Source organism: Bacillus sp. EKM420B, assembly GCF_011065565.1.
GTDB classification, from domain to species: domain Bacteria; phylum Bacillota; class Bacilli; order Bacillales; family Bacillaceae; genus Bacillus; species Bacillus velezensis.
This window is the reverse complement of record NZ_JAAMNX010000001.1, coordinates 1-56,779: the sequence shown is the minus strand read 5'-3', so window position 1 is coordinate 56,779 and position 56,779 is coordinate 1. Positions and strand designations below refer to the sequence as shown.

Genomic DNA, 56,779 nt, shown 5'->3' with positions numbered 1-56,779 from the left:
GACGTGCGGGCCGTTTTCGTACACGATGGCGCGTTCCTTACCGACTTCAGCCACCATTTTGACTTCAAATTGCTTCAGATAACGCAAACCGCCGTGGACAAGCTTTGTGGATCGGCTTGATGTGCCGGCCGCGAAATCCTGCATTTCGCTCAAAGCGACTTTCATTCCCCTTGAAGCAGCGTCAAGCGCCGTACCGGCACCCGTAATACCTCCGCCTATAATAAACAGATCGTATGTTTTTTTAGTCATGTCTTCCAGCATATGATCCCGTTCCAAACTTGAAAATTGGTGATTCATCATTACGCTTCCTCCTTGTTGTCACGGTATAGAAAAAGAGACCACAACAGCCAAAGCGCATGTCATCACTTTGGTGCTGTGGTCTCTCCTCATCTCAGGACCGTTCCTATTAACTTGTTTTCAGTATACCATAATTTTATCTTATTTAAAAGCCATAGCTGCATTTACTGCTTTTTTCCATCCGCCGTACAATTCATCGCGTTTTTCATCTTCCATTTCCGGTTTGAATTGCTTATCAAGGTTCCACTGATCGGCGATTTCAGTGCTGTCCTTCCAGTAGCCGACAGCGATTCCGGCCAAATATGCGGCACCGAGCGCCGTCGTTTCATTAATTTCCGGACGTTCGACCGGCACATCAAGCAAGTCGCTCTGGAACTGCATGAGGAAGTTATTTTTTACCGCTCCGCCGTCTACACGCAATGTTTTTAAAGAGATGCCTGAATCAGCCTCCATGGCATCAAGCACATCTTTCGCCTGATATGCGAGAGATTCAAGCGTGGCACGGATAAAATGCTCCTTCGTCGTTCCGCGTGTCAGGCCGAAAACTGAGCCGCGCACGTCACTGTCCCAGTACGGCGTGCCCAATCCGACGAAAGCGGGCACGACATAAACACCGTCAGCGGAATCCACACGCTCTGCGTATGTCTCGCTTTCTTTCGAATCCTGGAACATCCGCATGCCGTCTCTCAGCCATTGGATGGCAGAACCTGCGACAAAGATGCTTCCTTCCAATGCATACTCGACTTTTCCGTCTAATCCCCAGGCGATTGTCGTCAGAAGGCCGTGATCAGAAGTGATGGCTTTTTCTCCGGTATTCATCAGCATAAAGCAGCCTGTGCCGTATGTGTTTTTCCCCATGCCTTCTTCAAAGCACGCCTGACCGAACAGCGCAGACTGCTGGTCTCCGGCCGCTCCCGCAATCGGAATGTTCTTACCGAAGAAATGATAATCAACCGTTTTCGCGTACACATGAGAAGACGGTTTCACTTCCGGCAGCATTGATTTCGGCACGCCTAAAATATCAAGCAGCTCGTCATCCCATTTTAATTCATGGATATTAAACATCAGCGTTCTTGAAGCGTTGGAATAATCCGTTACGTGCGCCGCGCCTCCGGACATTTTCCAGATGAGCCATGAATCAATCGTTCCGAACAGAAGATTTCCGTTTTCCGCTTTTTCCCGCGCGCCTTCTACATTGTCAAGAATCCATTTGACTTTCGTTCCTGAGAAATAAGGGTCGATCAAAAGTCCCGTTTTTTCTCTGAATGTATCATTATATCCTTTTTCACGAAGCTCTTCGCAAATGCCGGATGTTTGTCTCGATTGCCACACAATCGCATTGTATACCGGCTTTCCGGTATCTTTATCCCATACGACCGTCGTTTCCCTTTGGTTCGTGATGCCGATGCCGGCAATTTGATCAGCGCTGATTCCGGACTCGGAGATCACAGTCGCGATAACGGCGAGCACCGATCCCCAGATTTCGTTCGCATTGTGCTCCACCCAGCCCGGCTGAGGGAAATGCTGTGTGAATTCCTTTTGAGCGGAATGCACGATTTTTCCTTCTTTATTAAAAAGAATCGCTCTTGAACTTGTTGTGCCTTGGTCAATTGATAAAATATAGGTCTCCATGATGCCGCTCTCCTTTTTAAATATATTCAGAATTTGATAATGTTTTCTGTGATTGAGATTTCTTGGTATAAATATAGAGTATGAAAAGCACTACAACCATTATAACGCTTACAAACCAAAAGCTAGGTGTCACATTTCCTTTAAACGCGGCATTGTAAAATACGCCGCCGAACGCACCGCCCATGATCGGACCGATTACGGGAATCCAGGCATATTTCCAATTTGACGGCCCTTTTTTCGGGATCGGCAGAAAGGCGTGAGCGATTCTCGGCCCCAGATCCCGCGCAGGGTTGATCGCATATCCGGTCGTTCCTCCAAGAGAAATCCCGATGGCAACGATGAGGAATCCGACAATCAGCGGGTTCAGCCCTTTTGTAAATTCATTCGCTCCGATTGCCAAAATGCCGAGCACAAGCACAAACGTACCAATGACTTCACTTATCATATTCCCAAATGTATGAGGAATACTCGGGCCGGTCGAGAAAACGCCCAGTTTAGCGGCCGGATCATCCGTCGCCTTCCAATGCGGCAGATAATGAAGGTACACAACAACCGCACCGATCATTGCTCCGATCATCTGTCCCGTAATATAAACAGGGACGTCTTTCCAAGGAAAGCTGCCTTCAAGCGCAAGGCCTATCGTTAAAGCCGGATTCAAGTGGGCGCCGCTGATGCTGCCGACGGCATATGCAGCCATGGCTACTCCCAATCCCCAGCCGAATACAATAACAATCCATCCGGATTGGTATGAAAGCGATTTCTTTAAATTGACTCCCGCACAAACGCCGCCGCCGAAAATAACAAGCAGCATTGTACCGATTACTTCTCCCCAAAATGCTGTCATCATCATTCCTCCTAAATGACAAAATAGCAGGTTTGACAGAGTTATAGAGAATAAAAAACCCACAACAAACCGCTTTACGCTTTATTGCTTCCGTAAAGAGCTGTTGTGGGTCTCCGGATCTCCATCACATAGTATTAACCTAGGTCTATTGTAACAATGGGTGTAAGCGGTGTCAATCTTTTTTTGTCATAGAATGTTCATATTTAGCCCATAGTTCGGTGTCTGAAGTCGTCACGGCCGTGGCTCCTGCCTGCAAGGCGTTTTCAACGTCCTGCTCCGTGCGGATAAAGCCGCCGGCAAAAATTGGAATCCCCGTCATTTCTTTAATTTCTCTGATTAAAGTCGGAACGATGCCCGGGAGAACCTCGATAAAGTCAGGCTTATGCTTTCCGACGAATTCCATGCTTTTCTCCATGGCGCTCGTATCCAAGAGAAACAGACGCTGGATCGCGTATATTTTCTTTTGTTTCGCTTTGACGATGACTGATGATCTCGTCGAAATGATGCCCGCGGGCCGGATATCCTGACAAATAAACTCCGCACCGTATTCGTCATGCTTAATGCCGTGAATTAAATCGACGTGAACCATCAGAAGTTTTCCGTGTTTTTTCGCTTCATTCACAACACCTTTTAATTGACCGAGGTGGATATCTAAAATGACGCCGTATAAGAACGGACTCTCTAAAAATGCATCGAATTGCTTCATGTTCCGGATAGCCGGTAGAATCTTCTGGTTGTGAAAACTCATGTTTTACTCCTTTACATTAAAAATCAATGCTCAGCACGCTTTCCTTGACGGTCGAAATGATGAAAGAGAGCTCCTCGTCGGACAGGCAAAAAGGCGGAGACAGCTGAATGACATTATTATATCCCGCTACAGTATCACCATTTTTCCCGACAAGTAGGCCTTTTTCTCTGCACGCGGTGATGACGTGCTGCACAAGAGCGGCATCAGCGGGTTCCTTCGTGATTTTGTCCTTGACGAGCTCAATGCCGGCAAGAAGGCCTTTGCCCCGTACATCGCCGACCGCCGGATGTTCTTTGAGCGGCTCAAGCTCACGGAGCAGCCGTTCTCCAAGCTCCCGGGAGCGGGCGATCAGATTTTCATCCTCCATCAATTGCAGGTTTTTCAAAGCAAGGGCGCAGGCTGCCGGATTGCCTCCGAATGTATTCACGTGCCGGAAGCGGCCGTACGGCTCACCGCCCGAATACGCCTCAAAAATCTCCCGTTTTACTGCCGTTGCCGACAGCGGCAGATAAGCGCTCGTAATGCCTTTTGCCATTGTGACGATGTCCGGTGAAACGCCGTAATGCTGAAATCCGAACGGCTCTCCCGTGCGGCCGAAACCGCAAATGACTTCATCACTGATCAGAAGCGCGCCGTGGCGGCGGCAAATGTCCTCTACCTTTGCCATATACCCGTCCGGGGGCATCAGTATCCCTCCGCCTGTAATAATCGGTTCCATAATAACGCCGGCAATCGTTTCGCTTAACTCCCACGTCATGATCCGGTCGATTTCATGCGCGCTTTCCAATGTGACGGCATCGCCGGGATTCCGATAAAGATCAGGCGGCGCCGCGTGCAAAAAACCTTGTGAGAGCGGCTCATATTTATATTTTCTCTGCGCCTGGCCGGTAGCGGCGAGCGCCCCCATCGTATTGCCGTGATAGCCTCTGTACCGGGAGATGAATTTGAAGCGGCTGTGATCGCCGTTTTCAATGTGGTATTGGCGGGCAATTTTGAACGCGGTTTCATTTGCTTCCGATCCGCTGTTGGAAAAGAAGATTACATAATCGCCGCCGAGCCATTCATTCAGTTTTTCCGCAAGCTCAATCGCGGGTTGATGGCTTTGGGTCAGCGGATAATAAGGAAGCTCCTTCAATTGGCTGTAAGCCGCATCGGCAAGCTCCTTTCTCCCGTATCCGATATTGACGCACCACAGTCCTGACATGCCGTCCAAATACCGCCTGCCGTCAATATCCGTAACCCAGGCGCCTTCCCCTTTTTGGACGATTATGCTGTCATCCGGCTCCGCCCCTTTCATCGCGTGCCAAATCAGCTCTTTATCCTTTTGTTTGAGTGACTGATTTTTTTGTCCATGTTCCACACCGCTCATCTCCCTTTCAATATCATTGCACTGTATCGAAAGCTGCCCGGCTTCTGACGCCGATTCTCTTGGTGAAGTTTTCCTCTTAATAAGAATATAAAGGCGCGGCATGGGCGAGTCAATAAAGCGGCGGCAATTAAAAAAACGCTTTCTCCCAGAAAGCGAAAGGGCTACAAGAGCATATCCCGAAACCGGGGCCGGCGCAAGTGTTTTTATAAAAAAACCCGCCCCTTAAGCGGAGCGGGCGTTTTTTTATTTCAGATGCGTAATCCGGTAAATGTCTTTGCGCCGGTCTTTCAGCTGGCGCACGGTTCCGTTTTCACGCTGCCTTCTTAAGATTTCAAGGTCCACATCCCCGATCACGACCATTTCGATATTCGGATTCGTTTCACCGACGATTCCGTCTCTGGCGAATTCAAAATCAGACGGAGCAAAAATGGCTGACTGCGCGTATTGAATATCCATATTTTCTGTTTGCGGCAGGTTTCCGACCGTACCTGAGATGACGGTGTAAATTTGGTTTTCAACCGCTCTCGCCTGAGAGCAGTACCTTACGCGCAAATAGCCTTGGCGGTCTTCAGTGCAGAACGGCGTAAAGATAATTTTCGCCCCTTGATCCGCGGCAATTCTCGCAAGCTCCGGAAATTCGATATCGTAACAGATCTGAATGGCGATCTTTCCGCAGTCCGTATCAAATACGCGCACCCTGTCTCCGGCGCTGATGCCCCACCATTTCCGCTCATTCGGCGTAATGTGAAGCTTATATTGTTTTTCGATCGTGCCGTCACGTCTGAATAAGTAGGCGATGTTATAAATTTTCCCCTCTTCTTCAACGAAGTGGGAGCCGCCGATAATGTTCACATTATATTTCACCGCGAGATCTGTAAAGAGGCTGATATAGTCCTCGGTATATTCGGTAATCCTCTGAATGGCCAGACTCGGAGAACGCTCCTCGAGAAATGACATGAGCTGCGTCGTGAAAATCTCCGGGAATACCGCGAAATCAGATCTCGCATCGGAAGCCACATCGACATAATATTCAACCTGATTGGCAAATTCCTCGAAAGAGTAAATCTTTTTCATTTCATATTGAATGACGCAGATGCGCACCGGAAATGCCGATTTGTAATAGCGCTTTGACTGCGGCAGATAATCGACATTGTTCCATTCCATTAATGTCGCATATTTAATGGACGCGGTGTCATCCGGGAGATAATTCGGATTGATCCGCATGAGCGTAAATCCGTTCATCAGCTGGAAAGAAAGCACCGGATCATAAATCTGATGGCGCGTCACCTGTTCGACATAGGCTCTCGCCGTCATTTCTTCCGCATACTTATGATAATTCGGAATCCGCCCGCCGATAATGATGCTTTTCAGATTCAATCGTCTCGCCAAGTCTTTTCTCGCCTCATACAGCCGGTGTCCGATTTTCATCCGCCTGTATTCCGGGTGAACCATTACCTCAATCCCGTACAGATTCAATCCGTCCGGGTTGTGGTTCGTGATATAACCGTCGTCTGTAATGTCCTGCCACGTGTGGCGGTCATCATATTCATCGAAATTGATGATCAGGCTTGAGCATGAACCGATAATTTCCCCTTCATACTCGGCGCAAAACTGACCTTCCGGAAAGTGCGCGAGATGGCTGATTAAATGCTCAGGCTCCCACGGCTCCATCCCCGGAAAACAATCCTTTTGCAGCTCAATAATTTTGTTGATATCTTTCTCTTCCATATTCCGTATGACCATTTTCTTTTCAAAACGGGTCAGATCAAGTTTCTCAGACAATGCCGCTTCCCCCTGCCGGTTCGTTTTGATCGTTCAATCGCTGTAAGAGTAATTCAAGTTCCATTTCCGCCATCGATTCCAGTCTGTGATCGTATTCTTCAAATAACAGGGCGCTCGTTACCTTATTCGGCACGATGACACATTTCATGCCGGCGCGTTTGGCTGCGATTGAGCCGTTGACCGAATCCTCAAAGGCAAGACATTCAGAAGGTTCAACGCCTAAATGTTCCGCAGCTTTCAGATAGAGCTCCGGATTGGGCTTCACTTCTTCTACGTCGTCTGCCGTCTGAATCACTTCAAATTCATCAAACAGGCCTAATTCCTTGAGATGGCCCGACACCCATTTAAAATCTGAGCTGGAAGCGAGCCCCACCTTCAATCCTAATTCTTTTGCCGCGGCTAAATAAGCCTCCACTCCGGGACGCGCCGTTTCCGTCTTCATCCGCTGTTCGAAGCGCCCGCGCCTGATCGCCGTCAGTTCATCATGATCGAGCTTTCTTCCCAGCTGCTCCTCTAAATATGCGAACGGCTTAAACCCCGCCGCCGTTCCGATCACCTTTCCCCAGACGGATAAAGGCAATGTTGAACCGTGTTCCTCAAACATTTCCTGCAGCACTTCATATTCATGGGTTTCTGTATCTAAAATTAACCCGTCAAAATCAAAGATTAATGCTTTTATCAATGGTTACAGCTCCTTTAGCTAAACGTACTGACCTATGTATACACTATACCGTGAATTTCTTTTGCATTCAAAATGTAACATTCTCACGGAAAGAAGAGCCTGCATGAGTGCAAGCTCTCTTCATCCGTTACTGTGTGTTTTGACTGGAAATATTGGAAAGAGCCGCTCCCGCAGACTCATTTGAACGCTGATCGACCGCTAAGTCTCCAAGCGCAACGATCCCGACCAGATGATTTTGATCGACAATGGGAAGGCGGCGGATTTGGTGTTGGGCCATCAGATGTGACGCCTCTTCAAGACTCATTTCCGGGTTTCCGGATACAACTTGAGAAGACATCACGTGTGAAACAGGTGTTTGGCCGTCGCGGCCTTGAGCCGTTGTTCTCAATGCGATATCACGGTCTGTCAGCATTCCTTTTAATTCCCCTCCGTCAACGACGGGAATTGCTCCGACATTATGCTGGTGCATCAGCGCAGCCGCTTCCTGGATCGTTTGGTTGGGAGAAACGGTAGCCACGTGGGTAGTCATTGATTGTTTGATTGAACTCATTGTAAAGCACCCCTTTCGCATTTTATTATGCTCGGGGATTTGACTCATTATAAAGGGAGTTAGAGGAAAGAAATTGTGGTATCATGTCAAGGAAGCAAAAAAGAGCCTGTCAAAAGGCTCTTTATACCCGTCAGATCAGCCTTCTGTGACCGCAGGCTTCTGATCCGGCCCCTGTCTCGAAATCATCATAGGTAAAGGGAAAATTCATTCCGCATTCATTCAGCAAAGCGCAATTTTTATCAAACAGCGCCCGCTCTTTGACGTCATATACGGGGTGCGGCTTTGACAGCATGATATGTACCGTTTGCAGACAAGCCATAATTTGAAACGCTTCTTTTAAAGTTCCTTGGTAACGTTGGTTTTGTAAAGACAATACGCCCCTTTTTTTAAAGCGCTGAATTTCCAGTTCGGAGAAATAAAGAGGAAAGACATTTTGAAACAATTCAGAGGAAAGCTCTTGTATCGCGCTTTCTTGTCCGTCAGTCGCTGCGTTCACAATTCTCACATCAATCACCTTTCTTGCCATGTGAATATCCTTAATCTTTATCAAGAATAGCATAGAAAAAAACGCGAAAGCTAAGGTAAGTGTTTCCTATTGAAACAGCCGCTTTCCGCTTGAAAAGGAGCTTTATGATATGAAACAAAATGACCGCGGTCTGGAACTCCTGATTACGGAAAAACACGCCGGACAATGGCTGTTTTCAGTCCTGAAATCTGAATTCCAGGCGTCAAAACCCGTGATAACGGAATGGATGAACCAAAAAAGCATTCAGGTGAATCGGACATCCCCGAAAAACAACATCATACTGAAAACCGGAGACCGCTTATTCATTGATCTTCAGGAAAAAACGGGTTCTTCGGTGATTCCTGAATACGGAGAGCCGGACATTTTATTTGAGGACAGTCATATGCTGATTGCAAATAAGCCGGCGGGAATGCCGACTCATCCAAATGAAGAGGGTCAGACCGGAACCCTCAGCAACCTGATCGCTTACCATTTTCAAATCAACGGCGAACAGGCGAAAGTGCGCCACGTTCACCGTCTTGATCGTGACACGTCAGGCGCGGTCGTTTTTGCGAAACACCGCCTGGCCCATGCAATCCTTGACCGTCAGCTCGAAACCAAAACATTAAAACGCACCTATATCGCCGCGGCGGAAGGAAAAGTCACGCCGAAAAAAGGCACGGTTGACTCGCCGATCGGCCGCGACAGGTCACATTCCGTCAGACGGCGCGTCTCACCCGGCGGACAAGCCGCCGTCACCCATTACAAAGTGAAAGGCTATCATCCCGGTGCGCAGCTTACATTGGCAGAGCTTGAACTGGAAACCGGGAGAACACATCAAATCAGGGTGCATATGGCAAGCATCGGCCATCCGTTGGCGGGCGATGACCTGTACGGCGGAAGCAGGGCGCTGTTTCACAGGCAGGCGCTTCACGCCAGAAAAGTCAGTGTCGTCCATCCGATCTCAGGAGAAGAAATCGTTGCCGAGGCGCCGATGCCGGCTGATCTGGCTCATTTTACCGAAACGTATTTTTCTTAAACCGGGTCGGCATATATAATATATCGTTTCGGCGCATTTCCAATGTAAGAAAACGGATAGCAAGTGGTCAGGATCAGTTCCTCCCGCTCGTGTTGAAGGGTGATGACAGACGTATCATCCCGGCTGACGATTTTTGTACGGCTGATTTTATAAGAAAACGTGCCGTAAGACAAAATCACGTTCAGTCTGTCTCCTTTTTTCAGTTCGCCGGTCCGGCGGAACACCGTGTCCCTGTGGCCGGATAACACAATTTGGCCGTGATCGCCAGGATAATAGCTGTCCTTATAATGTCCGACGCCTTTTGCTAAATCATCTGCGTCAGTCCCTTCGACGATCGGGAGCTCAGCGTCGATTTCAGGGATTTCTAAAATGCCGCTTGCCTCACCCGTTTCGGGATGAAATTCTTTTTTGCGCTGTGCCTGCACAGCGCTTTTTGTTTCGTTCTTTTCCAAGACAGGTTCTGTTGCTTTTTTTGCTTCTTCAAGCGATTGGTTCGTTTTCATATGTGAATCAATGATCTTCCAGCTACCGTAACATGTGATGATAACACCTGCGATGATGACGAGAAGCGGAATATGTTTCAGTTTGTTCATCGTGTGCGGGTTCCCCTTTTCTTTCTGAAAAGCCAATATACGCCGGCACCCGTGATCACCAGGCCGGCCAATGCCGTCTGATGGCTGCCCGCTGAAGTATCAGGCAATGGGCGGCCTTTTTGTGTGCCGCTTTCAGTCTGTTCTGTGCTTTGTTCCGAATCTGCGGCAGACGCCGGACGGGATTCGGGAATTGACTGCACTGTATCAGATGCTGTTTCTTCTGCGACAGGACGTTTAGGTTTTTTGGTTTGATCAGGCTGTTCTGCTGCATCCGGTTTTTTAGCGGGTTTTTCCGTTTGAGGTTTTTCTCCTTTATCAGGCCCGGTGCTGCCCGGTGTTTCCCCGCTTCCCGGCTGATTGCCGGTGTCATCAGGTGTTTCGGCGGCTGATGCCGTGCGGATGCGGCCGTCGGTTTGATAAGAAATCGGTGCGGAAAAGCTTTTGACATAGTCTACTGTCGCTTCCAAATCCTCAGGCCCCGTCACCGGATTCTTGCCGAGTTTCCCGATCGGACCGTATTTTGCCCCCGATGCCGTCGCCATAAATTGATTGACTGTTACTGTATATCCTTTTTCGGGCTGTATGTCTGTACCGTCCGCCATCTTCATATCCACCGCTTGTCCGGTTTCCGGGTTCCATGTATAGGAAAATCCGCTGATGCTGTAATCCGGTCCGTACACCGGAGATATTTGCGCGTTGATGATCTCCCGCAAATCTTTTCCTTTGATTTCAAGCTTCGTCAGCACATTGCCGAACGGCTGTACATTATATAGGTCTCCCCATGTGATCGTCCCTTTTTTTATGCCGTCCCGGATGCCTCCCCCATTCATAAGCGCAAAATCGGATTTCATCTTCGCTTTCATACCGTCGGCAATCAGATTTCCGAGCGCCGTGTCGCCGTCATTTGAATATCCGCCCGTTATATCACGGGCCGCTTCCCCGACCGTTTCGCTGATAATCGGTTTCACTTTCTCTTCATATTTGCTTAATATGCCTGCCGCATCCGGATCAGGCTTGATTTTACTTTGATCGATATATTGGATTTCCGCTGATTTTTTCACGATATCCTTCGATTCTTTATCTAGTTCGAGATCGGCGATTCCGATTGCTTTTCCGTATTCAAATGCCTGCACGATCAGCTTGCCGTTGATTTCTCCGTTTACGACTTTATGATTGTGCGCGGCGAAAATCACGTCAATCTCTGAGTCTGTTCCGCTTGCAAGCTTTGCGGATTCTCCCGTGATGGCTGAGCCATTTTGTTCAGCAGACATATGGGCGAGCACGGCGATTGCTTTAATTCCTTTTTTCTTCAGGTCAGCGGCGGCGTCATTGACGGCCTTTACCTCATCCGTAAACGTAATATTTTTAATTCCGTCCGGGATGACCATGCCTGCCGCCGATCTGGTTACAACCCCGATAAATGCGACCGGAATTCCGGAAACGTATTTGATTTCATACGGCGGCAGAAAGGACTCCCCTGACTTCAATTTACAGTTGGCGCAGACGAGCGGGAAATCTTGGCCGTCATAACCGCTTGTCCCCTTACCGTCCGGATGATCTCCTCCATTGATGATCCGTTTAAGCTCATTCGTTCCTTCATCGAATTCGTGATTGCCGACAGTTCCGACATCAAAACCGATGTCTTCCATCAGTTCTACTGTCGGTTCATCCTGAAAAAGGGCTGACACGGGAGAGCTGCCCCCGATCATATCGCCCGCATGCACGACAAAGGCGTGTTCTTTCTCGGCTTTCGCCTTTTTAATGTACGCGGCGGCGTAGTCCATCCGCCCGAAAGTGCCATCCGGTTTACCGTCTCCGTTAAGGTCAAGCTCATATTGCTGATCAATTTTTCCGTGCAGATCATTCATGCTGATGATTCTGAGCGGGACACGGCCGGAGTCTTCAGTCTGCCGTTCTTTATACGCTTTATCCGTTCCAGCTCCATTCAGTGATCCGGCTTGTCCGATTGCTTCCGCATCTTTCACGCTGAACATCATAAAACAAACCGTCAGCAAACAGCACGAAAGACGCAAACCCCTTTTTTTCTTCATTCATTTCCCCCCTGTCTTCTAAGAAATACGTTAGCTTATTTTCTTAAAAATCACATCACTTTTTTGTAAAGATTGTCTTCGCTGGCGCAAAATAGTAAATAATCCCCACGTAACGAAATAAGTCTTGATGTATAACGGATCGGCTTTTTTCACATCTTAAATGTGATTTGACATGAAGGAGGAAAACAACCAGTGGAACAGCAGCAGAATCAGCAGCAGCCGCCAGTAAATCAGGGGATTCCGGGTTCACCGCAAGTGAATCACGGAGGACATGAGCTTTTCGATATGCATGAAGTGCTGGCCGGAACAGTCGGCGTTTTGGATCAATTTATGATGCTCAGACAGTTTATACAGGATCAGCAGCTGGCCGACATTCTTGACCGCCAGTATCAATTCATTCTCGGACTCTATATTCTGACGGCAGAATGCTTTAAGACCGGCCAAAAGCCTTCTCAGGAAACGTCGACATATATGATGGAGGAACAGAACCAGGCCGTCTACGGTATAAAACCGACTCAGCCGAAAAAACCGAATCAATCATTAAATGATGTCAAAGATCTCGGAATAAGCGGCCATATGCTCGGCCTGATTAAAGCTCAAGCTTCTCTCTTGACGATGAGTTCGCTTGAAATGACCAATCCCGTCACAAGAAGAGTGCTCTCCGCCCAAATTCAGCAATATGTCGAAATGGCGTATGAAATCTTCTTATACCAAAACAAACACGGTTATTATCAGGTTCCTCAGCTCAATGCACAAGATATGCAGACCATGCTGAATTCATTTGCACCGGCGCAGGGACAGCCGCAAATGCCTCCGATTAAAGGACAAATGGGACAGCAGCAGCAAAACCTCCATTAATGAAAAAAACGGCGTTGGAATCCTGACTCTCCAATGCCGTTTTCTTTTTTTCATATGCTTTTGTGAAATCATGTTCAAATCGTTTCAGGCTTTCTTTCGTAGCCGCTTCAAAGCCTTTTTCAAAATCCTGTGTTTCGGCGGTTTTATTGATAATGGTTAAGATAATGCCTTCTCCGAATGTTTCGGTTAAATCCTTTATCATATAGAAGCTCTGCAAATAGACATCCGTTTCATATTCCATACGCGATTTCTGCCATTTTCGGTCGGTCGTTAATTGATCAAACGGCACGACGGAAAATGCAATCGGATCAATGACCACATCATAATGCGCAACCCACTCGCTCAGCCCCTCATGAAACCAAAGCGGAAATACAGACGTATCCGTCCCCAATTGCCGTGTTTTTTGATGAAACGCGTAGTGTGTATATTCATGTATAATCAATTGCTTATACATGAAAACGGCCAGCTCATCTTTTTTCAAAAGCTGTTTTTTCTCTTCTGGCAAAAGCCCCATCATCTGCTCCTGCTCTGAATAAAAACCGACTACATTTTTCAATCCTGAGTATTGCTCCATTTCAGCTTCATCTGAAAAGAAAATGAGTTCAAGAGGCGCCGCTCCTTTATAGCCGACAATGATTTGGTTGATACGCTTTGCGTGGTCCAGCGTAAGCTTGGTCAGATCCAAGAGCGGCTTTTCATCCGCCGTATAGTAAATCGCTGTATGTTTGTAAATTTCTTTATTCATGTGTTCAGTCACTTGTTCCTTCGTCGGAACAGAGCGGCTGTTTTGGCCTGACAGGACGTACATCATACTTACTGAAACGGCTGAACTGACAGCCAATATGACAAGGACTCCGCACAGGATCAGAGTGAATGCCGCCCGTTTCCCCATGCCGTCACGCAAACAAGCTCCCCTCCCCGATCCTTTAATTTTCATCTCATTCTTTACTTTATGCTCAGGAGCGCTGGGTCGTGACGGCAGATAAAATAAAAAAGCCGCAGCAAATGCGGCTTTTCCATTCATTTATTTATTGGGGTTTGGGAATACACGCTGCACCATTTGGCCGAATTCATCAAACAGTCCGGATACCGGGTGGCCGTTTTGGATTCGTTTTCCGTAGCCTTGCATACGTTCAACGAAGTCCGGGTTCGCTGATACATATACAGTCCGGACATGTTTATCGGCTGATTTCACCTTATCGGTAATCTTATTTTTCAAATGGTTGGCGATAGCGCCTTTTTGTCCGTTTGTCAGAACAACGGCTACATAAGCGCTGTTTCCGGCAACGATCACAGTCGCATTTTTAACTTCTTTTAAATCAGTCACCTTGTCGGCGGCTTTATCAGCCACTCTCAGGTTACGGTTGTCATTGTGATCGGTGTTTTGGTTATGACGGTTCACTGTATTCATATTTGTCGCACCGTCGTTAGGCGTGTTGCGGTAATTTACATTCTGGGTGCGGTTGTCATTTCGTTTTCCTTCTCCCTGGTTCCCCATGCTGCACCCTGCGGTAATCAGCATCGGCAGAAGAAGGGCAGAAATAACTGCTTGTTTTTTTATCATGTGAATTCCTCCTTTCTCACTTTACATATAGGTTTTTCTATTCGGCGGGATTTATGCACGCCGTTTGCATTCTGAGCGGTTTGGATAAATATCAGAAGGATAGGGAAAGGTAAGCGTAATCAATTGAATGAGGAGGGATTTAACTTGTTCAGACAAAAAAGCGGCATCAGCCCGACAGCGCTGCTGATCGGATCATCGATTCTGATTGCAGCTTTATCACCCGAAATCCGCCGGAAAATCTCCGGAATGGTTTCAGGCCGAATGCAGCATAAAGATGGTACACACTCCATGCAGCCTGCTGAGCTGATCAAACAGGCTTTCGGCGGGGAATCCGGCGGACAGCAGCACACGGACAAACCACGGCATTCACAAACAGGCTCCATGCAGCCTGCTGAGCTGATCAAACAGGCTTTCGGCGGGGAATCCGGCGGACAGCAGCACACGGACAAACCACGGCATTCACAAACAGGCTCCGTGCAGCCTGCCGAGCTGATCAAACAGGCTTTCGGCGGGGAATCCGGCGGACAGCAGCATGAGCAGACTTCCCGCAATCACTCCGGCTCATCCCATACGGACGGACAGGCAGACCGCAGTAAAGAAACTTCGCCGAAGCCTCACTATACCGAGCCGATTCACTTCGAAGAAAGCGCGGTAAATGTTTTAAATGACAGCACCGTGATGAATATGCTGGAAGAAATTGAACCCGGAAATCATTAGAAACAAAAAAATCCTTCATTCGTTCAACGATGAAGGATTTTTTCGTTTTAGCGCTACTTAAGCTTCTTCAGCTTCAATGACGATTGAGGAATCATTGTACACCGCGGTATCGGTTTCCTTCGTCATTTTACTTGTTAACAGCCCTGCGGTCATACTGCCGCTCACATTTAAGGCGGTACGCCCCATGTCAATTAACGGCTCAATTGAAATGAGCAGCCCGGCAAGCGCGACAGGCATGTTCAAAGCGGATAGGACGAGCAGAGCCGCAAATGTCGCGCCGCCTCCCACGCCTGCTACACCGAATGAACTGATTGCCACGATGGCGATGACGGAGATGATGAATCCCGGTTCAAACGGGTTTTGCCCTACTGTCGGCGCAATCATCATCGCGAGCATCGCCGGGTAAATGCCGGCACAGCCGTTTTGACCGATCGATAAACCGAATGAACCGGCGAAGTTCGCAATTCCTTCAGGGACCCCCATGCTTTTTTGCGTTTTAATATTAAGCGGCAAAGCCCCTGCGCTTGAACGGGACGTAAACGCAAACACCATGACAGGAAATGCTTTTTTCACGTATGTGATCGGATTTAAACCGCTGAACGTAATCAGCAGCAAGTGAATGATAAACATGACGATAAGCGCGGCGTATGAAGCGATCACAAACATCCCCAGTTTCGCAATGCTGTCGATGTCGCTTGTCGCGATCGTCTTTGTCATAATCGCCAATACCCCGTAAGGCGTCAGTCTTAAAATTAATGTCACGACGCGCATAATAATCGCGTATACCGCATCGACAATTCCGCTGAACGTCGCGGCATGCTCCGGCTGCTTCCGTTTCACGCCCAGAAAAGCGATGCCGAGGAAAGCGGCAAAAATAACGACTCCGATGGTGGAAGTCGGTCTGGCTCCCGTGAAATCAAGAAACGGATTTCCCGGCAGAAGCTCAACGATTTGCTGAGGCAGCGTTTTGGCCGTCATATCCTCAGATTTTTGCTGCAGCTCCTGGCCTCTTGATAACTCGGTGCTTCCCTGGTCGATATGAACGGCTTTCAAATCAAAGGAAAGCGCCGAAACAATTCCGACTGCCGCGGCAATTGCTGTCGTGGCGATCAAAATTCCGATGATCAGTCCGCTGATTTTCCCGATGTTATGGGTCAGTTTCAGCTTCGTAAATGCGCCGAGAATAGAAATAAAGACTAGCGGCATGACGATCATCTGAAGCAATTTGACATAACCGCCGCCGGCGATATTAAACCAATCAGCCGTTTGTGTCACGATATGTGAAGCCGGCCCGTAAATCAATTGCAGTGCAAAACCGAATACAATGCCTAGTCCGAGCGCGGTAAAGACACGTTTAGAAAAGGAAACGTGTTTTTTTTGCATGACAAACAGACCTGCTATAAGCAAAAGCATAATCAAAACATGTAAGACTACAAATAAATTCTCCAAAACAGGTAAACACTCCCTTGCTCATTATCCTTTAACACTATATTATATCAATTCCGATCGGTCAAGTAAGGATTGACAATATATGTATTTTTATTGATTTTTCTCTTTTCTTTCCACCCTTTCTCTAGTAACTTATATAAGGGTGATTGTTATGCTGAAGGAACTGTTTCTTAATTTAACGATTTTAATCACATTTAATTATCTGTTCACCCTTCTTTTTAAAGAGTCGCTTTCGTATAAAGAAGACCGTCCGATGTTTCAATTACTGAAGGGAACGGTCTGCGGACTTTTAGGGGTTTTTCTGATTGTTTTCGGCTTTTCTTACTCCGATTCCATCATTGATCTCAGAAATATCCCCATTATCATCGCCGCTCTTTACGGAGGCTGGGTGTCTACGGCAGCCGCCTTTGCGATTATCGTCGCAGGCCGTATCCTGATCAATTTCAATGCCAGCGCCATTTTTTCCATCGCCGCAGTCGGGGTTATTGCGATACTTTCGGCAGCCGTCCTCAGAGGAAAAAAGCCGGATCATAAAAAGGCGTTCGTTATGCTGCTTTTTTCAAATGTTATTTTCACCCTGACGCTGCTGTTTCTTATGCCTGAGCAGCCTGCCGGGGCCCTCGTTTATTATTGGCTCATTTCCGTCTTGGGCGGAATGCTGTCACTGTATATCATTAAACACGAAGCCGATGCCCGCGTTTTGTTCAAGCAATACAAGTTTCAAGCGAATTATGATTTTCTGACGGGGATTTTTAATAAGAGAAAATTCGAGGACGTCTCGCGCGTTCTGTACGATCGGGCGTCTCAATCCCCCTCGTCTCAGCTCGCGCTTATTTATTTGGATATTGATCACTTTAAGCAGATCAATGATCAATACGGGCATTATGAAGGGGACCAAGTGCTGAAGGAACTGGGGGCACGCCTGAGGTTCTTACTCAGCAGTTCTCATACGTCAGCCCGCATCGGCGGGGAAGAATTTGCCGTGCTTATGCCCAATTGCACGTATACAAAAGGGCTTCACCTCGCAGAGGAAATCAGGCACACGATTGACGCGGACCCGATTCTGCTGACGAGCGGAGATACAATTCCCGTGACCGTTTCCCTCGGCATCGCGCATTATCCGACAAATACACCGGACCCTCAGACATTGCCCCTGATCGCGAACCGGATGCTGTACAAAGCGAAAACATCAGGACGCAATCAAGTGTGCAGCACTGAAAAAAAAGAATGATCGCCCGAAGAGGAAATCATTCTTTCTTTTCAGTGAGAAAGCCGCCCCTCAGGAAAACGGGAATCAGGCTGCCCTCATATTCTTTTTCAATCAACGCCGCGGTATCATCTGATTGATACAAAGACAGGAGTTTTTGCATCCGTTCATCATCTTTATCCTCAGCTCTGACGGCGATCAGATGAATATACGCTTCCTTCATTTGCGCCATCGGATCAGCGCGTCCTTCTCCGCATGAAATCCTGCTTTTTTCGCCTCGCTTTGACTGAGAACTGCTGCGTCAGCATGTTCCGCCGCCTGATAGGCGTTCTTTTTTGTTTCCGTTTTTAAGGTCAGATGCTTCGGGTTGTCCTTGATCATATCAGTTGAACCCGTACCGGTGAATCCCTTTTTCAATGTAATCAGTCCGGCCTCCTGCATGAGAAAAAGCGCCCTGCCGAAGGCCGCCGCTTCATCAGGCACGGCAATGACCGCTCCGTCCGGTATATCCTTCAGCCGTTTATGTTGCTTGGAATACACCCCCAGCGATGCCGCATATGTCGTTCCTAAAGGAGCCAGCTTCTTTTTCACATGAGGCTGCAAAGATTTAAAATTAGTAACGGATTGAAACGCATTGGCGTCGAGATCCCCGCCGGCAAGTGCCAAATCGGCCTCGGCATAATCCGAAAACGTTACCAAAGAAAGCTGCAATCCTTCCTCACCGGCTTTTTTCGCGACAAACTCCCAGATCGATTGATCAGATTCATTGATTCCGATAGTAACGGTCCGGTTCCCATCAGGATAATGGCATGAAGTAAGTGACATGATCAAAATGAAAAGAAACAGACTGTTTATAAGCCGCAGATTCAAGTTGACCTACTCCCTATCTATTTTTATGTACAGAGGCTGCACCATGGTATTCGAGCTCATGATTACATACAATACCGATTAAAAAAAGGGTTGTCAATTGCTTCCTTAAGAGGCTGCAAAGCGGTTTTTATCAGCTGAAAATGGGCTGTTCTGGTCTCAAATCAGATTTCGTATCAGAGCGTTTTCCTCTTAAAACATGTTATTTCGAAAAAAGTTACATTTAGCAGTTGTTTTTTCTTCGGATTGCTGGTAGAGTAAAGGTAATTATTTTTGTTCGAACTATCTTTAAGAAGAAAGTTTTGTAAGAGTTTTCGTCTTGGAAGTTTGTTTTAGAGCAAGAATAGTGAATTTAAGCGTTATGTCGCTTTAGGAGGAAATTTCATGTTAGAAGGTAAAGTAAAATGGTTCAACTCTGAAAAAGGATTCGGATTCATCGAAGTAGAAGGTCAAGACGATGTATTCGTTCACTTCTCTGCTATTCAAGGCGAAGGCTTCAAAACTTTAGAAGAAGGCCAATCTGTTTCTTTCGAAATCGTTGAAGGAAACCGCGGACCACAAGCTGCTAACGTAACAAAAGCATAAATTGTTTAAAAAACCTGCCGGTGTACGCCGGCAGGTTTTTTCATCTAAAACGAAAAGCTGTTTTGCAAAGGCAAAACAGCTTTTTTATATCAGGTGGCAATATCCCGTTTTAAGAAGACGCCGAATGCGAGCGCCAGAAAAATAACGAAGTAAATCACAAGCATCACAACAGAAAATGTCATCGTCATCCCCTCTACTAAAGGAGTCCCGTTCATATATTGCGACAAATCCGTGTTCGCAAATAAAATATATTTGGTCCATTCAAATTTCGCAGCAAGAAATACCGTCGCCGTGTTCCCCATAACCAATAGAAAAATAGAAAATCCGACCGCTAATGAGCTGTTCCGGAATACCGCAGACAGCATAAACGCCATCGTCGCAAGCATAAAAGCGGAGACAGATTCATAGACATATGTTTTAGCGAGGAAAGCGATGATATTTTGCTCAAAAACATGGCCGTCTTTGTATACGAGATGAACATCAGCCGCAGTATCTCCGCCTGTACCGAAAAAGACCAATCCCAACAGAGCGGAGCCGGCAAATAAAATCACAAGCATCAGCAGTCCGAACAGCAGCACCGTCATATATTTAGATAGCAAAATCTGAAAACGGCTGAGCGGACGGATGGCCAGCAGCTTGATCGTCCCCCAGTTGAACTCATTCGCCACGATGCCTGCGGCAATGATAATCGTAAACAGCCCGGTCAAAACAGTCATCATCGAAGAATCAGCTACGTATGACCACACTGTGTACCCTGTATCCTCGGGGATGTTATGATCCATACGGTATTGATTTATCGCGACATTCTGTTTCAGGTTATCAATGAGCGTCTGATTTCCGGTTTCCTTCATCTGCTGTTTCATTTCTTTGTTTTCGGCCTGGAGCTCCTGTTTCCAATTCGGATTGGCTTCACTCGAGGTGAAATGGTTTGACAAAAGCGCAAAACCGATCATCGAAACGCCTAAAATCACAATCATAGCCCACGTCCCGACGCGGCTGAAAATTTTTATCCATTCATTATAGATCAGCTTAAACATATTGAACCTCCTCTTTCGTCCCGCCGGTAATCTCCAAGAAACGGTCTTCCAAAGATTTTGTCATGATTTTCACTTCATATAAGCGGATGTTTTCACGGACGAGCAGTGATATCACATCAGGCACTTCCTGTTTGGACAGCTGGATCTCAATGCCGTTTGTCTTCTTCACACAGTCAAACTGACTCAAAACGGCAAGAGCCTCTTCTCTTTGTTCAATATGGAAGTAGTATGTATCTTTATCCTCTTTTCCTTCATCCCTTACTTTTTGAATATCGACAAGCTCTCCTTTTTGCAGAATGCCGATTCGATCGCACATTAGCTCCATTTCTGACAGAAGATGGCTTGAGACGATGACAGCCATTCCTTTTTCACGTGTCAGCTTTTTCAGATGGTCCCTGATTTCTCTGATGCCGGCAGGATCGAGGCCGTTTGTCGGCTCATCCAGAATCAGCACCTTAGGATTATGCAGCAAGCTTTGGGCGAGGCCGAGACGCTGTCTCATCCCGAGAGAGTAGGTTTTTACTTTGTCATGTATTCTGTCCTGCAACCCGACGAGCTCGATGACCTCATCTATTTTTTCTTTCGTAACGCCTTTTACCATCCTTGCGTACTGCTGTAAATTTTTATAGCCGCTCAAGAATTTGTACAGCTCCGGGTTTTCCACGATGGCTCCGACGTGCCTGACCGCTTTTGAATAGTTTTTCGTAATGGATTCCCCGCAGATTACGATGTCTCCCTGAGACAGTTTCATTAATCCGACCATCATTCTGATCGTAGTGGTTTTCCCCGCTCCGTTCGGCCCTAAAAATCCAAACACTTCGCCTGCCCGGACGGAGAAGCTCAGATCATGAATAATCGTTCGTCCTTTTATCGTTTTCTTTACCTGTTGCAGTTCTAATACCGTTTCCAATTAGAATCCCCCTTCTATTTCGTGCGCCTGCATGACGCTTCTATACCATTGCAGCACGGACATTCCTTCCTGTTCCCGAATTTCTTCGACCTCGCGCCGTTCAGCGATTTTCCCTTTTATGAAAACCATCACTTCGTCTAACAGTGTCTCAATCTCGCCGATCTCATGCGTGGCGATGACGACGATCTGGCTGTCAAAATCAATATAAGATACGAGACTGTTGACAATCGACTCCCTGACCGCCGGATCAAGACCTGAAAACGGCTCATCCAGCAGAATGACCGATGCTTTTCTCGACAGGGCCAAAACGATTTTCAGTCTGCCCCGGCTGCCTTTGGACAGCTCTTTTACCTTCTGCTCCGCTGAAAGATTCATTTCCGCTAATAGGTTATGTGCTTTTTCCAGCTGAAAATCCGGGAATTGCGAATGATAAAATGTGAGCATATCACCGACAGTCGTCCGGGCGGAAAACATATCATGTTCGGTTAAATAAGCCGTACGAAACAGCATGTTCCTGCTTACTGCGCAGTCTCCCATCCGGACGGCACCCGATGTCGGGAACGCAAGCCCGGCAAGCATTTTAAGCGTTGTTGATTTACCGCTTCCGTTCGGCCCTAAAATTCCGTAGATTTTACCCGGAGACAATGAAAATGATACATCGCTGACCGCGATCCTGCGGCCGTATTTTTTTGTTACGCGTTCAAAATCAAGATTCATCGTTTGCTTCCTCCGCATATTGTTTGATCCCGTCGAGCATTTCCTCAGGAGATAACCCCAGCTCCGCCATTTCCTGAATAAAGCGTTTGAAAACGTCTTTTGTCAGCCTGTCTTTCAGCTCTGCTTTCAGATCGGATCTTTCCGCTATAAAGGTTCCCTGTCCTCTTCTCGTCTCCACGATCCCCAGCCTTTCCATTTCACTGTACGTTCTTTGTATCGTGTTCGGATTCACTTTCATCTGTACGGCCATCTCCCTTACGGACGGCAGTTTGTCCCCCGGTGAAAGCTCACTTCTGATCAGCCGGTAATATATACGATCGGCAATCTGCAGATAAATCGGCTTGGATGACTGAAATTCATTCTCCATCATTACACCTCAACCTTTCGATTCAGCAGCATAGAGGCCAGCGCGAGACAGAGCGCTGCAAGCACGATCACTGCCAGGAAGCTGAAAAGCGAAATGTGGACGGCTTTCAGCTCCATCGTCCATCCGGTCAATTTTGTATAATGAAAATGAAAATTCGCATACACTTTTACCGGCCATAAATCATGTTGAGATGAAGTGAAAGGCGTAATGATTTTATCGTCAATATAGGTCCAGACAAACGCAAGCACGATGCAGATCACCCAACGGAGGACGGGAAAATGTTTTAATGAGTGAAAAACAGTCCAAAATACGGCCACGATCACAGATAAGTACGCTGAACTGATCAGCAGGTAAGCATTCAGCCCGGTTAATGTGCCGGCCAGGGGAATGGTGTGTTCCAGCACTCCTTTTGCAGAAAGCATCCGGTACATCCAAATGCCGTAACCGGTCAGCGCCAGCTGCCCGATCAACTGATACAGCAGTGAGGCCGTCAGTTTGGAAGCCAGCAGATAAAATCCCCCATTCGGATTGTAAAGCCACAGCTGATTTTTTCCTTCTTTATGAAGGTGATAGTACATAAAAAGCGGCGCTACAAGAAATTGAAAAAACCCCATTGCCGTAAAAAAGCCGAAAATGACGAGCGGTTCTTTCTGACGGGCAGCGATGATGTGAGCTGCAAACGCCCAGCAAATCATGCCGCAAAGCCACACCGCGAGCCAAATCCATGAAACTTTCGCATCTTTTTTCAGCAAACCTAAAAACGATGTCATTCTTTCTCTCTCCATTCGGATCAAGTGTATGAGTAACATAGTACACTAGATCATCATGTATTACAATATCTTCAATAAAAAAAAGACAAATCCGCTCTTACGCGGATTTGCCTTTTCAATTACTTCTTTTTGTTTTTTAAGGAGAGCAGCGCATCACGATAGCTGCTATCCTGCATTTTGCCGCCGCTATCAGGATCGTTTGGTTCCTGATCCGTCTCAGAAGTCTTAAACTTCTGAAGCGCCTGACGGTACACATCATCGCCCATTGTATTCTTTTTCTCACGGGGAGATTCAGATTTTACAACGACGGGAGCATGCTCGGCTGAGCGCTCCTCGGCCGGATCATGCTTTTCCGGCTGTTCGGCTGTAGTGCCGATCGCTTCTCTCTTTTCTTCTTTGACATTCTGTCCTGCAGAAGTGCTGCGGACATTGAATGTGATAAGAAGTGCAATCACAATGACAGCAGCAATAACCGCTATAATAATGGCCATATAACCCTCTCCTTACTGTCGTCCGGCAGTTAGATTACCAGTGACCTGGCTGACACGTCTGCCAAGCGCACGGCCTAATTGAAGGCCTTCTTCCGTCATCAGCACATCGCTGTCAACCGGGCATGTGACGCCTGCGCCGTAGTAAGACCCGTACAGCGCGTTTTCAGGAACGTTGCCGGGAAGACCGACAACAATCATGCCTTGGTGAAACATAGGAGTGATCAGATTGTGCATTGTCATTTCTAATCCGCCGTGTGTTGTCGCCGTCGTACAGAATACAGCGCCGACTTTATCAATCAGCTCGCCTTCAGCCCACAGATAGCCGAGTCTGTCGATCCACGCTTTTAAGCCTGAACTGATGGTGCCAAAGTGTCCCGGGCATCCCCAGATAATGGCATCCATGTCTTTCAGCTTGCGGATGTCTGCTTGATCGACATGGTCGATCAGGACTTCAGCCTCAGCGTTTTCTCGTGCTCCTTCGGCAATGGCTTCAGCAAGATGTTTTGTGTGTTCGCCTTCACTATCGTACACTACGTAAATTTTCATTCAGGAAACCTCCCATTCAGATGATTAAGATTCCTTCACTTCTTTAGGGGCCGGAAGCAATGACAGCTCCTCTTTTTTCTTCGCCCGCTGTTTGTCTTTCCGTACGTCACGCAAGAACAGGCTCAGGACTACGCCGATAACCGCAAAGATCGTCGCCCACATAAACGCGTCATTAATCCCCATAACGTTGGAATTAAGTGAAGCTGTTTTGTAGAGATATGAATAAACGGTTTGTTTCGCCGCATCAAGCGACATGTTCATGTTGACCATTAAATTCGAAACCGCGCTTTGGAACGACTGCATGAAGCTTGGATCAGCCGTGCTTGTTTTATCCGCAATCTGCGAATAATGCATTGTCGTACGGTTCGTATAAATCGTTGTAATCAAACTTGTTCCGATTGATCCGCTGATCTGGCGGAGCGTGTTGCTCATCGCCGTGCCGTGGCTGTTCAACCGTGCCGGAAGCTGGTTCATTCCGGCTGTCATAACAGGCATCATTAACAGTGACATACCGAATGCGCGGATGGCATAGACAAGCATGATGTGTGTGTAAGGTGTGTCAATTGTCAATTTTGTGTACTGGAATGTCGTTGCGACCGTGATGACCAGCCCGATAATCGCAAGCGGTCTCGGACCGATTTTGTCAAACAGAATACCGGAAATCGGCGACATGATCAGCATGACAATCGCGCCCGGCAATAGCAAGAGACCCGATTGCAGCGCCGTAAAGCCGACTAAGTTCTGCAGGTAAATCGGAAGCAGGAACATTCCTGTGTAAAGCGCAACGGTAATAATGATATTAATGACACTGGAAAGTGAGAAAATATCATATTTAAATACCCGGAAGTCGAGCATCGGTTTTTCAGAGCGCAATTGCTGAATGACAAACGCGGCAATCGCGATGACACCGACAATGACGGTAGACAGCACGATCGGATCTCCCCAGCCGTCGCTGCCCGCTTCACTGACTCCGTAAAGCAATGAGGCGAATCCGACAATAGATAGAATCGCACCCAAGCTGTCGAGTTTGATTTTTTGCGGTTCCACCAAGTTCTTAAAGAGGAAAAACGCTATGATAATAACGATTGCCCCGATCGGAACAAGGCCGTAGAACATAATGCGCCATGTGTAATGCTCGATGATCCAGCCGGAAAGAGTCGGTCCGACTGCCGGAGCAAACATCATCGCAAGACCGAAAATTCCCATTCCTTTCCCCCTGCTTTCAGGCGGGAAGATAAGCAGAATGGTTGTCATGACCAGCGGCTGCAGGATACCGCCGCCGACCGCCTGAATTAACCGGCCGATCAGCATGGTTGAGAAGTTAGGCGCGATTCCGCAGACTAACGTTCCCGCTGTAAAACAGAACATGGCTACGAGAAAGAGGCTTCTCTGTCCGAACCGGGTAATTAAGAACGCAGATAACGGAATCAAAACACCGTTGACCAGCATGTATCCGGTCGTAAGCCACTGAATCGTCGTCGCACTCACACCGAACTCGGTCATTAAGTGCGGCATTGCCACGTTAAGAAGCGTTTGGTTCAAGATCGCCAGGAATAACCCGGCCATAAGCACAATAAGCAATGTTTTAGGACTTTTTACTTGATTATCTGATTTAGCCACCTAAGACAACCTCCCTTCATGGTTTGATGACTGATCTGTATTATTCAGAGATTTTTACAGATGCGTTCATACCAGGAAGCACCTTGTCAGATGGGTTGCTGAGTGAAATTTTAACTGGAACTTTTTGCGTTACTTTAGTGTAGTTGCCGCTTGAGTTTGAAGAAGGCAGCATATCAAATGTTGAATTTGTCGCATAACCGATTTCTTCTACTGTTCCGTCAAATGTTGTATTAGGATCGCCGTCAACAATTACGTCTACTTTGTTTCCTACTTCAATGTCTCTAATGTCTGTTTCTTTAATGTTTGCAGTGATGTAAAGGTGTTTCATGTCAATTTCCTGGGCAATTGTCGTACCGGCTTGCACCATTTGGCCGTTTTTCACTTCGTTTTTCACGATTGTTCCATCCATGATGGCTTTTACGTCAGCATTTTGCTGTCCTTTAATTTTTGCAACAACGTCGTTTTTGCTTACTTCTTTCCCCTCATCAAGGTTCCAGTCAGTTACTTTACCCGCAGCAGGAGCTGTGATAGCAGCCATGTCGCCGGCAACTTTCGCTTCATCGGTTTTTACATAGTGTGTGCTTTGATAATAGTAGTAAGCACCTCCGCCTATAATTGCAAGAACAACAATCAAACCGATAATGTTGGTCAGAATTAAACGTCCTCTGTTCATTTTGTTTTCTCCTTTCGTTTCTTCCTCTATCATTTTGTGGAATGATGATAAAAATATGTGGGGATTTTTTTATTTTCCGTTTTTCACTGCACAGCCGTTTGCAAGCTTCGTTAAACTTTCCGCAAGCTTGCGCAGGTACTGCAGTTCAGCGGTATTGAGCTGCCGGTATAAGACCGCCGCTTTTTCGGCATATTGAACAGCAGCTTTCTTTAGAAGTTCTTCCCCCTCTTCGGTTAACTGAATCATAACAACACGCCGGTCGTCGTGATAGTCGCTCCGAACCATTAGGCGGCGCTTATACAGAATATCGGTCATTCTCGTGACAGACGCCGGTTTCAGATCAAGCGACAAAGCCAGCCTTGAAAGCTGCGTGCTTTTGCTCTTATGTATTTTGAACATCAGCAGATACTGCAGCACTGTAATATCAAATGGTTCAAGCACTGTCTCCAGAATCATTTTCTGCTTTTTGTAAATCGATCTGGAAGTATCAAACAGTTGTTCAAAACTGAGCAAAGCGAGCTCTGATTCAATCACCGTATTTTCACCTCATTCCCTTAATAATAGTTCACAAGATAAAATATTAATAAATGAAAGAAGGTTTGTAAAGAGAAAAGTTTCATTTTTTAAGGATTTTTTTTATGCCGTTTTTTCTCTTTATTTTTAATTTAAAAAAGCCGGGTGAAGAACCGCGGCCGCACGATTCTTCACTCGGCTTTATATTTAATACGATGCTTTGCTTATACCGGCTTCCTCATTTTTAAAAAAGCTTTTCAGCGCTTGAAATACGTCCGATTTCTGTTTCAGGATGTAGTATTTAAATTTATCATCTTTGACATTTTTATAGGCGGACATGAGGGTGGAATGCCTGTTATATTGATTGACCTCCCCGTAACAGAACAGATTCGATTTTTTCATGATGTCATTGACGAGCTTTACGCACCGGGCGTTATCCGAAGTCAGGTTATCTCCGTCTGAAAAATGAAACGGATAGATGTTGTAGCGGGCGGGGTCATATTTTTCATCAATTAATTCAAGAGACTTCCGGTAAACGGAGGAACAGATGGTGCCCCCGCTCTCGCCTTTCGAGAAAAAATCTTCTTCCGACACAACCTTCGCTTCCGTATGGTGGGCGATAAATTCGATATCAACCGTTTCATACTTTGTCCGTAAAAATCGTGTCATCCAAAAAAAGAAGCTCCTCGCCATATACTTTTCCCATACGCCCATCGAACCGCTTGTATCCATCATGGCTAAAACGACAGCTTTCGATTCCGGCTTCGTCACATCATTCCATGTTTTGTATTTCAGATCTTCCGGATAAATAGGGTAAAACGACGGCTTGCCTGTCATGGCGTTTCGTTTATAGGCCGACAGCATCGTCCTTTTCTTATCGATATTCCCTGTCAGCCCGGTTTTCCGGATATCATTGAACTCGATATCGGTATGGACGATATTGTCCCTTTCCTTTTGCTGCAGATTCGGCAGTTCTAATTCCTGAAACAGCGCTTCTTCCAGATCCATCAATGAAACTTCCGCTTCATAATAATCCTCGCCTGCCTGATCGCCTGCTCCCTGGCCTTTTCCGGCGCCCTGCTTTTTATCTGCGCCGTCTCTTGCGACGACATCGCCGACTTCGCTGTCGCCGTCGCCTTGGCCGACATGTTTATTTTTATCATAGTTATAACGGATTTTATATTCATCAAGCGAACGAATCGGGATTTTCACGACATCTTTTCCGTTGGACATAATAATGCTTTCCTCAGTGACAAGATCCGGAAGGTTGTTTTTTATCGCTTCCTGCACTTTCTTTTGGTGGCGCTGCTGGTCGTCAAAGCCTTTGCGATGGAGGGACCAGTCTTCCTCTGAAATCAAAAAATTTCCGCTGTCATTACGGGACATGAATTCCCCTCCTTAACCGTTATGGTCGTTTTACATGTGTATTCCGGCTTGGTCCTGTTTATGAAACAAGTCCGGCGAAAAGATTTATTTTTATCTTATGCCGGCCGGACTCTCCAATTGACAAACAATTGCGAAAAACAGACAAAAGAACCCGTCCTTTTACAGACGGGCCTCTCGATGAAATCAAATATCAGCGGTTTAACAAGCTTCCGACATACTTCAGCAGTTCATTAGCGCTAGTCGAATTATAGCCGTGTTCATCTATTAACCTTGCCACTACCTCATTGACCTTTTTAAGCTGCTGTTCATCCGGCGTTTTGGTGGAGGTCGTAATTTTCACTACATCTTTTAAGTCTGCGAACAGCTTTTTCTGAATCGCTTCGCGGAGTCTTTCGTGCGAATTATAGTCAAAGCGTTTTCCTTTTCTTGCATAGGCGGATATGCGGATTAAGATTTCTTCGCGGAACGCTTTTTTCGCGTTTTCTGAAATGCCGATCTGCTCTTCAATGGATCTCATCAGTTTTTCGTCAGGATTCATTTCTTCACCCGTCAGCGGATCGCGAAGCTTATTTTTATTGCAGTACGCTTCCACATTATCTAAATAATTGTCCATAAGAGTTTTCGCGGATTCTTCATATGAATAGACGAACGCCTTCTGCACTTCTTTTTTGGCGATGTCATCGTACTCTTTCCTGGCGGCGGAAATAAAATTCATATACCGCTCTTTGTCCTCGGCGGAGATGGACGGATGCTGGTCGAGTCCTTCTTTTAAGGAACGCAGCACGTCAAGCGAATTGATGGATTCCATATTTTTTCTGATAATCGTTGAGGAAATGCGGTTGATGACATAGCGCGGGTCAATTCCGCTCATTCCTTCATCATGGAATTCCTTCTTCATATCCTCCAGATCAACGGAATTGTAACCTTCAACGCTTTCTCCGTCATAGAGCCTCATTTTTTTGACGAGATCAATATCAGAGCGGTTCGGTTCCTTCAGCCGGGTCAAAATAGAAAACATCGCGGCCACTTTTAATGTATGGGGGGCGATGTGTACGTCAGAAACATCACTTTCAGAAATCATTTTTTCATAAATCCGTTCTTCCTCTGACACCTTTAAATTATAAGGAACAGGCATCACGATGATCCTGGAGTGAAGGGCTTCGTTTTTCTTATTGGCGATAAACGAGCGGTACTCCGTTTCGTTCGTATGCGCAACAATCAATTCGTCGGCGGAGATGAGCGCAAACCGTCCGGCTTTGAAATTCCCTTCCTGCGTGAGTGACAGAAGGTGCCACAGAAATTTTTCATCGCATTTCAGCATTTCCTGAAACTCCATCATTCCGCGGTTCGCTTTATTTAATTCACCGTCAAACCGATAAGCGCGCGGATCTGATTCCGAGCCGTATTCGGCAATCGTCGAAAAATCAATGCTCCCCGTCAAGTCGGCGATATCCTGTGATTTCGGATCAGACGGGCTGAAGGTTCCGATTCCGGTACGTTTGTCCTCCGAGAAGAATATACGTTCAACTTTTACATCCTCAATTCTGCCGCCGTATTCTTCTTCAAGCCGCATGACATTAAGCGGAGAAAGGCTGCCCTCAATTCTGATGCCGTATTCTCTGTAGAAGTCGTCGCGCAGATGATGGGGAATGAGATGGAGAGGATCTTCATGCATCGGGCAGCCTTTAATGGCGTAAACAGCACCGTTGTCTGTCAATGAGTAGGCTTCAAGCCCTTTTTTCAGCATGGTGACAAGAGTTGACTTTCCGCCGCTGACGGGTCCCATCAATAGTAAAATCCGTTTTCTTACATCGAGCCGCTTTGCAGCCGGGTGAAAGTATTCCTCCACGAGCCGTTCCAGAGATTCCTCAAGGCCGAACAGCTCCCTCGAGAAAAAGCTGTATGTCTTTTTCCCGTCATCCTCCTCGATTCCGCTGTCTTTTATCATATTAAAAACGCGAGAATGAGCAGACTGCGCGACCAATGGATTTTCTTTTATGATCTCCAAATAATCAGCGAACGTCCCTTCCCATTTGAGACGCTGCTCTTCCTCTCTGTACTTTTCAATTTTCTTTAATATATCCATAAGAACCTCCTCTATCATGGTTAATGCACTAGAAATAAGGTACTTTGTTACAATCTATGCGGTGACGTGATAATACATGCTTTTCGTTTCTTAAAAATAAAGACGTTATAAGGCCGTCATTGACAAGGGTCCTGTGCACCGTTCATAATGAAAGAAATACAGTTTCATCCAGACTCGGACATCAAATGGAAAAGCAAAGAGGAGGAGACATGATGAAAACGATCATTTTACTTGGGGTCATTCTCACTTTTTTAGTATCCATTTTTACGGCGGGTTACGACAGCAAACCTGAAAACAAATAACGGCAAAAGGGTGCTCTTTATGGAGAGCACCCTTTCCTGTACAACATAACAATGTTTCATATTTGAATATGTTCTTGGACAGTTGATTTTTCATGAGACTTGCAGCTTGTTTGATACTCGATTTTTCCGATTTTGCACCCCGGGCCGATTTCCACACGCTTCCCTCTGACAATGTCCGCTTCCGTGAATTCGAGGTAAATTGCGTCTCCTTCGATCAATTCAGCAGAAAGCATGCCGGGTTTCCGTCTGACGGTGATCGATGTGCCGCCGATTTCTTTCACACGGCTTCGGTCATAACGCAAATGGATGTTTACGTCCCCTGCGTTTAACAATCCCGCCACATTGATACATCCTGTTACATGAAGCAGCTCCGTCTCGCAATCGCCGCCGACGGCGAGACTGCCTTTTATATGACACTGCTCTCCCGCGGCCCCGCCGCCAATTTCAGCAAGTCCTTTCAGCCTCATCCTGGCGAAACGCATGGAGCCGCCGACTTTCAATGTGCCGATCACATTTGCTGAATGTGCTGATAAATCTCCTGCAACTTCATGCTCTCCGAAAATTTTCAGCCTGTTGATCTCGGCATCTCCGAGAAAAAGTCCCGTGCCGAATATCCGGCAGCGTTCGCTTTGAAGTCCTTCGCCGACAGTTCCTTCCCCTTTAATGGTTACATTTTGGTAGGAACCGCCGGAGGCGTGTCCGGCTCCGTACATTTTTAAATGACTCAATTTTTTTGTCGTTTCCATCGCAGCTCCTCCTATCGTTTCACGACTTTGTTAACCAAAGCGAAAGGATCACATGTAAAATCGCCGCTGTATTCCACCGTCCCAATGGTGCAGCCTGCGCCGATCCGCACATGATTTCCGCGGACTGTCTTCGCGTTCGTGTCCGCCAATTCAATGATGTCACCTTCAATCAGCTCTGCTGTCAGCACCGGGGCCGGCATCAGCTTAAAACGCGTAAGCACGCTCTTTCTGCTCATCACTTTCAAATGGCGGCAGCCGATTTCTTTCACCCGGCTCTCTCCCGCCGCCAGCTTAATACTGACTTCATCGGCATTCAGCAGGCCGCCGATCTTGCATTTGCCTTCCGAACGGAACGTCTCTGTCTCGCAATCGCCTTCAATCCCGGCTTTCCCGGATATGAAAATATCATCAGCTTTCACACCGCCGCCGAAAGATGAAAATCCCGCGACGTTCAGCCGCTCCGTTTTGACATCACCTTTAATGACACCCGTTCCGTTGATACGGATGGATTCAGCTTCGGCACTGCCGGAAATTTTCCCCGAACCGCTGATCGTCAGCGTTTGCGTCTTGACATGTCCGTCTGTTTTTCCGCTGCCGTTAAACAAAAGGCTCGTGCACTCCACATCACCTGACACCGTGCCGCTTCCGTTGATCTCCACTGTATGAAAACGGCCTCCTTTTGAACTTCCCGAACCGTTAATGATTAATTTATCTGTTACTTCCATTGATGGTCCTCCTGCATCCATTTCGTTTTTAATTCTTCCGATGCCGCAGCAAGCGCTACCCGTTCAACCACTTTGACAGTCGGTTCAAATAAAATATGTTCCGCGTCTGCGATGAAGCACGTCGTTACGCCGAGCTTTCGGAGCATGACAAGCTCCGTATTCGCTTTCAGCTCGGAAGCCTCATACGTTTTCAGCACCCCTGCCGCCAATTTTCCTTCCTCAAGGCTGATATTGCCCGATTGCAAAAGCCCTTCAAGCACATATAAAGACAGCAGCGCGCGGGACGTGAATGTCACGCCGTCTTCGCCATAAACTTGCAGCGCGGCTTTTGAAATCAGTCCCTTTTGAAGCAGTTCCGCAGACGTTATATTGACATCAGTCATTTGCGGAGACAGCATTTCTCTCATTTCATCCAGAGACAGATTTTCTTTCATTTTCTGTATTTTTGAGATGCGTTTTAATATTTCCGCCCTCGGAAAAAATGTTTCCTGGCCTGTAAACGTCGATTTTCGGATAAACCATTCTTCAGGAATTAAATTTTTCCGTTTCCACCGGTACAGCTGCCCGTATGAAATTGATGTTTCTTCCAGCAAATCTTTTTTAGAAATCAGTTGTTCCTCCATGAATCCAGCTCCTTCGATGAATGTATTGTAACATAACACTGTTACGTTGTTAAGGCTGAAAATATAAAAATGCCGTGAACCGCTGCTGCCCGTCTTTTTATTCAATAAAAAAACGCCCGGATGCGGGCGTTTTTTCTCACGTCAAATCTCTGTAATTTTGCTGACGCAGCGCTTCATATACAAGAATCGCGGCCGTGTTGGACAGGTTTAATGATCTCACATGCTCGGTCATCGGCAGACGCAGGCAGCGGTCCATATTGTTTTCGATCAATTCTTTCGGAAGTCCGCTCGTTTCTCTGCCGAATACGAAGAAAAAGTCTTCCTCTGTATTTGAGTAATCAAATGATGTGTGCGGCTTTTGGCCGAATTTTGTAATGAAGAAAAACTTTCCGTTCTCATATGCCTCAAATAATTCTTCCAATGAATCATGATATACGACGTTGACGAACTCCCAATAATCGAGTCCGGCGCGCTTCAGCATTTTATCATCGGTTGAGAATCCGAGCGGGCGGATCAAATGAAGCGTTGTGTCTGTTGCCGCACAAGTACGTGCAATATTTCCCGTATTGGCCGGGATTTCGGGTTGATATAAAACGACATGTAATGCCACGATGTTCACCTCTGTTTTTTATTCCGCCCACCATTATATCATTAATTACTCTTTTGTCGTATCATCCGTAATATGAAAAAACGCATATCTGATGGAAGGAGTATACGCCGTTGAATCCTCATATGACCAATATCTCATTCTGCTGTCATACGTTTGGGCATTGACGAGCGGCATATTGCTTTTATCTTTTGCGACCACGATCGCCGTATGATTAAAACGGCCGTCTCCTTCAAAATCATAGCAAATGATATCTCCGGGCATCAGTTCTTCAGCTCTTGATACTTGCAATGCGCGGAGCCCTGCCTTGGATTGGGCCAGATACATCTTCATCGAATGCGCGACCGTCCAGCTGTAGCTCCACGAGCTTGCCTTCATCCACCAGCCTGAGCCTCTGTTCGGATGCCCCCGCATCGGTGCTTTTCCGGCATGTAAACATTGGGAAATAAAATTGGTGCAATTATCGCTGAAATTTTTATAAGCGGGATTTCGTTTATTCCAAAACTTCTCCGCGTACTGCACGGCAGCCAGACGGTCGTATTGAAACGCCCGCCCGAAATCTTCCCGTTCACTCCGCTCATATTCAATTACGCTGTTTCCGTCAGAAAATCCCGCCGGTTTTTTCTTTACTTCCCGGTCTTTAATCAAAAGCTCATCATAGAGAAATGCAATCCGTTCCTCAATCTGCTCTTCTAAGTAAAGGTGTCCGTCATGCTCCTTGCACAAATATTCGAAATGAATCGTGTACATGACGCATAACGTGCCGTCGTCCTCAAGACTGCTTTTGACAATGACGGCTTTTGCCTTCGCCTTCACGATATCAACTTTCCGTTTTTCAAACAGCTCTTTTTTTCTCGTCAGGACCTCAAGATCGCCGGCCTGCCCATTCTGCCTCATCTCGGTTCCGTTGATTAAATAATGAAGCCGGGCCTCCGCTAAATCTTCAATAATATGCTTCAAGCGCTCCACCCACCATACGATTTTATAAAGAAAAAACACTTGAACTCCGGCCAAGTGCTTTTTCTCTATACATATGTCAGGACCGGCCGGTTTTAGTCTTATCAGAAACCGATAACAGCTCCAGTCCCTTTTCAATTTCCCGTATGGCGTCCTCATCCTGCTCCTTTTGAAGCGCTTTTTCTAATTCCTCCGCATAATCAGGATCACCGATTTTCCCGATGGCCCAGGCGGCCGTACCCCTGATGACGGGGCGCGGATCTTGGTGCATCAAGGCCGTTAATTCCGGAAGAGACGAGGCATCTTTAAAATGAGCCAAAGCTAAAATCGCATTCCGCTGTATCGGCTTCTTGCCGCGCCATGATCCCGATACATGTCCGAATTTTTCTTTGAATTCGCGGTTGCTTATGGTCAAAAGCGGCTTTAACAGCGGCTTTGCGATTTCCGGATCAGGCTCCATCTGCGGATGAAGATGAAAATCTTTCCCCTTATTAATCGGACAGACCGTCTGGCACGTGTCACAGCCATACAGACGGTTTCCGATTTTCGTGCGGAACTCATCCGGCAAAAATCCCTTTGTCTGGGTCAGGAACGAAATACAGCGCTGGGCGTTAAGCTGTCCGGGATTGACGAGTGCGCCGGTCGGACAAGCGTCTAGACATTTTGTGCACGTACCGCACATATCTTCAATCGGCACATCCGGTTCAAAGGGCAGATTGGTGATCATTTCAGCCAGATAGACGTAAGAACCGTATTCAGGCGTGGTGATCATGCAGTTTTTAGCGCTGAAGCCGATTCCCGCCCGTTCAGCCACGGCCCTGTCGGACAATTCTCCTGTATCCACCATTGACTTTGTGCGGATATCCTCATGTTTGCTTTGGAGAAAATTTTCCAGCAGATCAAGCTTTTCCCGCAGCACATCATGATAATCCTTCCCCCAGGAAGCTCTGCAAAAAATGCCGCGCCGCCCGTCTCTCGTGCTCCTCGGCGCATCTTTCATTTTGGAAGGATAAGCAAGGGCGATGGCGACGATTGATTTGGCTTTCGGGAGAAGCAAAGACGGAGTAACCCGTTTTTCAATATCCGGCTCTTCAAAACCGGATAAATAGCCGAGTGATTCCTGAAGAATCAGCCGGTCCCGCAGACTGTCGAACGTATCAGCCGTTGTAAACCCGATTTTGTCAACTCCGATGCTTTTGGCGTATTCGATTAATTCCTCTTTCAGTTTATGAATATTCATTTTTTGCACAGCCTCCTTTCTTTGTGATCAGGCTCCCGCACGGGTATAATAGAGTTTTATCATCCCGAAATGGAGTGAACACACTTGAACATCAGTTTAGATCCACTTATTGCTGAACGGGTGCCGGGGATCAAAGCGGCAGCCGTCTTATATGAACAGATCGAAGTCGGGCCTGCTCCGCAAATGCTGAAAGGCCGCCTCCGTTTATTTCAAGAATCTCTTTACTTTGATTATGCTGACGGCGGTATAGATGAGCAGCCTTTTGTTAAAGAGTGGGCGCGTATGATGGAACAGCTCAGTCCCGCCTTTTCAGGACAAAAAACGCCGATGGAGCTTATGCTCGGCGATATTTCCCGGGAACGATTCATTGAAAGTGTGAATTCAGCCCATGATACCATACTTTTTTTCTCCTTGAAATATTCATTGCCCATCATGGCGTATGACGCCGCAGAAATAGATGAACCGATTTCGATTACAATCGGAGAAAAAGAACACGTACTTGCTTTCTCCGACTCTGGCGGCATTTTCGGCGGCCTTACCGGACATATCAACACCCGCCCTGTAACAACCGGCACAAAGAAAATGCTGCAGCTGATCTTTTTCCCGCCTTCATTTCATGCCGACGCGGCGGATGAGCTGCTATCATCTTTAACCAAAATGTTTGAACAAATTCACGGAGGCACGCATACCGTCTCTTGGCTTTCATAAAAAGACACGCCTTCGTGTCTTTTTTCACATAAAAAAACGCAATACTTCGTTTATCAGAGAAACGAAACACTGCGTTAATAACGTATGTATGGAGCGGGTGATGAGAATCGAACTCACGACATCAGCTTGGAAGGCTGAGGTTTTACCACTAAACTACACCCGCATCAAAGTTTTTTGTCAGTACCGATTTGATGTTTCTAATATTACATGTATATTTTTTTTTCGTCAAGGGAATGTTAAAAAATTTGTCGAAAAAAATTCTTTTTTTGTCCACATGTTAAGTTAGGTTTACATTTTGTTAAGAATCTCATACAATATAAAAAAGAAGAAAACTTGAGGTACGCCCTGATGATGAAAAATAAAGTAAAAGAGCTGAGAGCCAGATTCGGCTATTCTCAGGAAACGCTCGGAAAAGAAGCCGGAGCCACCAGACAGACGATTGCAGCGATTGAAAAAGGAGATTATGTGCCTTCACTCTTATTGGCGCTTAACATCTGCCGGGCTTTCTCCCTGCCGATGGAGGAAGTTTTCTGGCTGGAGGAGGAGAAAAAATGAGTTTGAAAAGAAAAGCGTGTTTTCACCTTGCACTCTACGGATTGGCCTGCTGGACGCTTATTTCCTTTATGGAAGCGGCGCCGCGGATCGCTCAGTTTTTCCAAACGGAGGGGAGCGGTTCATTTGAGCTGAATATCACTCCGTTTCTGCTGTTTACCGTTTGTGCCGCATTGTATATCTATGCCGAAAAGAAAAAACGAAACGGCAAAAAGCACAGGCTTGTGCCCGATGAATTTGAGGAACAGGATGAAAGAGAACGAATGATGACGGCTAAAGCTTGCCGTTCCTCGTATATCGCCGTTTACTTCTCATTGCCGGCCGCAGCCGTTCTGCTTTTGTTTTATCCGCTGATTCAGCCGCATCTACCTTTTTTTCCGATTCTTTTGATTTTCATTCTGATGATGATTCAGCATTTGGCTTATGTTTTCACTATTCATAAGCACGGCAAAAACTCCGGTTCATGACAGATCCGGAGTTTTTCACATTACCAGCTCGCTTTTTTCACCCCGGGAATCCGGCCTTTATGGGCCAGCTCCCTGAATGCGATTCTGGACAGTTTAAATTTTCTCATATATCCGCGGGGCCGCCCCGTCACCGTACAGCGGTTATGAATCCTGGCCGGAGCAGAATCACGCGGCAGTTTGCTCAGCGCTTCCCAGTCGCCTTTCGCCTTTAATTCTCTTCGGATGTCCGCATATTGTTCAACAAGCTTCTGCCGCTTGAGCTCTTTAATTACTTTTGATTTTTTTGCCATTTCAGCACTCCTAACAAATCGTAATAATTACGTTTTGTATCATATCATCCATATGAGCATCGTGCAAGCTAAGCGCTTAAAAAGGCGGGTGAATACCCGCCTTCACTGCCGGCATTTCCCCGGAAATGAAACCGCAGAAAGCACCCGCCGTCAATGATCCGCCTTGCGACGTCATCAGACTGTCGCTTTATTTCCTCTTGCAAAATGGTCGTTTCCCATTGCTTCACCCAATCTGCGCTCAAGCTTTTTAGTCCGCTCATTCTGAAACGGCAGAAGCGGAAACACGAGTTCAGCCAGATAATAAGCTTCTTCCAGATGCGGATAGCCCGAAAAGATAAACGACTCAATGCCGAGTGCCTGATACTCTAAAATTCGATCAGCGACAGTCTGCGGATCACCGACAAGCGCCGTGCCCGCTCCGCCTCTGACCAGTCCGATGCCGGCCCAGAGATTCGGGCTGATCTCAAGCTTCGAGCGGTCACCGTTATGAAGATCGGCCATCCGTTTTTGTCCCGATGAATCAGCGCGCCGGAGCACAGCCTGCGCTTTCGCAATTGTCTCTTCGTCTAAGTGGCTGATTAATCGTTCAGCCGCTTCCCATGCCTCTTCCTCAGTCTCCCTGACAATCACGTGAAGTCTGATGCCAAAACGCATCGTCCTTCCTTCCTTGGCAGCCTGTTTTTTAACGGTTTCAATCTTTTCTTTTACCTGCTCCGGCGGCTCTCCCCATGTTAAATAGACATCTGTATGTTTCGCCGCAGCCTCAATTCCCGCCTGTGATGAACCACCGAAATATAATGGCGGATGCGGAGACTGTTTTGGCGGGAACAGGAGGTTGCTGTTTTCCACCTTGATATGGTCCCCTTCATATGTCACCGTTTCGCCCCGCATGAGTCCGCGCCAGACGGTTAAAAATTCTTCAGTCGCCTTATAACGTTCATCGTGGCTGATAAACATGCCGTCTCCCGCCAGTTCATAAGGATCTCCGCCCGCTACGACATTTACGAGCAAACGGCCGTCTGACAGCCGGTCCATTGTCGACGCCATTCTCGCGGCGACAGACGGCTGCATCAGTCCCGGCCGGACCGCCACTAAAAATTTCAAGTCACTCGTTTCCCCCGCTAAAGCGGCAGCCGTCAGCCACGGGTCTTCACATGATCTCCCCGTCGGCAGCAGAACCCCCGTATACCCGAGTCTGTCCGCCGCCTGTGCCACTTGCTTAAAATAAAGATGATCAGCCGTTCTCCCTCCCGTTTGCGTCCCTAAATACCGGCCGTCACCATGCGTCGGAATAAACCAAAGAATCTCCATATGAATCTCTCCTTTTTTAATAGGTTACCCTTCATAACTGTTCCGCCATTTTAATAGTTTCCGCTCGAGCATTCTGACCAATGCATCTGTCAGCTTGCCGACAGCCGCAAAAATGATAATGCCGACAAACACCTTATTTGTCTGTGAAAATTGTCTGGCATCCATAATCATATAACCGACGCCCTCGCTCGATCCCATCAGTTCCGCCACCACAAGACCGAGCCATGCAATGCCTAGAGAGAGCCTGATGCCGAGCAGGATATTCGGCAGAGATGCCGGAAGAATTAATTTCGCCATCTGCTGATACCAATTAAATTCCAGCACCCGCGCGACGTCAAACAGCTTCGCGTCCACACTGCGGATTCCGAGAAACGTATTAATGTACACGGGAAAAAAAGCCCCCAATGCGATCAGCAGAATTTTTGATGTCTCATCAAATCCGAACCACAAAATAAACAGAGGAGTCACGGCCAAGTGCGGAACCGTTCTGAGCATTTGCAGAGACGGATCAAGATATGCTTCCGTCCGCTTTGAGAAACCGACCAGCAGCCCGAAAACAAGTCCGAGGCCCGCGCCAAGCAGAAATCCGGCAGCCGCCCGGTATAAACTGATCTCTAAATGACCCCAAAGCTCACCTGAAAGAAGAAGTTCCTGAAACGTCTGCAAGATGACGACAGGTGACGGGAGCACCGTTGCAGAGACGATGCCCAGACTTGCGATAAACTGCCATACTGCGATGACCGCAGCCGGGAGTACAATCCCTTTCATCCATTGGTATGAATACTTCCGCGATCTTGCCAGAGCTTTCTTTTCTGATTGGCTTATTGCGCCGGCAGCCGTTGATGCTTCTGCTTTCATTACTTGCCATCCCCCGTTTCAAGCGCTTTTTTAATAAATGAATTGTCGACCACGTCTTTTACATGAATTTTCTTACGAATCGCTTTTGTTCGATATTGAAAATCAGCGGTTTCCTGTTGGGCTTTGACAATATCATCATTGATCGGTTCATTAAGAGGCTCAGTATTGTTAAGCACGTTTCTGACGACTTTCGGATCAAGATGTTTGATTTTCGCATATAAGGAGACGGCTTCATCTTTGTGTTCCTTTTGCCATGTAACTGCTTTATTGAACACTTTCAGAAAACGGACAACCTCATCCGGGTGTTCTTTGGAAAATCCCGTTCTGACTAACGTGAAACCGGGAGAATATAAATCTGTGCTTTCTCCGTTCGCCAATATTTCCGCCCCGTGCTGCAGCGTTTCAATCGACAAATACGGCTCCCAAATGGACCATGCGTCAACTGATTTGTTTTCAAAAGCGGAAACCGCCTCATCAGGCTGAAGCTGGATGATAGTGACGTCATCGGCGGAAAGCCCCGCTTTATCTAAAGCTTTATAGAGAAAATCAAAGCCGCTGCTGCCTTTGGCTACGGCGATTTTTTTACCTTTCAATTCTTTCAGGCTCTGAATCCCGCTGCCCTTGTTTACGAGAATGCCGTTTGCCTTTAACCCGTCCTGAGACAGCCCGATCTCTTTAAAATCAATTCCTGCCGCCTGACCGGAAATGACCGGTGAATTGCCGACCTGGGAAAAATCAAGCTTATCGGCGGCAAGACCTTCAAATTGCGGAGGGCCGCTTTGGAACTCGACCCATTTTACTTTTATTCCGTCTTTTTTGAAGGTCTCTTCAAACCAGCCTTTTTCCTTGGCAATGAGAAGCGGGCTTAAACTCTGCTGGATGCCGATCCGGATTTCTTTCACCGTTTTCCCGCTCCCTCCTGTCCCGTCTGCACTGCATCCGGCTGACATCATGACTGCTGCGGCTAAAAGAATGATGATTTTTTTCACTTCGCTTCGTCCCTTCTATATCCCGGACCCGTCCGCAAACCGGAGGTCTTCCGTTTTCTCAAATTCAGAAAGCACCTTCTGCCGGACGGCCTGAAAATCCGCTGATGTCCGATTGCGCGGATGCGGAAGCTGAATCGGCATCAGGCTGTGCAGCCGGCCGGGCTTTGCCCTGAGGATCGCCAGCTTATCGCCTAAATAGACGGATTCATCAATATCATGCGTGACCAGAATCATCGTCGTTTTTTTCTCGCGCCATATATCAAGCAGCACATCCTGCAAATGTTTTCTCGTAAAAGCGTCAAGCGCCCCGAACGGTTCATCTAAAAGCAGCACCTCCGGCTCACGCAAAAGGGCTCTGGCGATGGCAACCCGCTGCGACATGCCGCCGGATAATTCGCGCGGATAAGCGTTCTCCGCTCCCTGCAGCCTGACAACCTCAATCAGATCATCCACTTTTTTCCGAACGGCCGGGTCGTTCATATTGAGATCGGCAGCGATGTTTTGTTTTACCGTCAGCCAGGGAAACAGCCGGTGCTCCTGAAAGATAAATCCTTGCCGGATGCCCGGTCCCGACACATTGCGGCCGTTTATTGCGACAGAGCCTTTATAATCGGTATCAAGACCGGCAATCAATTTTAAAAGCGTGCTTTTGCCGCATCCGCTCGGCCCGATGACAGTCAAAAATTCTCCCGATGCAATTGACAGCTCAATATCATTCAGCACCGGTGTTTTCCGGCCTTCATGCTCAAAAGCTTTTTCTTGTATGCTGATGGTTACAGCCATCTGTCTTCCCCTCTCTTTCTGCCGTATGCGATCGAAAAACAAAAAGGCCCCCATCTCCGATTGCTTGCAGAGATGGGAGCCTTCGGCGGTCCGATCGGCAACCCGTTTGTTTTTAAATTTGAATATCATGTTAATTCAAATTATTCCGACTTGTCAACTGTTTTTTATAAGGATTAAAATACGCCCTCCGGCATAACCCTGCCAGAGAGCGCATCAGCTGTATCACGTATTTACTTCCTTTTCTTTCCGGGCGATTTTTAATAATGTCCGCGCGTTGTTGCCGAAAATGTTTTCTATATCTTCTTCCCGCATATTGATTTCCCGGCAGGTCCTCACCTGCTCCTGAAGATATCTGTATACATATCCTCTCGGAAATCCGTTCGAATCCGTCCCGAAAATGATCCGTTCAGCACCGATTAATTCAGATGTCTTTCGAAACAGAATTTCCAAATCAAGCGGGTACGGCATCCACCTCATCCACTGGTTTGAGCCGGACGTGTCAATATACACATTCGGGCAGCTCCAGCACAGCTGCAGCAGTTCCTGATAATATCCGGCGCCGAAATGCGGAATGATGAACGGTATATCAGCATACTCTCTCGCGACGCGATAGATGGAGAGCGGGTTGATGTTGCGATGGCTGACAATGCCCCCCGCTCTCCCTAAAAGTCCGAAGTGAATTAATACAGGCAGTCTTTTGTCGGCCAGATACGTCCACAGCTTTTTCAGCGACGGATCATGAAACTCGATGTCTGTCAGCGGCCCGAACAGTTTATATCCTTTCAGACCGAGCTCTTCAACCGCTCTTTTCAGCTCCTCATACGCATCCTTTTGTTCCAAAGGATGATATGCAAATCCGGTAAACCTCGCCGGATTTGCTTGAATAAACGCCGCCATCCGGTCATTGCTCTCTGCAGTTAAAAAATTCAGCACATCAATGCCGTACTTATCTAATTCTTTCTCCCATCTTGTCATCAAAGCGATTTCGCCGTCATCGCCATCAACATCATGCGGATCAGGAAAATCCCAAGTGAGATTCATTCTTTCCGACCGCTCCCGGTTATAATCGGAAAATGTCTTATCGTTTTTGCCGAAATTAAGGCTGTACGGCAGATGACCGTGAATATCGACAGGTTTAAAATGCTGCCGGAAAAGCATACAATCGCCGCCTCCCTTACCGCCTGACAATAAAAAAAGACCCTTATCCAGTGAAGAATAAGAGCCTCTTGTGTCCAAGTCAGCGGTTTCTATTTTTTCTCATATTAAACCCATTATTCCCCTCAGTCAAGTGGTCTTTCAAACCCGAACTTTCTTTTCGATAATAAAAATAATTATTTTATAATCATTATAAAATAATATTGACTTTTTACTGATAGGTGATATTATGTTATTATAAATTTAAAGAGGTGATCACATGAGTTCAAATAAATTGACAACCAGCTGGGGCGCTCCTGTCGGAGATAACCAAAACTCAATGACGGCCGGCGATCGCGGTCCTGCTTTAATACAAGACGTCCATCTTCTTGAGAAATTGGCGCACTTTAACAGAGAACGCGTTCCGGAGCGTGTCGTTCACGCAAAAGGCGCGGGCGCACACGGTTATTTTGAAGTCACAAATGACGTTACAAAATATACGAAAGCCGCATTTCTGTCAGAAGTCGGTAAACGCACGCCGCTTTTCATCCGTTTCTCAACCGTTGCGGGCGAACTGGGCTCTAGTGACACAGTGCGCGACCCGCGCGGATTTGCCGTTAAATTTTATACAGAAGAAGGAAACTACGATATCGTCGGAAATAATACACCCGTGTTCTTCATCCGCGATGCCATCAAGTTCCCTGACTTTATCCATACACAAAAAAGAGATCCGAGAACACATCTGAAAAATCCGACGGCCGTTTGGGATTTCTGGTCTTTGTCACCCGAATCCCTGCACCAGGTAACCATTCTGATGTCAGACCGGGGCATTCCGGCGACTCTTCGCCATATGCACGGATTCGGAAGCCATACATTTAAATGGACAAATGATAAAGGCGAAGGCGTCTGGATTAAATATCACTTTAAAACAGAGCAAGGCGTGAAAAACCTTGATGTTAATACAGCCGCAAAAATCGCGGGCGAAAATCCCGATTACCATACGGAAGATTTGTTCAATGCGATTGAAAACGGCGATTTCCCCGCATGGAAATTATATGTTCAAATCATGCCGTTAGAAGATGCAAACACATATCGCTTTGATCCGTTTGACGTCACAAAAGTGTGGTCTCAAAAAGACTATCCGCTGATCGAAGTCGGCCGCATGGTTCTGAACCGCAATCCGGAAAATTACTTTGCGGAAGTAGAACAGGCGACGTTCTCTCCCGGCACATTAGTCCCCGGCGTGGACGTCTCACCTGATAAAATGCTTCAAGGCCGGTTGTTCGCATACCATGACGCGCATCGCTACCGTGTCGGCGCGAACCATCAGGCGCTGCCGATCAACCGTTCCCGCAATGAAGTGAAAAACTATCAGCGTGACGGACAAATGCGTTTTGATGATAACGGCGGCCGCTCCGTCTATTACGAGCCTAACAGCTTCGGGGGCCCGAAAGAGTCACCTGAAGATAAACAGGCGGCATATCCTGTATCAGGTTTCGCTGACAGTGTAAGCTATAATCATCATGATCATTACACACAAGCCGGCGACCTGTACCGCCTGATGAGCGAGGAAGAGCGCGCGCGCCTTGTCGCCAATATCGTCAGTGCGATGAAACCTGTGGAAAAAGAAGAAATTAAGCTGCGCCAGATCGGCCACTTCTACAAGGCTGATCCTGAATACGGCAGACGCGTTGCCGAAGGACTCGGACTGCCGTCACCAAAATAACATCAAAAAACCTGCCGGTCTGCCCGGCAGGTTTTTCCTGTTTATTATCAATAAAACCGTTTTTTTCTCAATTACACGAAGTGGCATGCCGCAAAATGATGAAGCCCTTTTTCTGACAGCGCCGGACTTTTCTCAGCACATATCTTCTCGGCTGCCGGACATCTCGTTCGGAATTTACAGCCTGAAGGCGGATCAGAGGGGCTCGGTATATCACCCTTTAAAATTATCCGCTCCCTTTTCGCTCCGGGATCAGGAACAGGCACGGCTGATAACAGCGCTTTCGTATAAGGATGGAGCGGCCGTGAAAAGAGCTCCTCCTTTGACGCATATTCCACAATCGTCCCTAAATACATAATGGCGACCTTCGTACATAAGTGCTCCACCACGCTTAAATCATGAGAAATGAACAAATATGACAGCCCGTGCTGTTTTTGAAGGCTGCTGAACAAATTGATCATCTGCGCCTGGATGGAGACATCTAACGCCGCCACGGGTTCATCCATAATGATAAATTGCGGCTTGAGCGCCATCGCTCTTGCAATCACGATCCGCTGCCGCTGCCCTCCGGAAAATTCATGCGGATAACGATCGATGAAGTTTGCGGAAAGTCCGCAGGCTTCAAGAACTTCCGCCGCTTTATCACGCACATTCCGCTTCACCGCCAATTGATGCTCGATCATCGCTTCACCGATGGCTTCTCCGATCCGGCGCCGGGGATTTAAAGAGCTGAACGGATCTTGAAAGATGAGCTGCGCTTCCGATCTGAAAGTTTTGAGCTCGCGCCGGCTCATCCGAAACACATCACGCCCCTGAAAAAACACCTCTCCCCCTGTTTTCTCATGAAGCCTCAAAATGGTCTTGCCGATTGATGACTTTCCGCTGCCCGATTCTCCCGCTAAGCCGAACACTTCTCCCTTTCCTATCGTAAAACTGACGCCGTCGACCGCTTTTACGGGTTTTTTATGAGTCTTTCTCATCCCCCCATGCTCCTCGTAATATTTTTTCAGCCCCTTGACCTCCAGCAACACATCACTCATCTGCTTTCTCCTCTCTGTAAAGCCAGCACGCCGCCTGATGCCCCTTCCCGAATTCAGTAAAATGCGGGCTCGATCTCCGGCATATTTCCGTGCTGTGTTCACATCGCTCCGCAAAATAACAAGACGATCCGGACAGGTCCGCAAGCTCGGGGACCTGCCCCGGAATGGTGTAAAGCGTCTCCCTTTTTTGACCGATAACCGGCTTGGCCGCGAGCAGCCCTTTCGTATACGGATGCTTCGGATCAGAAAACAGCTCTGCAACCGGTCCTTCCTCCACAATTTTTCCCGCATACATGACAATCACATAATCAGCCATTTCAGCAACCACGCCAAGGTCATGAGTAATGAATAAAATAGACGTGCGAAATTGCTTTTTCATATCCCGCAATAAATCCAATATCTGCGCCTGAATGGTTACGTCAAGCGCTGTCGTCGGCTCGTCGGCAATGATCAGTTTCGGATCGCAGCTTAGCGCGACAGCCGTCATGATGCGCTGCAGCATGCCGCCGCTCAGCTCATGAGGATAACGATGCATAACCTGCTCGGCATTCGGGATCTCCACTAACGTGATCAGCTCAACGGCCCTCCGCCATGCCTCTTTCTTACTCAGAAACAAATGTTCGCGAATCGGTTCGGTCAGCTGCTCACCGATTGTAAATACCGGATTCAAAGATGTCATCGGTTCCTGAAAAATCATCCCGATTTCGCTGCCGCGGATTTTCTGCATGTCTTTTGGTTTCAATTCCAACAGATTCCGTCCGGAAAAATGCACCGCTCCCCGTTCGATTCTCCCCGTCTCGGGAATAAGCTGCATAATGGACAATGACGCCATGCTTTTCCCGCAGCCGGACTCTCCTACAATACAAACCGTTTCCTCCTCATGTATCGTAAAGCTGACACCGTCCACGGCCTTTACCGCACCCTCCTCTGTATAAAAAGCCGTTTCCAAATGCCTCACTTCTAAAAGCGGTTTTTTCATTTCATTTTCACCTGCCGTTTTACCTTAGGATCAAAAGCGTCTCTTAAACCGTCTCCAAGCAGATGAATCGCCACAACGGTCAGAAAAATGGCCGTTCCCGGCGGAATCCACAGCCACGGGCGGAGTGTAAAATCCATAAAATGATTCGCCGCTTCCATCATGTTTCCCCAAGAAGGTGTCGGCGGAGCAACGCCAAGCCCGAGAAAACTCAGCGCAGATTCACTCAGCATCGCTCCCGCCACATGCAAAGTCGCCGCTACCAGTAATAACGGCAATGTGTTGGGAAGCAAATGATAGAGGATTTTCCGTTTATCACTAAGCCCCAAAACTTCCGCGGCCATCATAAATGGCTGCTCCTTCAGCGACAAAATCTGTCCGCGTACAAGCCGCGCCAAACCGGGCCATCCGATCAGGCTTAACATCATCATAATCAGGTACATTCTGTATTCAGAAGGCACTTTCCACTCCGACATCACCGCAGCCAAAATCAAAAGCAGCGGCAGGCCCGGGATGGACATGAGCATATCAGCAATGCGCATAATGATCATATCAGCGGCTCCCCGATAAAATCCGGCCGCAGCCCCGAGTAAAGAGCCGATGACAAGCGACAGCACCATTGAAGCAAGCCCCACGGTCAGAGAAATCTGCCCCGCCAGCATCAGCCTCGTCAGCACATCTCTCCCGTACTGGTCGGTGCCCAGCCAATGATGAACCCCCGGATGCTGATTGGCATTTGAAATATCCGTCCGATCTGTTATGTACGGAGAAAAAGACGGCCCGATAAAGCACAATAAAAACATAAAACATAAGAAAAGAAGACTGATGACCGTCAGCTTATGCTGCAGCAGGCGGCGGTACGTCTGCTTCCAAAGAGAAGGCGGCACCCCTTTTTGTTTTTTCATTCCGAACACCCCCTATTTCAGCCTGACCCGCGGATCAACCGCGGCATAAGCGATATCCGCCAAGAAGTTCCCCACAATCGTTAAACAAGACAAAAACAAGGTAAACGCCATCAAAACCGGATAATCACGATAATGCACGGATTCAAGCTGAATACGGCCGACACCCGGCCACCCGAAAATCTGTTCAATAATGATGGCTCCGGAAAACAGTCCCGGCAGTTCAAAAGCAAGCAGGGTGATGGCCGGAATGAGCGCGTTTTTCAACGCATGTTTCCAGATGACGGTGCGCTCTTTCAATCCCTTCGCTCTCGCCGTTCTGATATAATCCTGTCTGATCACGTCCAGCATGCCGGAGCGGAAATACCTTGTCAGCGAGCCGATGCCGAGCATAGATAAAATCACGACCGGAAGGATCATATGTCTGGCGGCTTCAAGCACGTACGAAAAACCTGTACTCGTGCTTCCGGTATCAATCATCCCGCCGACAGGCAATATTTTCAAATCCACCCCAAACCACTTAATAAACAGAAGGCTGATAAAAAAAGACGGAAACGCCATGGAAGCAAAAACAAGAAACGTCACGATCCCGTCAAACCATGAGTATTTCCTGACAGCGGATATGACACCCGTTATCATCGCAGCTGACCATGTGACAAGCAACGCCAAAAACGCGACAAAAAACGAATTCCAGACATATTTCCGAAGCAATGACAGGACGTTCTCCTGATATTTCAAAGAAAACCCAAAATCTCCGCTGAGCACATTTCCGAGCCACGTCACATAACGCTTCCAAATCGGCTGATCCAGCCCGTAAAGCGCTTTTAACTCCTTCGCTCTTTCCGGAGTCAGATTTACATTGGAATCAATATAATCGCCCGGCAGCATGGCGAATAAGAAAAAAATAATAAAGGACGTACCGAATAAGATCACAAGCATTTGAATGAATCGTTCTGCGGCATACTTTTTCATAAAAAGCCCCTCCTTTCCGCTGAAAGGGCAAAATCCCCAGGATGCATCGGGTATTTTGCCCAACCGTTCTATTGAATTGAGACATTTGAGAGACTTGAACTGATTCCAGAATAATTGTCAGGCTCAAGCCCTTTTATTTTTCCGCTGACCGCCCTTGCGCTCTGACGGTAATGAATCAGAATGTAAGGCGGGTTTTCCCCGAGCTCCCGGTACAGCTGGTGATAAATCTCTTTTCTTTTGCTGATATCAAGCGTGCCGGCTCCTTTCTCTATCAGCCGGTCCGCTTTCGGATTGGAATACCCCGTCACATTATTGGGATGGCCGGAAGCCAGCTTTTCCACCGTGTCATTCGGATCAAGGATCTGCGAGGTGGAAACGGCGGCAAGGTCATATTGTTTGTCATTGATTTTCGCTACTTCTGTATTAAAATCCATCACTTCCGGTTTTAATGAGATTCCGATGTCCGCATAATTTTCTTTCGCTATCGGGATGAAATCATCATCCGCTTTAGATGTGTAATAGCTGATTTCAAGCTTTTTGCCGTTTTTTTCACGTACACCGTCTTTGCCCGTTTTCCAGCCTGCTTCATCAAGAAGCTTTTTGGCTTTTTCAGGGTTAAACGCATACCGATTGACACCCTTGTCATCATAAGCCCACGAAACCGGAGACACCGGAACATTCGCGACCTCTCCGTAGCGTTTAAAGCGGACATCGACGATTTTTTGACGGTCAAGTCCGTAAATAAGCGCCTGGGACACTTTCTTATCTTGAAAAGGCGGACGCTTGTGATTGACGTACACAAGCCCGTAATCATTCACGACAGATACGCTTATATTCGCAAAACCGAGACTTTTTAAATGCTGAACCGTATCATCATCAGGTGAGAAAGAAGCGTAATCAAGGTCACCCGTTTCAAACAGCTGAAGGGAAGTTGACGGATCGATAATTTTATAAATCAGCTTTTCCGTTTTCGGTTTTCCGGCATAATAGTGTTCATTAGCCTGATAGCGTATTTCCTGTCCCGGAAGGTATTCTGTAAATTGGTAAGGTCCCGCTCCGAGAGGTTTGGCATAAAGCTCTTTTAAATAATCCAGTTTACCGAATTGATATTTCTTCCCGTAGTAGGCTTCTGACAGCACCTGCCCGCCCAAAAGAAGCAGCGACTTCGCACTGACTTTCTCAGTCGTGATTTGAATGGTTCTGTCATCAAGGACGCGAATGCCCTCTATCGTCTTTGCCTTTCCTTCTTTGTAAGCCTTACCGCCTTTAATATAAGCCGTAGTGATATCTTCATAGCCTGCGTATGCAGGATCATGCAGCAGTGTTAAAGTGAATGCGGCATCCTTTGCGGTCAGCGGTGAACCGTCGCTGAAAACGAGATTTTTTCTTAAACGGAACGTGTATGTAAGCTGATCTTTGGAAATTTTCCAGCTTTCCGCAAGAGCCGGAGCAGGCTTCCCCGTTTTATCCAGTTTGACTAACGGTTCAAAAATAGGATCTGTCGCATTTCCATCCCAGCCGTTTTCGTAGAAGTACGGCAGAAACACGCCGCCCGGCGCGGAAATCCCAGCAACAAAAGTGTCAGTTCTGGCTTTCGATTTAGCGGGAATCGCCGCCGGATGAGAAGCTTTAAATTCCTTTGTCTTGACATGGGCGATACGTGTTTCTTCCTTTTTATCAGCCGCAGATGACGGTTCTTCCCCGGCACTCCCTAACGCGCACCCTGATAACACGATGGATACCGACAGCGCGAGTACCGTTGTTTTTATCCTCCATTTTCTCTCCTTCATCTTTATCGAACCCCCGCATGCTTTTCATCTATCTTTATATAAATCTGCTCCATCTGTTCCTCATTTCTCATAATCTCCCGTTTGTTTTTCTCTACAAGCAGTTCGAAATTCAATGTGTGTTTTCTGTACTTTTTTCGCTTTTTACTTTTTTTGCGCACATGTGATGCCTTTTTTAACGCCACTTTTCATCCCTCCGCTTTTCATCCAATGGCTTTCACGCAAAAAAAGGCCCTTATCTGTTTACAAGATAAGAGCCTTCGGTGATCCGATCAGCCATCGTTTGGAAATATGTAATGATTATGTTAATTCATACAATCCCTACCTGTCAACTATAATTTAAAATATCGTGTCCTTCCGGGGGTTTTCCTCATACACTCTCTCATTTTTCCGCATATGCTAGAAAACATAGCAGATTACAAGTGAAAGTGAGTGAGAATGTGGAAAAGACAACATTGACCGGTCGCATCGTCAAAAAAGATGACCCGGACTATAATGCTGCAAGAACCAATATCAATTTAAGCCTGCAAAGATATCCAGACATCATTGTGTTTTGTCAAAACAAACATGACGCCCTCAATGCGGTGAGATGGGCGCGTGAGAACAATGTGCCTTTTCGTATCAGAGGCGGAAGACACAGCTACGAAAATTTTTCTCTGTTAAATGACGGACTAGTCATTGATCTCAGTGAAATGAAGAAAATAAGAGTAAATGAGGATAAGCGGCTGGTCTCGATTGAAGCGGGAGCCGAATTGGGGGAAGTCTATCGGACACTCTGGCGGTACGGCTTGACCCTTCCTGCGGGAACCATTGCGAATGTGGGAATCACGGGGCTGACGCTCGGGGGAGGAATCGGATATTTAACAAGGACTGCCGGACTTACTTGCGATCGTCTCCTCCAGCTCGAAATGATCATAGCGGACGAAAAAGCGGGTGCTGACTTGATCACAGTCAACCGCTCAAAGCACTCTGATCTATTTTGGGCATCTCAGGGCGGAGGGGGAGGCAACTTCGGCATTGTCACATCCATGATGTTTAAAGCCGTGCCGATCTCGTGCGTGTCTGTTTTTTCTGTCACTTGGGGCTGGGATGATTTCGAGGAAGTATTTAACACGTGGCAGCGCTGGGCTCCATTTACAGACAACCGGCTTACCTCATCAATTCAGTTTTGGCCTAAGGAAGTCAACCGCATAGAAGCGCTCGGTCAATTTACCGGGACAAAAGAGGAGCTGAAAGAACTGCTGGCTCCGTTAATGAAAGCGGGAAAACCGACAAGCGGCATGGTCAAGACAGTGCCATTTATTAAAGCGGCAGCCTTTTTTAACAGCCCGGGAGGCAATCAGCCGCAAAAGATGAAGCGGTCAGGATCCTTTATTGAAAAACCATTATCAACACGCGCAATATCCACTTTAAAGCGCTATTTAGAGCACGCTCCGAACGAAAACGCCAGTGTCTGGCAGCAATCTCTCGGCGGGGCGGCCGGACGGATCGCTCCGGACCAAACGGCATTCTACTATCGCAACGCAATCATTGCCCAAGAATATATTACAACTTGGACATCTGCTGAAGAAGAAAGACTAAATGTCCGCTGGATCGAAGGACTGAGAACGTCCCTATCAAGAGAAACGATGGGAGATTATGTGAATTGGCCTGATAGAGAAATCAGAAACTGGCTGCAAACGTATTACGGAGAAAATGTTCACCGCCTCCGTCAAATCAAAACGAAATATGATCCGGAAAATATATTCCGCTTCGAGCAGAGCATTCCGCCGCTTCGCCGTTCACCGTTTTTCTAAAAAAGATGAAGATGGACACACTCCATCTTCATCTTTTCTTTTATTGATATAAGCGGCTTCCCTTCTCTGCAAACTCTTTTGCTTTTTCTTTCAGCCCTTCATTGACGGCCTCGTCTTCAGTAAGTCCGTTTTCCTTCGCATAATCACGAATATCCTGAGAAATTCTCATGCTGCAGAACTTCGGGCCGCACATCGAACAGAAGTGAGCCGTTTTTGCGCCTTCAGCCGGCAGTGTTTCATCATGATATTCCATTGCTCTTTCAGGATCAAGTGACAAATGAAATTGATCACGCCACCGGAATTCAAACCGCGCCTTAGACAGAGCATCGTCACGGATCTGTGCACCCGGATGCCCTTTAGCAAGGTCTGCGGCATGTGCCGCGATTTTGTACGTAATGACGCCTTCTCTTACATCATCACGATTCGGCAGCCCCAAATGCTCCTTCGGTGTGACATAGCAAAGCATCGCCGTCCCGTACCAGCCGATCATCGCCGCGCCGATCGCTGAAGTAATGTGGTCATAGCCCGGAGCGATATCCGTCGTTAATGGGCCGAGCGTGTAAAAAGGCGCCTCTTTACAAATTTCCAGCTGTTTGTCCATGTTTTCCTTAATTTTATGCATCGGCACATGACCCGGCCCTTCGATCATCACTTGCACATCGTGCTTCCACGCAATCTCCGTCAATTCTCCGAGAGTCTCCAATTCCGCAAACTGCGCTTCATCATTGGCATCCGCAATCGAACCGGGACGAAGCCCGTCACCAAGTGAAAAAGCGATATCATAGGTCTTCATGATTTCACAAATTTCTTCAAAATGCGTGTACAGAAAGCTTTCCTGATGATGAGCCAGGCACCATTGCGCCATAATCGCCCCGCCGCGGGATACGATTCCCGTCGTGCGTTTGGCCGTTAACGGGACGTAACGAAGCAATACGCCGGCATGGATGGTGAAATAATCCACGCCCTGCTCCGCCTGCTCAATCAATGTGTCACGATAAATGTCCCACGTTAAATCCTCGGCAATGCCATTAACTTTTTCAAGCGCCTGATAAATCGGCACCGTCCCCACAGGCACGGGGCAGTTGCGGATAATCCATTCACGCGTCGTATGAATGTCTTTTCCCGTGGATAAGTCCATCATCGTATCGGCGCCCCAGCGAATCGCCCACGTCATTTTTTCGACTTCTTCTTCGATAGAAGATGTAACAGCCGAGTTGCCGATATTGGCATTAATTTTCACATGAAAATTCCGGCCGATAATCATCGGCTCGCTTTCCGGGTGGTTGACGTTAGAAGGAATAATCGCCCGGCCGCTGGCTACCTCGTCTCTGACAAATTCGGGAGACACATGCTCGCGAATTGCGATAAACTCCATTTCCGGCGTAATGATGCCTTTTCTCGCATAATGCAATTGTGTTACATTTTTCCCCGGCTTGGCCCGAAGCGGTTTCCGCTGCAGGCCGGGGTATTCGGCGGCACGGCCCTCTTTTTTATAGCCGTTGTCTTCAGGTCTCACGGTCCGGCCGTTATATTCTTCTACATCTCCGCGCCCGGTAATCCACTTTGTGCGGAGCGCCCCCAGACCTTCATGAATATCAATCTGTACATCCGGGTCTGTATACGGTCCGCTCGTATCATAAACACGGACCGGCGCATTCTCCTCTTCCCCGAATGCCCCCGTAGTCGCACTCAGGCTGATTTCCCGCATCGGCACTCGTATGTCGGGCGAAGACCCTTCTGCATAAACCTTTTTACTGCCGGAAAAACTCGACATAATGGAAATGTTCGCTTGCTGTACTGATTGATTTTGCATACAAATCTCTCCTTTATCATTTGAATAACAGAACCAAGCTCAGCACCAGCACAAAAAACCGGGTTCAAAGAAGAACCCGGTTTTGCAGTCAGAAAGAAACTATTATTGTTTTCATCAACAATAATAAAACCTTTACTTCCCCACGCTGGTACGAACCAGATCAGGTCCAAAGGGTTAAGAAGCCGCCGCTTCTCTCTCAGCCCGCTCAGACGGGCACCCCCAGTAACTATTGATTTCGCTCTCATCGTAACATAAGTTGTGTACAAAAAAAAGCATATTATCAAAATTCAGATAACGGGACGGTCATAAGCTCTGTTTCCCGAACGCCTTCTTCGGTATTAAAAACCCGATAACCCTTTGCGGTTTCCCGGGAAGAGACAGCCCGGAACAGCTGACCGTCTTTATAATGAAGCGCAGCGCCGTCATCAGCGGCATAGCCCTCCCTGAGTTTCTTTTCTGAAATCAGACGGTGATACACCGGCCGGCGCTCCGCTTCTCCGTCATAGTGCGGACAAAAGCTGCCCGGCAAAAATCCTAAAGCTCTTAACTCTCGCAAATCCCCCGCTGAATCCGTCACCCCTTCTTCATACCAGCAAATCGCTCCGGCGCTGAGCCCCGCCAAGATGATGCCGTTTTCCCAAGCCTCACGAAGAATAAGGTCAAGCCCCCACTCTTTCCATAAGACAAGCATATTGCGCGTATTTCCGCCGCCGACATATATAATATCTTTCTTCATGAGAAAGGATCTGAGATCAGAACCCGGCGGTTTAAACAGCGACAAGTGATCCGGCTCACACCACAGCTTTTGAAAGGCCTGATAAAACCTGCCGGTATAATTCTCCGAATCTCCGCTTGCCGTCGGCAAAAAACAAACTTTCGGCTTTGACCGCGCCGACTGCTCTAAAATATACTGATCCAGCACAAGATGATCCGGCTCCATGGAAAACCCCCCGCCGCCCATTGCAATAATCTGCTTCAAAGTCATCACCTCTTTTTTTCTCAAGTATAACAGCTCATTAAAAAGGCGTTATCCCAATTTCGGATAACGCCTTCAAAAAGTATTTGTTATCTGAAAAATACGCACCGTATAACATAACGGAGATCCCTGCGGCGATAAGCGCCGGAACAAGCTTCGAACGGGCATACTTCACAACATCGATCCCCAACACCGTATTATCACTGAGGAGAGAAGCAAATCCAATGTTCCGCTCACAAACACGGCCCCGATCGCTAATAATAAGCTGGTATGTAACTGAACCGCCAGCGTCCCAAGTCCCCCAGGATGACCCGATAAAATAGGATATAACAGCCCCCAGTATAAAAAGAGACGGCGCAATAAACATATGAGGGATCCATGATGTTAAATGAGAAGTAACATATTTCGAGAATCCCAGATTTTCAGCTACTGCTGTTACGGCCCAAATCAGCGATAACATAATAATAACGTTGACCAATTCGTTTCCGCCCTTAATAAAATGGGTAACAAGCTCGCCTGCAGGAAAGCGCTGAAACATAAAAAGAGCTAATGCTGCAATAACCGCTGCCAATAATGCGGTTAACATGCCCCCAAACATATCGCTTTTGAATGGCCGCCCCACCAGCTGAGAAACAGTGTTAATAGCAAAAGCAGCCGATCGGAAAGATTAAACTCCACGGCCGAATCGGTGTTTCCTTAATATAAGCACGGTATGCCGAATCCAGCTCCTCCTGCTGCAGGTATCATGTTTTCACAAGCCTTGGAGATATTTTCATACAACAAAAAAGGCTTCTACATATTGTAGAAGCCTTTGTATACCGGTGGCCGGGGTCGAACCGGCACTCCAGAAGGAACACGATTTTGAGTCGTGCGCGTCTGCCAATTCCGCCACACCGGCATATAATCCATCGTGTTCAACCGACGTATATAAATATAACATGCATTTTATAAAGTGTCAATGGTTTTAGTAAAGTTTTTTCAAATGGTAATGCAGTATATACGATACAAGCAAGAAACTTATATTGATAGTCTTCACGCTTTTATTATATAAAAAAAAGCGACCTGCAATATGCAAATCACTCTCATATATGTTTTATAATAAGAAAAATGATGACCAATTTAACATAATTCGCTCAAAGTTAAATTGGTGCCGAGGGCCGGACTTGAACCGGCACGGTAGTCACCTACCGCAGGATTTTAAGTCCTGTGTGTCTGCCAATTCCACCACCCCGGCAATAGAAAGGCGACACCCGGATTCGAACCGGGGATAAAGGTTTTGCAGACCTCTGCCTTACCACTTGGCTATGCCGCCGTAATTGGAGCGGAAGACGGGATTCGAACCCGCGACCCCCACCTTGGCAAGGTGATGTTCTACCACTGAACTACTTCCGCAACATGTAAAAGAACTTAATACATCTTATGCTGTTGTTTTTAAAAAAATGCAACTGGGCTAGCTGGATTCGAACCAACGCATGACGGAGTCAAAGTCCGTTGCCTTACCGCTTGGCTATAGCCCAATGATAATATGGGGCGATTGATGGGAATCGAACCCACGAGTGCCAGAGCCACAATCTGGTGCGTTAACCACTTCGCCACAACCGCCATAATCTGAAGATGAATAAATAATATAGTGGCAGGGGCAGTAGGAATCGAACCCACACCGGAGGTTTTGGAGACCTCTGTTCTACCGTTAAACTATGCCCCTATTTATAAAATGGTGGAGGGGGGCAGATTCGAACTGCCGAACCCTGAGGGAGCGGATTTACAGTCCGCCGCGTTTAGCCACTTCGCTACCCCTCCATCATTTAGAGTGCCGGCCAGAGGACTTGAACCCCCAACCTACTGATTACAAGTCAGTTGCTCTACCAATTGAGCTAGACCGGCAAATGGTGGCTCGGGACGGAATCGAACCGCCGACACACGGATTTTCAGTCCGTTGCTCTACCAACTGAGCTACCGAGCCTTTTTATAAATGGCGGTCCGGACGGGACTCGAACCCGCGACCTCCTGCGTGACAGGCAGGCATTCTAACCAACTGAACTACCGG

57 protein-coding genes, 11 tRNA genes, 1 pseudogene and 1 riboswitch (1 of these 70 cut by a window edge) are annotated in these 56,779 nt (G+C 47.3%); of the genes and pseudogenes, 10 read left to right on the top strand and 59 right to left on the bottom strand.

From position 1 onward, the window contains the following. From glpD to G9F48_RS00305, 9 genes are all read right to left on the bottom strand, one after another. Positions 1 to 300, bottom strand: partial view of a glycerol-3-phosphate dehydrogenase gene (glpD, locus tag G9F48_RS00345; protein WP_165408848.1) — the start only. It extends 1,368 nt beyond the left edge of the window; 300 of the gene's 1,668 nt are visible here — the first part of the coding sequence; its start codon is at positions 298 to 300; its stop codon lies beyond the left edge, outside the window. 138 nt (positions 301 to 438) lie between these two features. Next, the gene (gene glpK / locus G9F48_RS00340) at positions 439 to 1,929 is read right to left on the bottom strand and encodes a glycerol kinase GlpK (RefSeq protein WP_007610291.1); all 1,491 of its coding nucleotides are present in this window, start codon (positions 1,927 to 1,929) and stop codon (positions 439 to 441) included. A 16-nt stretch (positions 1,930 to 1,945) separates the two neighbouring features. Further along, on the bottom strand, positions 1,946 to 2,773 hold the full coding sequence (locus tag G9F48_RS00335; RefSeq protein WP_077721989.1) for an MIP/aquaporin family protein: 828 nt from the start codon (positions 2,771 to 2,773) through the stop codon (positions 1,946 to 1,948). Positions 2,774 to 2,945: 172 nt separating this feature from the next. Continuing rightward, positions 2,946 to 3,521 (bottom strand): glycerol-3-phosphate responsive antiterminator, encoded by a 576-nt coding sequence (locus G9F48_RS00330; RefSeq protein ID WP_025649522.1) that lies wholly within the window; start codon positions 3,519 to 3,521, stop codon positions 2,946 to 2,948. Between the two features lie 16 nt (positions 3,522 to 3,537). Beyond that, positions 3,538 to 4,890 (bottom strand): aspartate aminotransferase family protein, encoded by a 1,353-nt coding sequence (locus tag G9F48_RS00325; protein ID WP_156735298.1) that lies wholly within the window; start codon positions 4,888 to 4,890, stop codon positions 3,538 to 3,540. 243 nt (positions 4,891 to 5,133) lie between these two features. Further along, on the bottom strand, positions 5,134 to 6,672 hold the full coding sequence (locus G9F48_RS00320; protein WP_003155346.1) for a bifunctional GNAT family N-acetyltransferase/carbon-nitrogen hydrolase family protein: 1,539 nt from the start codon (positions 6,670 to 6,672) through the stop codon (positions 5,134 to 5,136). Further along, positions 6,665 to 7,354, bottom strand: coding sequence for an HAD family hydrolase (locus G9F48_RS00315; RefSeq protein ID WP_165408847.1), 690 nt, complete (start codon positions 7,352 to 7,354; stop codon positions 6,665 to 6,667). The genes G9F48_RS00320 and G9F48_RS00315 overlap by 8 nt, the downstream gene beginning before the upstream one ends. A gap of 127 nt (positions 7,355 to 7,481) precedes the next feature. Then, positions 7,482 to 7,904, bottom strand: a complete 423-nt coding sequence (locus G9F48_RS00310; RefSeq protein WP_003155348.1) for a CBS domain-containing protein — start codon at positions 7,902 to 7,904, stop codon at positions 7,482 to 7,484. Between the two features lie 130 nt (positions 7,905 to 8,034). Continuing rightward, positions 8,035 to 8,430: a DUF5365 family protein gene (locus G9F48_RS00305; RefSeq protein ID WP_007408448.1), complete on the bottom strand. Its 396-nt coding sequence runs from the start codon at positions 8,428 to 8,430 to the stop codon at positions 8,035 to 8,037. Positions 8,431 to 8,539: 109 nt separating this feature from the next. Between G9F48_RS00305 and G9F48_RS00300 the strand changes: the two genes are divergently transcribed. Beyond that, the gene (locus G9F48_RS00300) at positions 8,540 to 9,448 is read left to right on the top strand and encodes an RluA family pseudouridine synthase (protein ID WP_156735260.1); all 909 of its coding nucleotides are present in this window, start codon (positions 8,540 to 8,542) and stop codon (positions 9,446 to 9,448) included. Here G9F48_RS00300 and G9F48_RS00295 read toward each other — a convergent pair. Together G9F48_RS00295 and G9F48_RS00290 are read right to left on the bottom strand one after the other, a co-directional pair. Continuing rightward, entirely contained in the window at positions 9,445 to 10,041 is a 597-nt protein-coding gene (locus G9F48_RS00295; RefSeq protein ID WP_094247114.1) for a class D sortase, read from the bottom strand. The genes G9F48_RS00300 and G9F48_RS00295 overlap by 4 nt on opposite strands. Next, positions 10,038 to 12,092: a 5'-nucleotidase C-terminal domain-containing protein gene (locus tag G9F48_RS00290; protein ID WP_165408846.1), complete on the bottom strand. Its 2,055-nt coding sequence runs from the start codon at positions 12,090 to 12,092 to the stop codon at positions 10,038 to 10,040. The genes G9F48_RS00295 and G9F48_RS00290 overlap by 4 nt, the downstream gene beginning before the upstream one ends. Before the next feature lie 192 nt (positions 12,093 to 12,284). Here G9F48_RS00290 and G9F48_RS00285 point away from each other — a divergent pair, with 192 nt between their 5' ends. Continuing rightward, positions 12,285 to 12,950, top strand: coding sequence for a spore coat protein (locus G9F48_RS00285; protein WP_165408845.1), 666 nt, complete (start codon positions 12,285 to 12,287; stop codon positions 12,948 to 12,950). Here G9F48_RS00285 and G9F48_RS00280 read toward each other — a convergent pair. Both G9F48_RS00280 and G9F48_RS00275 read right to left on the bottom strand, forming a co-directional pair. Next, a complete protein-coding gene (locus G9F48_RS00280) occupies positions 12,910 to 13,854 on the bottom strand; it encodes a hypothetical protein (RefSeq protein ID WP_063174203.1) in 945 nt (314 codons plus the stop codon). The two genes, G9F48_RS00285 and G9F48_RS00280, sit on opposite strands and share 41 nt — an antisense overlap. Before the next feature lie 120 nt (positions 13,855 to 13,974). Next, complete coding sequence (locus G9F48_RS00275) at positions 13,975 to 14,514, bottom strand: YhcN/YlaJ family sporulation lipoprotein (RefSeq protein ID WP_003155362.1); 540 nt, start codon at positions 14,512 to 14,514, stop codon at positions 13,975 to 13,977. A gap of 144 nt (positions 14,515 to 14,658) precedes the next feature. On the opposite strand from G9F48_RS00275, the gene G9F48_RS00270 reads away from it, so the two are divergent. Next, positions 14,659 to 15,231 (top strand): hypothetical protein, encoded by a 573-nt coding sequence (locus tag G9F48_RS00270; RefSeq protein ID WP_165408844.1) that lies wholly within the window; start codon positions 14,659 to 14,661, stop codon positions 15,229 to 15,231. Between the two features lie 57 nt (positions 15,232 to 15,288). On the opposite strand, the gene G9F48_RS00265 is transcribed toward G9F48_RS00270, so the two are convergent. Beyond that, entirely contained in the window at positions 15,289 to 16,680 is a 1,392-nt protein-coding gene (locus tag G9F48_RS00265) for an L-cystine transporter (RefSeq protein WP_165408843.1), read from the bottom strand. 151 nt (positions 16,681 to 16,831) lie between these two features. On the opposite strand from G9F48_RS00265, the gene G9F48_RS00260 reads away from it, so the two are divergent. Beyond that, positions 16,832 to 17,911, top strand: a complete 1,080-nt coding sequence (locus G9F48_RS00260; protein WP_165408842.1) for a GGDEF domain-containing protein — start codon at positions 16,832 to 16,834, stop codon at positions 17,909 to 17,911. 16 nt (positions 17,912 to 17,927) lie between these two features. Here G9F48_RS00260 and G9F48_RS00255 read toward each other — a convergent pair. Continuing rightward, positions 17,928 to 18,757: pseudogene (locus G9F48_RS00255) on the bottom strand (MetQ/NlpA family ABC transporter substrate-binding protein). A gap of 381 nt (positions 18,758 to 19,138) precedes the next feature. Here G9F48_RS00255 and cspB point away from each other — a divergent pair. Beyond that, complete coding sequence (gene cspB, locus G9F48_RS00250) at positions 19,139 to 19,339, top strand: cold shock-like protein CspB (protein WP_003155376.1); 201 nt, start codon at positions 19,139 to 19,141, stop codon at positions 19,337 to 19,339. Positions 19,340 to 19,428: 89 nt separating this feature from the next. Here cspB and G9F48_RS00245 read toward each other — a convergent pair whose 3' ends face one another. From G9F48_RS00245 to queG, 18 genes are all read right to left on the bottom strand, one after another. Next, positions 19,429 to 20,376, bottom strand: coding sequence for an ABC transporter permease (locus tag G9F48_RS00245; RefSeq protein WP_003155377.1), 948 nt, complete (start codon positions 20,374 to 20,376; stop codon positions 19,429 to 19,431). Next, positions 20,369 to 21,286 carry an ABC transporter ATP-binding protein gene (locus tag G9F48_RS00240; RefSeq protein ID WP_101562845.1) on the bottom strand — a complete coding sequence of 306 codons (918 nt, stop codon included), beginning with the start codon at positions 21,284 to 21,286 and terminating at the stop codon, positions 20,369 to 20,371. The genes G9F48_RS00245 and G9F48_RS00240 overlap by 8 nt, the downstream gene beginning before the upstream one ends. Then, positions 21,287 to 22,003: an ATP-binding cassette domain-containing protein gene (locus G9F48_RS00235; RefSeq protein WP_165408841.1), complete on the bottom strand. Its 717-nt coding sequence runs from the start codon at positions 22,001 to 22,003 to the stop codon at positions 21,287 to 21,289. Continuing rightward, a complete protein-coding gene (locus tag G9F48_RS00230; protein WP_071392067.1) occupies positions 21,993 to 22,370 on the bottom strand; it encodes a GntR family transcriptional regulator in 378 nt (125 codons plus the stop codon). The genes G9F48_RS00235 and G9F48_RS00230 overlap by 11 nt, the downstream gene beginning before the upstream one ends. 2 nt (positions 22,371 to 22,372) lie before the next feature. Further along, positions 22,373 to 23,140, bottom strand: a complete 768-nt coding sequence (locus tag G9F48_RS00225) for a hypothetical protein (RefSeq protein WP_069473224.1) — start codon at positions 23,138 to 23,140, stop codon at positions 22,373 to 22,375. 119 nt (positions 23,141 to 23,259) lie between these two features. Further along, a complete protein-coding gene (locus G9F48_RS00220) occupies positions 23,260 to 23,631 on the bottom strand; it encodes a hypothetical protein (protein WP_025284468.1) in 372 nt (123 codons plus the stop codon). Between the two features lie 12 nt (positions 23,632 to 23,643). After that, positions 23,644 to 24,177, bottom strand: coding sequence for an NAD(P)H-dependent oxidoreductase (locus G9F48_RS00215; protein WP_003155386.1), 534 nt, complete (start codon positions 24,175 to 24,177; stop codon positions 23,644 to 23,646). A 24-nt stretch (positions 24,178 to 24,201) separates the two neighbouring features. Then, positions 24,202 to 25,797 (bottom strand): MFS transporter, encoded by a 1,596-nt coding sequence (locus tag G9F48_RS00210; RefSeq protein ID WP_003155387.1) that lies wholly within the window; start codon positions 25,795 to 25,797, stop codon positions 24,202 to 24,204. A gap of 40 nt (positions 25,798 to 25,837) precedes the next feature. Continuing rightward, positions 25,838 to 26,503: an HlyD family secretion protein gene (locus G9F48_RS00205; RefSeq protein WP_007610259.1), complete on the bottom strand. Its 666-nt coding sequence runs from the start codon at positions 26,501 to 26,503 to the stop codon at positions 25,838 to 25,840. A gap of 36 nt (positions 26,504 to 26,539) precedes the next feature. Beyond that, a complete protein-coding gene (locus G9F48_RS00200) occupies positions 26,540 to 27,004 on the bottom strand; it encodes a MarR family transcriptional regulator (protein WP_003155389.1) in 465 nt (154 codons plus the stop codon). A 186-nt stretch (positions 27,005 to 27,190) separates the two neighbouring features. After that, positions 27,191 to 28,369: a sporulation protein YhbH gene (gene yhbH / locus G9F48_RS00195; protein ID WP_014417268.1), complete on the bottom strand. Its 1,179-nt coding sequence runs from the start codon at positions 28,367 to 28,369 to the stop codon at positions 27,191 to 27,193. Positions 28,370 to 28,559: 190 nt separating this feature from the next. Then, positions 28,560 to 30,455: a serine/threonine protein kinase PrkA gene (gene prkA, locus G9F48_RS00190; RefSeq protein WP_069473222.1), complete on the bottom strand. Its 1,896-nt coding sequence runs from the start codon at positions 30,453 to 30,455 to the stop codon at positions 28,560 to 28,562. 358 nt (positions 30,456 to 30,813) lie between these two features. Beyond that, positions 30,814 to 31,503, bottom strand: a complete 690-nt coding sequence (locus G9F48_RS00185) for a hypothetical protein (protein ID WP_165408840.1) — start codon at positions 31,501 to 31,503, stop codon at positions 30,814 to 30,816. An 11-nt stretch (positions 31,504 to 31,514) separates the two neighbouring features. Continuing rightward, positions 31,515 to 32,228, bottom strand: a complete 714-nt coding sequence (locus G9F48_RS00180) for a polymer-forming cytoskeletal protein (RefSeq protein WP_165408839.1) — start codon at positions 32,226 to 32,228, stop codon at positions 31,515 to 31,517. Beyond that, positions 32,219 to 32,851 carry a YhbD family protein gene (locus tag G9F48_RS00175; protein ID WP_077721979.1) on the bottom strand — a complete coding sequence of 211 codons (633 nt, stop codon included), beginning with the start codon at positions 32,849 to 32,851 and terminating at the stop codon, positions 32,219 to 32,221. Before G9F48_RS00175 ends, G9F48_RS00180 begins: the two co-directional genes overlap by 10 nt. A gap of 136 nt (positions 32,852 to 32,987) precedes the next feature. Further along, positions 32,988 to 33,470 (bottom strand): tRNA (uridine(34)/cytosine(34)/5-carboxymethylaminomethyluridine(34)-2'-O)-methyltransferase TrmL, encoded by a 483-nt coding sequence (trmL, locus tag G9F48_RS00170; protein ID WP_007610253.1) that lies wholly within the window; start codon positions 33,468 to 33,470, stop codon positions 32,988 to 32,990. A 36-nt stretch (positions 33,471 to 33,506) separates the two neighbouring features. Next, positions 33,507 to 34,418, bottom strand: a complete 912-nt coding sequence (locus G9F48_RS00165; RefSeq protein WP_094296108.1) for an amidase domain-containing protein — start codon at positions 34,416 to 34,418, stop codon at positions 33,507 to 33,509. A gap of 76 nt (positions 34,419 to 34,494) precedes the next feature. Further along, on the bottom strand, positions 34,495 to 35,655 hold the full coding sequence (gene queG / locus G9F48_RS00160) for a tRNA epoxyqueuosine(34) reductase QueG (protein WP_029973233.1): 1,161 nt from the start codon (positions 35,653 to 35,655) through the stop codon (positions 34,495 to 34,497). Positions 35,656 to 35,739: 84 nt separating this feature from the next. On the opposite strand from queG, the gene G9F48_RS00155 reads away from it, so the two are divergent. Next, on the top strand, positions 35,740 to 36,363 hold the full coding sequence (locus G9F48_RS00155; RefSeq protein WP_022552809.1) for a hypothetical protein: 624 nt from the start codon (positions 35,740 to 35,742) through the stop codon (positions 36,361 to 36,363). Positions 36,364 to 36,452: 89 nt separating this feature from the next. Here the strand turns inward: G9F48_RS00155 and G9F48_RS00150 are convergent. Next, a tRNA-Gly gene (locus tag G9F48_RS00150) sits at positions 36,453 to 36,526 on the bottom strand. A 188-nt stretch (positions 36,527 to 36,714) separates the two neighbouring features. Here G9F48_RS00150 and G9F48_RS00145 point away from each other — a divergent pair. Both G9F48_RS00145 and G9F48_RS00140 read left to right on the top strand, forming a co-directional pair. Continuing rightward, on the top strand, positions 36,715 to 36,918 hold the full coding sequence (locus G9F48_RS00145) for a helix-turn-helix transcriptional regulator (protein ID WP_003155407.1): 204 nt from the start codon (positions 36,715 to 36,717) through the stop codon (positions 36,916 to 36,918). Further along, positions 36,915 to 37,382 carry a hypothetical protein gene (locus tag G9F48_RS00140; protein WP_165408837.1) on the top strand — a complete coding sequence of 156 codons (468 nt, stop codon included), beginning with the start codon at positions 36,915 to 36,917 and terminating at the stop codon, positions 37,380 to 37,382. Before G9F48_RS00145 ends, G9F48_RS00140 begins: the two co-directional genes overlap by 4 nt. A gap of 20 nt (positions 37,383 to 37,402) precedes the next feature. On the opposite strand, the gene rpsN is transcribed toward G9F48_RS00140, so the two are convergent. The 6 genes from rpsN to G9F48_RS00110 form a co-directional block, all read right to left on the bottom strand. After that, positions 37,403 to 37,672, bottom strand: a complete 270-nt coding sequence (gene rpsN / locus G9F48_RS00135) for a 30S ribosomal protein S14 (protein WP_165408836.1) — start codon at positions 37,670 to 37,672, stop codon at positions 37,403 to 37,405. Between the two features lie 174 nt (positions 37,673 to 37,846). Next, entirely contained in the window at positions 37,847 to 38,983 is a 1,137-nt protein-coding gene (ssuD, locus tag G9F48_RS00130) for an FMNH2-dependent alkanesulfonate monooxygenase (RefSeq protein WP_165408835.1), read from the bottom strand. A 24-nt stretch (positions 38,984 to 39,007) separates the two neighbouring features. Next, a complete protein-coding gene (locus G9F48_RS00125) occupies positions 39,008 to 39,841 on the bottom strand; it encodes an ABC transporter permease (protein ID WP_165408834.1) in 834 nt (277 codons plus the stop codon). Next, positions 39,841 to 40,830, bottom strand: a complete 990-nt coding sequence (locus tag G9F48_RS00120) for an aliphatic sulfonate ABC transporter substrate-binding protein (RefSeq protein ID WP_165408833.1) — start codon at positions 40,828 to 40,830, stop codon at positions 39,841 to 39,843. The genes G9F48_RS00125 and G9F48_RS00120 overlap by 1 nt, the downstream gene beginning before the upstream one ends. Before the next feature lie 15 nt (positions 40,831 to 40,845). After that, on the bottom strand, positions 40,846 to 41,613 hold the full coding sequence (locus G9F48_RS00115) for an ABC transporter ATP-binding protein (protein ID WP_003155413.1): 768 nt from the start codon (positions 41,611 to 41,613) through the stop codon (positions 40,846 to 40,848). 222 nt (positions 41,614 to 41,835) lie between these two features. Then, a complete protein-coding gene (locus G9F48_RS00110) occupies positions 41,836 to 42,771 on the bottom strand; it encodes an amidohydrolase family protein (protein WP_024085044.1) in 936 nt (311 codons plus the stop codon). A gap of 256 nt (positions 42,772 to 43,027) precedes the next feature. Here G9F48_RS00110 and katA point away from each other — a divergent pair, with 256 nt between their 5' ends. Beyond that, entirely contained in the window at positions 43,028 to 44,473 is a 1,446-nt protein-coding gene (katA, locus tag G9F48_RS00105) for a catalase KatA (RefSeq protein WP_003155420.1), read from the top strand. 71 nt (positions 44,474 to 44,544) lie between these two features. Here katA and G9F48_RS00100 read toward each other — a convergent pair whose 3' ends face one another. The 6 genes from G9F48_RS00100 to G9F48_RS00075 all read right to left on the bottom strand — a co-directional run bounded on the left by G9F48_RS00100 (position 44,545) and on the right by G9F48_RS00075 (position 50,332). After that, entirely contained in the window at positions 44,545 to 45,510 is a 966-nt protein-coding gene (locus G9F48_RS00100; protein ID WP_165408832.1) for an ABC transporter ATP-binding protein, read from the bottom strand. Beyond that, a complete protein-coding gene (locus tag G9F48_RS00095; RefSeq protein ID WP_165408831.1) occupies positions 45,503 to 46,489 on the bottom strand; it encodes an ABC transporter ATP-binding protein in 987 nt (328 codons plus the stop codon). The genes G9F48_RS00100 and G9F48_RS00095 overlap by 8 nt, the downstream gene beginning before the upstream one ends. Further along, positions 46,486 to 47,391, bottom strand: coding sequence for an oligopeptide ABC transporter permease (gene opp4C, locus G9F48_RS00090; protein ID WP_165408830.1), 906 nt, complete (start codon positions 47,389 to 47,391; stop codon positions 46,486 to 46,488). The genes G9F48_RS00095 and opp4C overlap by 4 nt, the downstream gene beginning before the upstream one ends. Before the next feature lie 12 nt (positions 47,392 to 47,403). Beyond that, entirely contained in the window at positions 47,404 to 48,360 is a 957-nt protein-coding gene (locus G9F48_RS00085; protein ID WP_088056551.1) for an ABC transporter permease, read from the bottom strand. Positions 48,361 to 48,428: 68 nt separating this feature from the next. Next, positions 48,429 to 50,150, bottom strand: coding sequence for an ABC transporter substrate-binding protein (locus tag G9F48_RS00080; protein ID WP_165408829.1), 1,722 nt, complete (start codon positions 50,148 to 50,150; stop codon positions 48,429 to 48,431). Between the two features lie 2 nt (positions 50,151 to 50,152). Beyond that, entirely contained in the window at positions 50,153 to 50,332 is a 180-nt protein-coding gene (locus tag G9F48_RS00075; RefSeq protein ID WP_165408828.1) for an FbpB family small basic protein, read from the bottom strand. Positions 50,333 to 50,587: 255 nt separating this feature from the next. Here G9F48_RS00075 and G9F48_RS00070 point away from each other — a divergent pair, with 255 nt between their 5' ends. Continuing rightward, entirely contained in the window at positions 50,588 to 51,943 is a 1,356-nt protein-coding gene (locus G9F48_RS00070; RefSeq protein ID WP_165409125.1) for an FAD-binding oxidoreductase, read from the top strand. A gap of 40 nt (positions 51,944 to 51,983) precedes the next feature. Here the strand turns inward: G9F48_RS00070 and thiC are convergent, their stop codons facing one another. The 13 genes from thiC to G9F48_RS00005 form a co-directional block, all read right to left on the bottom strand. Next, entirely contained in the window at positions 51,984 to 53,756 is a 1,773-nt protein-coding gene (thiC, locus tag G9F48_RS00065; RefSeq protein ID WP_042634986.1) for a phosphomethylpyrimidine synthase ThiC, read from the bottom strand. A gap of 120 nt (positions 53,757 to 53,876) precedes the next feature. Beyond that, a riboswitch (TPP riboswitch) is annotated at positions 53,877 to 53,987 on the bottom strand. A 49-nt stretch (positions 53,988 to 54,036) separates the two neighbouring features. After that, positions 54,037 to 54,735 (bottom strand): Type 1 glutamine amidotransferase-like domain-containing protein, encoded by a 699-nt coding sequence (locus tag G9F48_RS00060; RefSeq protein ID WP_165408827.1) that lies wholly within the window; start codon positions 54,733 to 54,735, stop codon positions 54,037 to 54,039. A gap of 37 nt (positions 54,736 to 54,772) precedes the next feature. Further along, positions 54,773 to 55,318, bottom strand: a complete 546-nt coding sequence (locus G9F48_RS00055) for a Na+/H+ antiporter NhaC family protein (RefSeq protein WP_238785793.1) — start codon at positions 55,316 to 55,318, stop codon at positions 54,773 to 54,775. A 230-nt stretch (positions 55,319 to 55,548) separates the two neighbouring features. Further along, positions 55,549 to 55,630, bottom strand: a tRNA-Leu gene (locus tag G9F48_RS00050). Positions 55,631 to 55,877: 247 nt separating this feature from the next. Beyond that, positions 55,878 to 55,966 (bottom strand) — tRNA-Leu (locus G9F48_RS00045). Between the two features lie 7 nt (positions 55,967 to 55,973). Continuing rightward, positions 55,974 to 56,044 (bottom strand) — tRNA-Cys (locus G9F48_RS00040). A 5-nt stretch (positions 56,045 to 56,049) separates the two neighbouring features. Continuing rightward, positions 56,050 to 56,124: transfer RNA gene (locus tag G9F48_RS00035), tRNA-Gly, on the bottom strand. A 53-nt stretch (positions 56,125 to 56,177) separates the two neighbouring features. After that, a tRNA-Gln gene (locus tag G9F48_RS00030) sits at positions 56,178 to 56,249 on the bottom strand. A 9-nt stretch (positions 56,250 to 56,258) separates the two neighbouring features. Further along, positions 56,259 to 56,334, bottom strand: a tRNA-His gene (locus G9F48_RS00025). A gap of 29 nt (positions 56,335 to 56,363) precedes the next feature. After that, positions 56,364 to 56,437, bottom strand: a tRNA-Trp gene (locus G9F48_RS00020). A 10-nt stretch (positions 56,438 to 56,447) separates the two neighbouring features. Then, positions 56,448 to 56,532 (bottom strand) — tRNA-Tyr (locus tag G9F48_RS00015). Positions 56,533 to 56,543: 11 nt separating this feature from the next. Beyond that, positions 56,544 to 56,616: transfer RNA gene (locus tag G9F48_RS00010), tRNA-Thr, on the bottom strand. Positions 56,617 to 56,619: 3 nt separating this feature from the next. Next, positions 56,620 to 56,695 (bottom strand) — tRNA-Phe (locus G9F48_RS00005). Between the last annotated feature and the right edge of the window lie 84 nt (positions 56,696 to 56,779).

What these genes read in the sequence shown, in the direction of transcription:
- glpK (WP_007610291.1), bottom strand. Translation starts at nt 1,929, where the DNA reads ATGGAGACCTATATTTTATCAATTGACCAAGGCACAACAAGTTCAAGA.
- G9F48_RS00335 (WP_077721989.1), bottom strand. Translation starts at nt 2,773, where the DNA reads ATGACAGCATTTTGGGGAGAAGTAATCGGTACAATGCTGCTTGTTATT.
- G9F48_RS00330 (WP_025649522.1), bottom strand. Translation starts at nt 3,521, where the DNA reads ATGAGTTTTCACAACCAGAAGATTCTACCGGCTATCCGGAACATGAAG.
- G9F48_RS00325 (WP_156735298.1), bottom strand. Translation starts at nt 4,890, where the DNA reads ATGAGCGGTGTGGAACATGGACAAAAAAATCAGTCACTCAAACAAAAG.
- G9F48_RS00310 (WP_003155348.1), bottom strand. Translation starts at nt 7,904, where the DNA reads ATGAGTTCAATCAAACAATCAATGACTACCCACGTGGCTACCGTTTCT.
- G9F48_RS00305 (WP_007408448.1), bottom strand. Translation starts at nt 8,430, where the DNA reads ATGGCAAGAAAGGTGATTGATGTGAGAATTGTGAACGCAGCGACTGAC.
- G9F48_RS00300 (WP_156735260.1), top strand. Translation starts at nt 8,540, where the DNA reads ATGAAACAAAATGACCGCGGTCTGGAACTCCTGATTACGGAAAAACAC.
- G9F48_RS00295 (WP_094247114.1), bottom strand. Translation starts at nt 10,041, where the DNA reads ATGAACAAACTGAAACATATTCCGCTTCTCGTCATCATCGCAGGTGTT.
- G9F48_RS00290 (WP_165408846.1), bottom strand. Translation starts at nt 12,092, where the DNA reads ATGAAGAAAAAAAGGGGTTTGCGTCTTTCGTGCTGTTTGCTGACGGTT.
- G9F48_RS00275 (WP_003155362.1), bottom strand. Translation starts at nt 14,514, where the DNA reads ATGATAAAAAAACAAGCAGTTATTTCTGCCCTTCTTCTGCCGATGCTG.
- G9F48_RS00260 (WP_165408842.1), top strand. Translation starts at nt 16,832, where the DNA reads ATGCTGAAGGAACTGTTTCTTAATTTAACGATTTTAATCACATTTAAT.
- cspB (WP_003155376.1), top strand. Translation starts at nt 19,139, where the DNA reads ATGTTAGAAGGTAAAGTAAAATGGTTCAACTCTGAAAAAGGATTCGGA.
- G9F48_RS00245 (WP_003155377.1), bottom strand. Translation starts at nt 20,376, where the DNA reads ATGTTTAAGCTGATCTATAATGAATGGATAAAAATTTTCAGCCGCGTC.
- G9F48_RS00235 (WP_165408841.1), bottom strand. Translation starts at nt 22,003, where the DNA reads ATGAATCTTGATTTTGAACGCGTAACAAAAAAATACGGCCGCAGGATC.
- G9F48_RS00230 (WP_071392067.1), bottom strand. Translation starts at nt 22,370, where the DNA reads ATGGAGAATGAATTTCAGTCATCCAAGCCGATTTATCTGCAGATTGCC.
- G9F48_RS00225 (WP_069473224.1), bottom strand. Translation starts at nt 23,140, where the DNA reads ATGACATCGTTTTTAGGTTTGCTGAAAAAAGATGCGAAAGTTTCATGG.
- G9F48_RS00220 (WP_025284468.1), bottom strand. Translation starts at nt 23,631, where the DNA reads ATGGCCATTATTATAGCGGTTATTGCTGCTGTCATTGTGATTGCACTT.
- G9F48_RS00215 (WP_003155386.1), bottom strand. Translation starts at nt 24,177, where the DNA reads ATGAAAATTTACGTAGTGTACGATAGTGAAGGCGAACACACAAAACAT.
- G9F48_RS00205 (WP_007610259.1), bottom strand. Translation starts at nt 26,503, where the DNA reads ATGATAGAGGAAGAAACGAAAGGAGAAAACAAAATGAACAGAGGACGT.
- yhbH (WP_014417268.1), bottom strand. Translation starts at nt 28,369, where the DNA reads ATGTCCCGTAATGACAGCGGAAATTTTTTGATTTCAGAGGAAGACTGG.
- prkA (WP_069473222.1), bottom strand. Translation starts at nt 30,455, where the DNA reads ATGGATATATTAAAGAAAATTGAAAAGTACAGAGAGGAAGAGCAGCGT.
- G9F48_RS00185 (WP_165408840.1), bottom strand. Translation starts at nt 31,503, where the DNA reads ATGGAAACGACAAAAAAATTGAGTCATTTAAAAATGTACGGAGCCGGA.
- G9F48_RS00180 (WP_165408839.1), bottom strand. Translation starts at nt 32,228, where the DNA reads ATGGAAGTAACAGATAAATTAATCATTAACGGTTCGGGAAGTTCAAAA.
- G9F48_RS00175 (WP_077721979.1), bottom strand. Translation starts at nt 32,851, where the DNA reads ATGGAGGAACAACTGATTTCTAAAAAAGATTTGCTGGAAGAAACATCA.
- queG (WP_029973233.1), bottom strand. Translation starts at nt 35,655, where the DNA reads ATGAATATTCATAAACTGAAAGAGGAATTAATCGAATACGCCAAAAGC.
- G9F48_RS00145 (WP_003155407.1), top strand. Translation starts at nt 36,715, where the DNA reads ATGAAAAATAAAGTAAAAGAGCTGAGAGCCAGATTCGGCTATTCTCAG.
- G9F48_RS00140 (WP_165408837.1), top strand. Translation starts at nt 36,915, where the DNA reads ATGAGTTTGAAAAGAAAAGCGTGTTTTCACCTTGCACTCTACGGATTG.
- rpsN (WP_165408836.1), bottom strand. Translation starts at nt 37,672, where the DNA reads ATGGCAAAAAAATCAAAAGTAATTAAAGAGCTCAAGCGGCAGAAGCTT.
- ssuD (WP_165408835.1), bottom strand. Translation starts at nt 38,983, where the DNA reads ATGGAGATTCTTTGGTTTATTCCGACGCATGGTGACGGCCGGTATTTA.
- G9F48_RS00125 (WP_165408834.1), bottom strand. Translation starts at nt 39,841, where the DNA reads ATGAAAGCAGAAGCATCAACGGCTGCCGGCGCAATAAGCCAATCAGAA.
- G9F48_RS00115 (WP_003155413.1), bottom strand. Translation starts at nt 41,613, where the DNA reads ATGGCTGTAACCATCAGCATACAAGAAAAAGCTTTTGAGCATGAAGGC.
- G9F48_RS00110 (WP_024085044.1), bottom strand. Translation starts at nt 42,771, where the DNA reads ATGCTTTTCCGGCAGCATTTTAAACCTGTCGATATTCACGGTCATCTG.
- katA (WP_003155420.1), top strand. Translation starts at nt 43,028, where the DNA reads ATGAGTTCAAATAAATTGACAACCAGCTGGGGCGCTCCTGTCGGAGAT.
- G9F48_RS00100 (WP_165408832.1), bottom strand. Translation starts at nt 45,510, where the DNA reads ATGAGTGATGTGTTGCTGGAGGTCAAGGGGCTGAAAAAATATTACGAG.
- G9F48_RS00095 (WP_165408831.1), bottom strand. Translation starts at nt 46,489, where the DNA reads ATGAAAAAACCGCTTTTAGAAGTGAGGCATTTGGAAACGGCTTTTTAT.
- opp4C (WP_165408830.1), bottom strand. Translation starts at nt 47,391, where the DNA reads ATGAAAAAACAAAAAGGGGTGCCGCCTTCTCTTTGGAAGCAGACGTAC.
- G9F48_RS00085 (WP_088056551.1), bottom strand. Translation starts at nt 48,360, where the DNA reads ATGAAAAAGTATGCCGCAGAACGATTCATTCAAATGCTTGTGATCTTA.
- G9F48_RS00080 (WP_165408829.1), bottom strand. Translation starts at nt 50,150, where the DNA reads ATGAAGGAGAGAAAATGGAGGATAAAAACAACGGTACTCGCGCTGTCG.
- thiC (WP_042634986.1), bottom strand. Translation starts at nt 53,756, where the DNA reads ATGCAAAATCAATCAGTACAGCAAGCGAACATTTCCATTATGTCGAGT.
- G9F48_RS00055 (WP_238785793.1), bottom strand. Translation starts at nt 55,318, where the DNA reads ATGTTAACCGCATTATTGGCAGCGGTTATTGCAGCATTAGCTCTTTTT.